At 68.5% G+C, this 55413-nt stretch carries 53 protein-coding genes and 3 pseudogenes (2 of these 56 running past the window's edge); 38 read left to right on the forward strand and 18 right to left on the reverse strand.

Annotated elements, in window-relative coordinates:
• Nucleotides 1–398: the 3' portion of a biopolymer transporter ExbD gene (locus tag AC07NN_RS16305; RefSeq protein WP_494642995.1), read on the forward strand. The gene continues 37 nt to the left of window position 1, outside the view; only the last 398 of its 435 coding nucleotides appear in the window; the start codon falls outside the window, past its left edge; it ends in the stop codon at nucleotides 396–398.
• Nucleotides 399–569: 171 nt separating this feature from the next.
• Here the strand turns inward: AC07NN_RS16305 and AC07NN_RS16310 are convergent, their stop codons facing one another.
• Nucleotides 570–1712, reverse strand: a complete 1143-nt coding sequence (locus AC07NN_RS16310; RefSeq protein WP_494642997.1) for a CobW family GTP-binding protein — start codon at nucleotides 1710–1712, stop codon at nucleotides 570–572.
• Between the two features lie 40 nt (nucleotides 1713–1752).
• Complete coding sequence (locus tag AC07NN_RS16315) at nucleotides 1753–2382, reverse strand: hypothetical protein (RefSeq protein WP_494642999.1); 630 nt, start codon at nucleotides 2380–2382, stop codon at nucleotides 1753–1755.
• 203 nt (nucleotides 2383–2585) lie between these two features.
• Here AC07NN_RS16315 and rplU point away from each other — a divergent pair, with 203 nt between their 5' ends.
• The 4 genes from rplU (at nucleotide 2586) to AC07NN_RS16335 (ending at nucleotide 5243) form a co-directional block, all read left to right on the forward strand.
• A complete protein-coding gene (rplU, locus tag AC07NN_RS16320) occupies nucleotides 2586–3155 on the forward strand; it encodes a 50S ribosomal protein L21 (RefSeq protein ID WP_494643001.1) in 570 nt (189 codons plus the stop codon).
• A gap of 31 nt (nucleotides 3156–3186) precedes the next feature.
• Nucleotides 3187–3456, forward strand: coding sequence for a 50S ribosomal protein L27 (rpmA, locus tag AC07NN_RS16325; protein ID WP_096052697.1), 270 nt, complete (start codon nucleotides 3187–3189; stop codon nucleotides 3454–3456).
• 190 nt (nucleotides 3457–3646) lie between these two features.
• Nucleotides 3647–4180, forward strand: a complete 534-nt coding sequence (locus AC07NN_RS16330; RefSeq protein WP_494643004.1) for a GNAT family N-acetyltransferase — start codon at nucleotides 3647–3649, stop codon at nucleotides 4178–4180.
• A 67-nt stretch (nucleotides 4181–4247) separates the two neighbouring features.
• Nucleotides 4248–5243: a glycoside hydrolase family 43 gene (locus AC07NN_RS16335; RefSeq protein ID WP_494643006.1), complete on the forward strand. Its 996-nt coding sequence runs from the start codon at nucleotides 4248–4250 to the stop codon at nucleotides 5241–5243.
• 182 nt (nucleotides 5244–5425) lie between these two features.
• Here the strand turns inward: AC07NN_RS16335 and AC07NN_RS16340 are convergent, their stop codons facing one another.
• Nucleotides 5426–6328 (reverse strand): hypothetical protein, encoded by a 903-nt coding sequence (locus AC07NN_RS16340; RefSeq protein ID WP_494644005.1) that lies wholly within the window; start codon nucleotides 6326–6328, stop codon nucleotides 5426–5428.
• A 251-nt stretch (nucleotides 6329–6579) separates the two neighbouring features.
• On the opposite strand from AC07NN_RS16340, the gene obgE reads away from it, so the two are divergent.
• The 10 genes from obgE (at nucleotide 6580) to AC07NN_RS16390 (ending at nucleotide 16455) form a co-directional block, all read left to right on the forward strand.
• Nucleotides 6580–7644 (forward strand): GTPase ObgE, encoded by a 1065-nt coding sequence (gene obgE / locus AC07NN_RS16345; RefSeq protein ID WP_494643008.1) that lies wholly within the window; start codon nucleotides 6580–6582, stop codon nucleotides 7642–7644.
• On the forward strand, nucleotides 7641–8771 hold the full coding sequence (proB, locus tag AC07NN_RS16350; RefSeq protein ID WP_494643010.1) for a glutamate 5-kinase: 1131 nt from the start codon (nucleotides 7641–7643) through the stop codon (nucleotides 8769–8771). The genes obgE and proB overlap by 4 nt, the downstream gene beginning before the upstream one ends.
• A 163-nt stretch (nucleotides 8772–8934) precedes the next feature.
• The gene (locus AC07NN_RS16355; protein ID WP_494643011.1) at nucleotides 8935–10464 is read left to right on the forward strand and encodes a UbiD family decarboxylase; all 1530 of its coding nucleotides are present in this window, start codon (nucleotides 8935–8937) and stop codon (nucleotides 10462–10464) included.
• 29 nt (nucleotides 10465–10493) lie between these two features.
• Nucleotides 10494–11060 (forward strand): hypothetical protein, encoded by a 567-nt coding sequence (locus AC07NN_RS16360; protein WP_494643016.1) that lies wholly within the window; start codon nucleotides 10494–10496, stop codon nucleotides 11058–11060.
• 93 nt (nucleotides 11061–11153) lie between these two features.
• Nucleotides 11154–11720: a hypothetical protein gene (locus AC07NN_RS16365; RefSeq protein ID WP_494643020.1), complete on the forward strand. Its 567-nt coding sequence runs from the start codon at nucleotides 11154–11156 to the stop codon at nucleotides 11718–11720.
• A gap of 80 nt (nucleotides 11721–11800) precedes the next feature.
• Nucleotides 11801–13570 carry a M14 family metallopeptidase gene (locus tag AC07NN_RS16370; RefSeq protein ID WP_494643023.1) on the forward strand — a complete coding sequence of 590 codons (1770 nt, stop codon included), beginning with the start codon at nucleotides 11801–11803 and terminating at the stop codon, nucleotides 13568–13570.
• 80 nt (nucleotides 13571–13650) lie between these two features.
• A complete protein-coding gene (locus tag AC07NN_RS16375) occupies nucleotides 13651–14052 on the forward strand; it encodes an MAPEG family protein (RefSeq protein WP_494643025.1) in 402 nt (133 codons plus the stop codon).
• Nucleotides 14053–14090: 38 nt separating this feature from the next.
• Nucleotides 14091–15422, forward strand: a complete 1332-nt coding sequence (locus tag AC07NN_RS16380; RefSeq protein WP_494643028.1) for a TldD/PmbA family protein — start codon at nucleotides 14091–14093, stop codon at nucleotides 15420–15422.
• On the forward strand, nucleotides 15419–16198 hold the full coding sequence (locus AC07NN_RS16385) for a 3'(2'),5'-bisphosphate nucleotidase CysQ (RefSeq protein WP_494643030.1): 780 nt from the start codon (nucleotides 15419–15421) through the stop codon (nucleotides 16196–16198). Before AC07NN_RS16380 ends, AC07NN_RS16385 begins: the two co-directional genes overlap by 4 nt.
• A gap of 20 nt (nucleotides 16199–16218) precedes the next feature.
• Complete coding sequence (locus AC07NN_RS16390) at nucleotides 16219–16455, forward strand: DUF4170 domain-containing protein (RefSeq protein WP_494643032.1); 237 nt, start codon at nucleotides 16219–16221, stop codon at nucleotides 16453–16455.
• A gap of 161 nt (nucleotides 16456–16616) precedes the next feature.
• Here the strand turns inward: AC07NN_RS16390 and AC07NN_RS16395 are convergent, their stop codons facing one another.
• Entirely contained in the window at nucleotides 16617–17282 is a 666-nt protein-coding gene (locus AC07NN_RS16395; protein ID WP_494643036.1) for a fused DSP-PTPase phosphatase/NAD kinase-like protein, read from the reverse strand.
• Nucleotides 17283–17436: 154 nt separating this feature from the next.
• Between AC07NN_RS16395 and AC07NN_RS16400 the strand changes: the two genes are divergently transcribed.
• From AC07NN_RS16400 to lpxK, 5 genes are read left to right on the forward strand one after another with little or no spacing between them, the layout of a single operon-like run.
• A complete protein-coding gene (locus AC07NN_RS16400) occupies nucleotides 17437–19245 on the forward strand; it encodes an ABC transporter ATP-binding protein (protein WP_494643041.1) in 1809 nt (602 codons plus the stop codon).
• Entirely contained in the window at nucleotides 19242–19955 is a 714-nt protein-coding gene (locus AC07NN_RS16405; protein WP_494643045.1) for a lysophospholipid acyltransferase family protein, read from the forward strand. Before AC07NN_RS16400 ends, AC07NN_RS16405 begins: the two co-directional genes overlap by 4 nt.
• Before the next feature lie 31 nt (nucleotides 19956–19986).
• Entirely contained in the window at nucleotides 19987–20988 is a 1002-nt protein-coding gene (locus AC07NN_RS16410; RefSeq protein WP_494643048.1) for a cation diffusion facilitator family transporter, read from the forward strand.
• Nucleotides 20958–22235: a 3-deoxy-D-manno-octulosonic acid transferase gene (locus AC07NN_RS16415; protein WP_494644007.1), complete on the forward strand. Its 1278-nt coding sequence runs from the start codon at nucleotides 20958–20960 to the stop codon at nucleotides 22233–22235. The genes AC07NN_RS16410 and AC07NN_RS16415 overlap by 31 nt, the downstream gene beginning before the upstream one ends.
• Complete coding sequence (lpxK, locus tag AC07NN_RS16420) at nucleotides 22232–23239, forward strand: tetraacyldisaccharide 4'-kinase (protein ID WP_494643051.1); 1008 nt, start codon at nucleotides 22232–22234, stop codon at nucleotides 23237–23239. The genes AC07NN_RS16415 and lpxK overlap by 4 nt, the downstream gene beginning before the upstream one ends.
• On the opposite strand, the pseudogene AC07NN_RS16425 reads toward lpxK, so the two are convergent.
• The 4 genes and pseudogenes from AC07NN_RS16425 to purD form a co-directional block, all read right to left on the reverse strand.
• Nucleotides 23225–23350 (reverse strand): annotated as a pseudogene (locus tag AC07NN_RS16425) (hypothetical protein); the annotation flags it as partial. The gene lpxK and the pseudogene AC07NN_RS16425 sit on opposite strands and share 15 nt — an antisense overlap.
• 6 nt (nucleotides 23351–23356) lie before the next feature.
• On the reverse strand, nucleotides 23357–24643 hold the full coding sequence (locus AC07NN_RS16430) for a metal-dependent hydrolase family protein (RefSeq protein ID WP_494643054.1): 1287 nt from the start codon (nucleotides 24641–24643) through the stop codon (nucleotides 23357–23359).
• Between the two features lie 7 nt (nucleotides 24644–24650).
• Complete coding sequence (locus AC07NN_RS16435) at nucleotides 24651–25733, reverse strand: phosphotransferase family protein (protein ID WP_494643057.1); 1083 nt, start codon at nucleotides 25731–25733, stop codon at nucleotides 24651–24653.
• Between the two features lie 127 nt (nucleotides 25734–25860).
• Nucleotides 25861–27141, reverse strand: a complete 1281-nt coding sequence (gene purD / locus AC07NN_RS16440; protein WP_494643059.1) for a phosphoribosylamine--glycine ligase — start codon at nucleotides 27139–27141, stop codon at nucleotides 25861–25863.
• A gap of 434 nt (nucleotides 27142–27575) precedes the next feature.
• On the opposite strand from purD, the gene AC07NN_RS16445 reads away from it, so the two are divergent.
• From AC07NN_RS16445 to AC07NN_RS16465, 5 genes and pseudogenes are all read left to right on the forward strand, one after another.
• Nucleotides 27576–28286, forward strand: a complete 711-nt coding sequence (locus AC07NN_RS16445; RefSeq protein WP_494643062.1) for a DUF2306 domain-containing protein — start codon at nucleotides 27576–27578, stop codon at nucleotides 28284–28286.
• Nucleotides 28283–29101, forward strand: coding sequence for a LytTR family DNA-binding domain-containing protein (locus tag AC07NN_RS16450; RefSeq protein WP_494644011.1), 819 nt, complete (start codon nucleotides 28283–28285; stop codon nucleotides 29099–29101). Before AC07NN_RS16445 ends, AC07NN_RS16450 begins: the two co-directional genes overlap by 4 nt.
• Nucleotides 29102–29363: 262 nt before the next feature.
• Nucleotides 29364–30980, forward strand: coding sequence for a PAS domain-containing sensor histidine kinase (locus AC07NN_RS16455; RefSeq protein ID WP_494643067.1), 1617 nt, complete (start codon nucleotides 29364–29366; stop codon nucleotides 30978–30980).
• A gap of 44 nt (nucleotides 30981–31024) precedes the next feature.
• Nucleotides 31025–31855, forward strand: a complete 831-nt coding sequence (locus tag AC07NN_RS16460) for an ankyrin repeat domain-containing protein (RefSeq protein WP_494643072.1) — start codon at nucleotides 31025–31027, stop codon at nucleotides 31853–31855.
• Nucleotides 31801–31955 (forward strand): annotated as a pseudogene (locus tag AC07NN_RS16465) (hypothetical protein); the annotation flags it as partial. The gene AC07NN_RS16460 and the pseudogene AC07NN_RS16465, both read left to right, overlap by 55 nt.
• Nucleotides 31956–31960: 5 nt before the next feature.
• Here AC07NN_RS16465 and phoB read toward each other — a convergent pair.
• The 6 genes from phoB to AC07NN_RS16495 form a co-directional block, all read right to left on the reverse strand.
• A complete protein-coding gene (gene phoB, locus AC07NN_RS16470; protein ID WP_494643074.1) occupies nucleotides 31961–32653 on the reverse strand; it encodes a phosphate regulon transcriptional regulator PhoB in 693 nt (230 codons plus the stop codon).
• 20 nt (nucleotides 32654–32673) lie between these two features.
• Nucleotides 32674–33366, reverse strand: coding sequence for a phosphate signaling complex protein PhoU (phoU, locus tag AC07NN_RS16475; RefSeq protein WP_494643077.1), 693 nt, complete (start codon nucleotides 33364–33366; stop codon nucleotides 32674–32676).
• Between the two features lie 22 nt (nucleotides 33367–33388).
• On the reverse strand, nucleotides 33389–34234 hold the full coding sequence (gene pstB, locus AC07NN_RS16480) for a phosphate ABC transporter ATP-binding protein PstB (RefSeq protein ID WP_494643079.1): 846 nt from the start codon (nucleotides 34232–34234) through the stop codon (nucleotides 33389–33391).
• A gap of 58 nt (nucleotides 34235–34292) precedes the next feature.
• A complete protein-coding gene (pstA, locus tag AC07NN_RS16485; protein ID WP_494643082.1) occupies nucleotides 34293–35588 on the reverse strand; it encodes a phosphate ABC transporter permease PstA in 1296 nt (431 codons plus the stop codon).
• Nucleotides 35581–37014, reverse strand: a complete 1434-nt coding sequence (gene pstC, locus AC07NN_RS16490) for a phosphate ABC transporter permease subunit PstC (RefSeq protein ID WP_494643084.1) — start codon at nucleotides 37012–37014, stop codon at nucleotides 35581–35583. The genes pstA and pstC overlap by 8 nt, the downstream gene beginning before the upstream one ends.
• Nucleotides 37015–37168: 154 nt before the next feature.
• Nucleotides 37169–38584, reverse strand: a complete 1416-nt coding sequence (locus AC07NN_RS16495) for a sensor histidine kinase (protein WP_494643087.1) — start codon at nucleotides 38582–38584, stop codon at nucleotides 37169–37171.
• A gap of 163 nt (nucleotides 38585–38747) precedes the next feature.
• Here AC07NN_RS16495 and AC07NN_RS16500 point away from each other — a divergent pair, with 163 nt between their 5' ends.
• From AC07NN_RS16500 to dapD, 10 genes and pseudogenes are all read left to right on the forward strand, one after another.
• The gene (locus tag AC07NN_RS16500; protein ID WP_494643092.1) at nucleotides 38748–42011 is read left to right on the forward strand and encodes an autotransporter outer membrane beta-barrel domain-containing protein; all 3264 of its coding nucleotides are present in this window, start codon (nucleotides 38748–38750) and stop codon (nucleotides 42009–42011) included.
• Nucleotides 42012–42274: 263 nt separating this feature from the next.
• Nucleotides 42275–43732 carry an OprO/OprP family phosphate-selective porin gene (locus AC07NN_RS16505; RefSeq protein WP_494643097.1) on the forward strand — a complete coding sequence of 486 codons (1458 nt, stop codon included), beginning with the start codon at nucleotides 42275–42277 and terminating at the stop codon, nucleotides 43730–43732.
• Nucleotides 43733–43867: 135 nt separating this feature from the next.
• Nucleotides 43868–44914, forward strand: a complete 1047-nt coding sequence (locus tag AC07NN_RS16510; RefSeq protein WP_494643101.1) for a sulfate ABC transporter substrate-binding protein — start codon at nucleotides 43868–43870, stop codon at nucleotides 44912–44914.
• Between the two features lie 306 nt (nucleotides 44915–45220).
• A pseudogene (lovK, locus tag AC07NN_RS16515) lies at nucleotides 45221–45856 on the forward strand (photosensory histidine protein kinase LovK); the annotation flags it as partial.
• An 18-nt stretch (nucleotides 45857–45874) separates the two neighbouring features.
• Nucleotides 45875–46342: a response regulator gene (locus AC07NN_RS16520; protein ID WP_494643106.1), complete on the forward strand. Its 468-nt coding sequence runs from the start codon at nucleotides 45875–45877 to the stop codon at nucleotides 46340–46342.
• Nucleotides 46342–46632 carry a SemiSWEET family sugar transporter gene (locus AC07NN_RS16525; RefSeq protein WP_494643110.1) on the forward strand — a complete coding sequence of 97 codons (291 nt, stop codon included), beginning with the start codon at nucleotides 46342–46344 and terminating at the stop codon, nucleotides 46630–46632. The genes AC07NN_RS16520 and AC07NN_RS16525 overlap by 1 nt, the downstream gene beginning before the upstream one ends.
• A gap of 105 nt (nucleotides 46633–46737) precedes the next feature.
• The gene (locus tag AC07NN_RS16530; RefSeq protein WP_494643115.1) at nucleotides 46738–47121 is read left to right on the forward strand and encodes a hypothetical protein; all 384 of its coding nucleotides are present in this window, start codon (nucleotides 46738–46740) and stop codon (nucleotides 47119–47121) included.
• Nucleotides 47122–47227: 106 nt separating this feature from the next.
• Complete coding sequence (argB, locus tag AC07NN_RS16535; protein WP_494643117.1) at nucleotides 47228–48142, forward strand: acetylglutamate kinase; 915 nt, start codon at nucleotides 47228–47230, stop codon at nucleotides 48140–48142.
• Nucleotides 48142–48807 (forward strand): pyrimidine 5'-nucleotidase, encoded by a 666-nt coding sequence (locus tag AC07NN_RS16540; RefSeq protein WP_494643119.1) that lies wholly within the window; start codon nucleotides 48142–48144, stop codon nucleotides 48805–48807. The genes argB and AC07NN_RS16540 overlap by 1 nt, the downstream gene beginning before the upstream one ends.
• Nucleotides 48804–49649 carry a 2,3,4,5-tetrahydropyridine-2,6-dicarboxylate N-succinyltransferase gene (gene dapD, locus AC07NN_RS16545; protein ID WP_494643121.1) on the forward strand — a complete coding sequence of 282 codons (846 nt, stop codon included), beginning with the start codon at nucleotides 48804–48806 and terminating at the stop codon, nucleotides 49647–49649. Before AC07NN_RS16540 ends, dapD begins: the two co-directional genes overlap by 4 nt.
• Nucleotides 49650–49762: 113 nt before the next feature.
• Here the strand turns inward: dapD and AC07NN_RS16550 are convergent, their stop codons facing one another.
• Nucleotides 49763–50119 (reverse strand): cell surface protein, encoded by a 357-nt coding sequence (locus tag AC07NN_RS16550; RefSeq protein WP_494643123.1) that lies wholly within the window; start codon nucleotides 50117–50119, stop codon nucleotides 49763–49765.
• Nucleotides 50120–50220: 101 nt separating this feature from the next.
• On the opposite strand from AC07NN_RS16550, the gene fmt reads away from it, so the two are divergent.
• Nucleotides 50221–51147, forward strand: a complete 927-nt coding sequence (gene fmt / locus AC07NN_RS16555; protein WP_494643128.1) for a methionyl-tRNA formyltransferase — start codon at nucleotides 50221–50223, stop codon at nucleotides 51145–51147.
• Nucleotides 51147–51905, forward strand: a complete 759-nt coding sequence (gene truA, locus AC07NN_RS16560) for a tRNA pseudouridine(38-40) synthase TruA (RefSeq protein ID WP_494643130.1) — start codon at nucleotides 51147–51149, stop codon at nucleotides 51903–51905. The genes fmt and truA overlap by 1 nt, the downstream gene beginning before the upstream one ends.
• 106 nt (nucleotides 51906–52011) lie before the next feature.
• On the opposite strand, the gene AC07NN_RS16565 is transcribed toward truA, so the two are convergent.
• Nucleotides 52012–52932, reverse strand: a complete 921-nt coding sequence (locus AC07NN_RS16565) for a glutaminase (protein WP_494643132.1) — start codon at nucleotides 52930–52932, stop codon at nucleotides 52012–52014.
• A 16-nt stretch (nucleotides 52933–52948) separates the two neighbouring features.
• The gene (gene dapE, locus AC07NN_RS16570; protein ID WP_494643136.1) at nucleotides 52949–54109 is read right to left on the reverse strand and encodes a succinyl-diaminopimelate desuccinylase; all 1161 of its coding nucleotides are present in this window, start codon (nucleotides 54107–54109) and stop codon (nucleotides 52949–52951) included.
• Nucleotides 54110–54173: 64 nt separating this feature from the next.
• Here dapE and AC07NN_RS16575 point away from each other — a divergent pair, with 64 nt between their 5' ends.
• Complete coding sequence (locus tag AC07NN_RS16575; RefSeq protein ID WP_494643141.1) at nucleotides 54174–54653, forward strand: cupin domain-containing protein; 480 nt, start codon at nucleotides 54174–54176, stop codon at nucleotides 54651–54653.
• Here the strand turns inward: AC07NN_RS16575 and AC07NN_RS16580 are convergent.
• Nucleotides 54650–55413, reverse strand: partial view of a LysR substrate-binding domain-containing protein gene (locus AC07NN_RS16580; protein ID WP_494643144.1) — the 3' portion only. 127 nt of this gene lie beyond the right edge of the window; only the last 764 of its 891 coding nucleotides appear in the window; its start codon lies off the right edge, out of view; its stop codon occupies nucleotides 54650–54652. The genes AC07NN_RS16575 and AC07NN_RS16580 overlap by 4 nt on opposite strands.

Consider the following 55413-nt stretch of genomic DNA (forward strand, 5'->3'; position numbering starts at 1 on the left):
CGATCCGCCAGAACGCGGACATCAACGTCACGCCCTTCGTGGACATCCTGCTGGTGCTGCTGGTGATCTTCATGGTCGCCGTGCCGACGGCCGTGACCTCGCTGAAGGTCGATTTGCCGCCGCCGTCATTCGACAAGCCGACGACCAAGCCGGTCGTCATCACGATCCAGAACTCGGGCGCGCTGTTCCTGGCGGGCCAGGCGACCAGGCTGGATGCGCTGTCCGGCGATCTGAACGCCCGCTTCATCGCCGATGGCCAGGCCGGCCCGCGCGGCGAGCAGCGGGTGATGATCAGCGGCCAGGCCGACGTGCCCTACGAGACCTTCATGGCCGTCATCAACGAACTGCACGACCAAGGCTGGACCAGGGTCGGGATCGTCAACGAGGACCTGCACTAATCCCCTTCTCCCCTTGCGGGAGAAGGTGCCAGCAAAGCTGACGGATGAGGGGTCGCACAAACGAAAACCGCCGCGACTAGCCGAAAGGCCGGTCGCGGCGGTCCTGTCTTTCAACCCCTCACCCGGCCCTGCGGGCCACCCTCTCCCGCAAGGGAGAGGGAAAATCGGTAATTAGGCCGCCGTCGACTCGAAGCCCGCGCGCAGCTCGGCTTCGTCCAGGTCGCGGCCGATGAAGACCATGCGGCTATAGCGCTTGTCCTTGTCGGTCCACTCGCGCTGGAAATCGCCTTCCAGGATCATGTGCACGGCCTGAAAGACGAGACGCTTGTTCTCGCCCTTCACGTCGATGATGCCCTTGGCGCGCAGGATGTCCGGGCCACGCTTGGCCAGGAGGTCGTTCAGCCAGGCGGTGATCTTCTGGCCGTCGACGGGCTTGTCCAGCGTCAGGGAGATGCCCTTCACGCCGTCGTCGTGGATCGCGCTGGCGTGACCGTGGTCATGAGCGTGGTCGTGCCCATGGCCGTGATCGTGGTCATGATGGTGATGGTCGTGACCGCAGTGCTCGTCGTGAACGTGCCCATGGTCATGGTCGTGATGGTGGTGGTCGTGGCCGCAGTGCTCGTCGTGCACGTGGCCGGCCTCGCCGTGGGCCGGGTTCAGGAACGACGGCTCCAGCTCGGTGATCCGCTCCAGGTCGAAGCTGTGCTTGCCCAGGATCGCGTCCAGCGGGACGTTCGAACGCTGGGCGCGGTGGATCGGGGCCAGCGGGTTGATGCGGCGGATGCGCGACTCGACGTGGCGCAGGTCGTCTTCCGAGACCAGGTCGGTCTTGTTCAGCACGATCTGGTCGGCGAAGGCGATCTGCTCGACGGCCTCCTTGCTGTCCGAGAGGCGCAGCATGATGTGCTTGGCGTCGACCACGGCGGTGACCGAATCCAGGGCCGTGCGCGCCTTGACGTCGTCGTCGACGAAGAAGGTCTGGGCCACCGGGCCCGGATCGGCCAGGCCGGTCGTCTCGACGATGATGGCGTCGAAGCCGCCCTTGCGCTTCATCAGGCCCTGGAGGACGCGGATCAGGTCGCCGCGCACCGTGCAGCAGACGCAGCCGTTGTTCATCTCGAACACTTCTTCGTCGGCGCCGACCACCAGGTCGTTGTCGATGCCGACCTCGCCGAACTCGTTGACGATCACGGCGTACTTCTTGCCGTGCTCCTCGGTGAGGATGCGGTTCAGCAGCGTGGTCTTGCCGGCGCCGAGATAGCCGGTCAGCACGGTGACGGGGATCTTGCCGGAAACGGGAGAAGCTTGGGTCATGGCCGCTATTTAGGAGCCTCGGGCCGCGAGCGGAAGCCGCTTACGTCTTGAAGAATGCTACCGCCAGGCCGACCAGCACCAGGGCCACGCCCAGGATGGTCTCCTCGTAGCGCTCGACCCAGTGCAGGCCCAGGCGCTTGAAACCGGCCAGGGAGAGGCTGGTGAAGATCAACATGCCGGCCGAGGTGGCGGCCATCAGCACCGCGCTCAGCACCAGGAACGCTTGCCAGCCGTGCTCCATGCCGGCCAGGTAATAAGGCAGGAACGCCTCGCAGGGCGACAGGGTCAGCAGGGTGACCAGGGCGAAGATCGCCGCGCGGTCCGAGGCGTAGACCCGCCGCCCGGCCTCGGGCAGGGCGTGGTTGTGACGGCCGCGCACGATATAGAAGACACCGACGGCGACCATCAGGCCGCCCACGATCCAGTGGAACAGGCCGCCCAGCGACGGCTGTAGCGCCAGGCCGGCGACCACCAGGCCCAGGCCCAGGGCGATGGTCAGGCCGACGTGGCCCAGGCCCGCCAGCAGGGTCACGCCCAGCGTCCGCCCGGTCGACCATTTCTGCGCGCGCCCGACCAGCACGAACGGCAGCCAATGCGTGGGCAAGGCCGCGTGCAGGAAGGCCACGGCGAAGCCGGTGGCGGCGATCGAGGCGAAGAAGGTCGAGTTCACGAGACGGCATATAGCGTGTTATAAAGTAACACACCAGGGGGTTCCGAGGGTCTCGCGACGTTTCGCGACACGAGGCCGCGGATTCCTCCCCAACGGCGTTGACTCTCAGGCTCTCGGCTGTATAAGTCGCGCCCTCTTCGCCCGCCGGGTTTCCGAGCGGGCGATCCCTATTTTGCGAACGCACGTTTTTAAGGCGCTAACCTATGTACGCGGTGATCAAAACCGGCGGCAAGCAGTACCGGGTTCAAGCCGGCGACCTGCTGGTTGTCGAAAAGCTCGAAGGTGAACCCGGCGCTGCCGTGGCCTTCGGTGAAGTCCTGATGCTTGGCGAAGGCGAGGCCGTGACGGTCGGCGCCCCCACCGTGGACGGCGCTGTCGTCTCCGGGACCCTTATCGAAACCCGCAAGGGTGAGAAGGTGAAGATCTTCAAGAAGATCCGTCGCCAGGGCTACCGCCGCACCCGCGGTCACCGCCAGCTGGAAACCGTCGTGCGCGTCACGTCGGTCGCCGGCGCCGGCAAGGAAGCCACGTGGGAAGGTACGATTGACCTGACCCCGAAGGTCATCCTGAACGCCCGCGCGCGTGGCCTCGGCGACGCCGCTGTCCCGTTCTCGATCCCGACCGGCGTCGAAGCTGCTCCGGCCGCTCCGAAGAAGGCCGCCAAGGCTCCGAAGGCTGCTGAAGCCGCCGCCGAGCCGGCTGCTGAAGCCGCCCCGAAGAAGAAGGCCGCCCCTAAGAAGGCAGCCGCCAAGACGGAGGAAGGCGAAGCCTAACGGCGACGCCTTCTAAAGGTAGGAGAGCACAATGGCTCACAAGAAATCTGGCGGCTCGTCGAGCAACGGTCGCGACTCAGAATCGAAGCGCCTTGGCGTGAAGAAGTTCGGCGGCGAGAAGGTTCTCGCTGGCAACATCCTCGTGCGTCAACGCGGCACGAAGTTCTATCCGGGCACGAATGTCGGCATCGGCAAGGACCACACCCTCTTTGCCCTCGTGCAAGGTGCCGTGGGCTTCGTGACCAAGAAGCATAACCGCACGTACGTGACGGTAACTCCGGCCGCTCAACCGGCCGAGTAAGCACGAACCAGAGTTTTTCAGGATCGTGCTTCTCTTGAAGAAGACGATCCGGACAGACGATCTCTAGCGGGGAGTCCGGAACGCCGGGCTCCCCGCTTTTGTTTTGTCTCGCCGCCATCTTGAACCAGCTTCGCCATGGCGGCGTCACGGTCCCCACAGAGAAGGACCGGGAGAACTCTGGGAGGCGCCGATGTGCGTCATTGAAGAAAGACCCGTCATCGAAACCCAGCGGCTGACGCTGCGCGTTCCGGCCAAGGCCGACGTCGAACGCGTGGCGGCCTTCTGCGTCGATCATGACGTCGCGCGCATGACCACGCGCATGCCCTCGCCCTACACCCGCGGTCACGCCGAGGACTTCGTGGCCCGTTGCGGCACGCAGGACCGCGCACGCGACAACACCTTCGCGGTCGAACTGGCCGACGAGGGCCTGATCGGGGTCGTGGGCCTGTTCACCAACCCCGATGGTCCGGTCGAGATGGGCTACTGGATCGGCCGCCCCTACTGGGGTCGCGGCTATGCCACCGAGGCGACCAAGGCCGCGCTCGACTGGGCCCGCAACGCCTGGAAGAAGCGCTACGTCACCGCTGGCCATTTCGCCGACAACGAGGCCTCGGGCCGGGTGCTGGTCAAGGCCGGCTTCCTCTACACCGGGGTCGTCGAGGACAAGCCCTCGATCGCGCGCGGCAAGCCGGCGGCGACCCGGATGATGGTCTGGCTGGCCTAATTGAAGCTGTGCTGTAGAGAGAGGATCGCGGCCACGGGGAGCGCCGCGATCTTTTCTCGGAGCCGCCATGCGCCGCCTGGTCCTGAGCCTTCTTGCCGCCGCCGCCGTCCTGCCCGGCGTCGCCTCCGCCCAGGCCCCCAAGCCGCTCTATCGCGATCCCGTGTTCGACGGCGCGGCCGATGTCTCGATCGTCCGCGACAAGGCCGGCAAGCAGTGGAAGATGTTCTACACCGCCCGCCGCGCCAGCCTCAGTCTGGCCGATCCCAAGGACGTGGCCTGGGTCCACGAGACGGCGATCGGCGTGGCGACCTCCAAGGACGGCCTGTCGTGGCGCTATGAGGCGACGGCGAACATCCCGGCCGCCTGCACTGGCGCGACCCTGTGGGCGCCCGAGGTTTTCGTCGACGGCGGCCTCTATCACATGTGGCTGAGCGTGGTGCCGGGCACGTTCCATCGCTGGGGCGTGCCGGAAGCCACCGCCAAGATCGTGCACCTCACCAGCAAGGACCTGAAGGCCTGGACCTGCGCCGACACGCTGGACCTGGGCTCCGACCGGGTGATCGACGCCGGCGTCATCAAGAAGCCCGGCGGCGGCTACCGCCTGTGGTTCAAGGACGAGCGCGCCAACAGCCGGGTCTTCGCCGCCGACAGCGCGGACCTGAAGACCTGGACCCGCCAACCCGCGCCGATCGGCGACTTCGCGGCCGAGGGCCCCAAGGCGTTCTTCTTCCAGGGATCGTGGTGGATGATCGTCGACGGCTGGCGCGGCCTGATCGCGCTGAAATCCGACGACGCCCAGACCTGGACCCGTCAGGCGCGCCTGCTGCTGGACCGGCCGGGGAGCCGCCTGACCGACCTGGACCTCGGCCATCACGCCGACGTCCTCGTCAACAACGGCAAGGCCTATCTCTATTACTTCGTGCAGCAGGGCCACGAGTCGCAGGCCGACGCCGATCCGACCTGGAGCCAGCGTTCGGTGATCCAGGTCTCGGAGCTTTACGTGTCTTCGGACGGGACCCTGCGCACCGATCGCGACGCGATCGTGCGCACGCCGCTGAAGTAAATTGCCCCGCCTCCCTAGGCCTTGTGCCTAGGGCCCATCGTTCAGCGGGCGTTGAGTCGAGCAAATTGCGCGCCCACACTGGCGGCGCACTCAACTGACCGCGGACCAAGCCGCGCCATGGGTCCTCGCCACAAGGGCGAGGAAGGCAGTGATTTTTGCTGCGAGTTAGAGCTTGGAGTGAATTACGCCGCGCGGTGGGTGTGGATCACCTTCTGCGGGCCTTCGCGGAAGCGCTTCTCGGCCGTCAGGATCCGTTCGCACAGGGCGTCCAGGTCGCTGAGCAGCGAGTAGGTCGCGTAGATGGGAATCTCCATCAGCGCCACCTGGGCCCGCGGCATGAACTCCGTGTACTTCTTCCAGGACACGTGGTTGTCGCGGGCCGCCATGGCCCGCTGGCCCAGTGGGTTCCACAGGTCCAGGTCCATCAGCTCGTCGCGGCACTGCTTCATGACCGGCAGGGCGATGTAGAGGAACAGGAACGTCGGGGTGGCGGCGCGGCCGAACTGCGGCTGCACCTGCAGGTGCCAGATGCGATAGGCCTCGAAGAAGCCCGCCTTGCGCGCCGGGTCCGGCGGCAGCCAGGTGGCCTGGTCGTTGATCAGTTCGTTGGCGGCGGCCGAGCGCTTGACCAGTTCGTCGGCGTTGGTGCCGGCCGGCATGGTCTTGGACAGGGCCGCGACCGGAATGGCCAGCTTCTTGGCGACGTCGGTGAAGGCCACCTGCTTGCCGGCCATGGGCGTGAACTGGCCGAACGACGGGGCGCCGGGCTTGCTGGCGCGCGTCACCGCGGCGTTCTTGTGCATCAGCAGCTGTTCTTCACGCTGCTTTTCCGCGCGCAGGCGGTCGAATTCGGCTTCGTGGGCGGCCTGCTCCTCGGCGGTCATCCACTTGGCGCGGCCGGGACCGTAGGTGCGCTCATAGCGATTCAGCAGGATCAGGCTGTGGTCGGTCGACGGCTTGACCCCGACTTCGGAGACGAACGTCTTGAAATCGCGCCATTGCGGCGCGATGCCGGTGCCCCGGCCGATCAACATGTTGCGGTGTACGCCCGCCTCGACGCTATACTTGCGGCAGAGGTCCTGCATCGAGAGATCCTTCAGGTCCCTCGTCAGTTCCACGCCGCGTTCTTCTGCCGTCGCCAAGGTGAGCCTCCCGATCCGCCAAGGAGAAATGGCGGTTTTGCTGGCAAGACACTTTGTCGCACTATGTGCTTTAACAATTCGTCACAGCCCGGAGCCAACGGCCGCGCTTTTCCGCGCGACCTCCAGTGGCCAATGGCCGCAGGCCAGGCGGCTTAGGGCTCGACGCGCGGGACGCCTTGGGACTAAAGAGCGCCATGAAATTCTTGGACCAATGCAAGATCTACATCCGCTCGGGTAACGGCGGCGGCGGATCGGTGTCGTTCCGCCGCGAGAAGTACATCGAGTACGGCGGCCCGGACGGCGGCGACGGCGGTCGCGGCGGCGACGTGTGGATCGAGGCCGTCGAAGGCCTCAACACCCTGATCGACTACCGCTACCAGCAGCACTTCAAGGCCGGCACGGGCATCCACGGCATGGGCCGCGCACGCCACGGCGCCGCCGGCGACGACGTGCTTCTGAAGGTTCCGGTCGGCACCGAGATCCTCGAAGAGGACAAGGAAACCCTGATCGCCGACCTCGACCACGTGGGCGCGCGCCTGCTGCTGGCCAAGGGCGGCAACGGCGGCTGGGGCAACCTGCACTTCAAGGGCCCGGTCAACCAGGCGCCCAAATACGCGAACCCCGGCCAGGAGGGCGAGGAACGCTGGATCTGGATGCGGCTGAAGCTGATCGCCGACGTCGGCCTGGTCGGCCTGCCCAACGCGGGCAAGTCGACCTTCCTGGCCGCCGCCAGCGCCGCCAAGCCGAAGATCGCCGACTATCCCTTCACCACCCTGACTCCGAACCTGGGCGTCGTGGACCTGTCGAGCAGCGAGCGCTTCGTCATCGCCGACATTCCCGGCCTGATCGAAGGCGCGTCGGAAGGCGCGGGGCTCGGCACCCGCTTCCTGGGCCACGTCGAACGTTCGGCCACGCTGATCCACCTGATCGACGGCACCCAGGAAGACATCGCCGGCGCTTACGAGACGATCCGGGGCGAGCTGGAAGCCTATGGCGAGGACCTGGCCGACAAGGCCGAGATCCTGGCGCTGAACAAGATCGACGCCCTCGACGAGGAAACCCTCGCCGAGAAGGTCGCCGAGCTAACCGAGATCTCGGGCACGAAGCCGTACCTGGTCTCGGGCGTCTCGGGCCAGGGCGTCACCGAACTGCTGCGCGCCGCCTATAAGCAGGTGCGCATCCGTCGCGGGGAGCTCGAGGAAGAGATCGACGAGGACGAGGACTATATCGAGGAGACCCCCGGGGGCTGGACGCCGTGAGTCAGGCCGCCGGGGCGTTTTCGAGCGCCCGCCGCATCGTCTTCAAGGTCGGCTCGGCCCTGCTAGTCGACGCCGAGACGGGCGCGGCCAACCGCGCCTGGCTGGAGACCTTCTGCGCCGACGCGGCCGCCCTGCGCGCCGCCGGCAAGCAGGTGCTGGTGGTCTCGTCGGGCGCCGTGGCCCTGGGCCGCCGTCGTCTGGGCCTGGTTGGCCGCAAGACCACCCTGCCGGAGAAACAGGCCGCCGCCGCCGCCGGCCAGTCGCTGCTGATGCGCGCCTGGGAAGAGGCCTTCGAGCCGCACGACATCGGCGTCGCCCAGATCCTGCTGACCCGCGACGACACCGAGATGCGCCGCCGCTGGCTGAACGCCCGGGCCACCACCGAGACCCTGATGGGCCTGGGTGTCGTTCCGGTGGTCAACGAGAACGACACGGTCGTCACCGAGGAAATCCGCTACGGCGACAACGACCGCCTGGCCGCCCGCGTGGCCCAGATGGCCGGCGCCGACCTGCTGGTGCTGCTTTCGGACATCGACGGCCTCTACACCGCCGACCCGCGCAAGAACCCCAAGGCCGAGCACATCCCCCTGGTCAGCGAGATCACCAACGAGATCGCCGGCATGGCCGAGGGCGCCAACGCCGCGGCCGGCGTGGGCACCGGCGGCATGGCCACCAAGATTGCCGCCGCCCGCATCGCCCGCGCCGCCGGCTGCGCCACGCTGATCACCCTGGGCTCGCGCCCGCGTCCGCTGGCCGCCATCGCCGACGGCGAGAAGGCCACCCTGATCGAGGCCGCCGCCTCGCCCGCCGCCGCCTACAAGGCCTGGATCGCCGGCTCGCTGGCCCCGCAGGGCTGGGTGACGGTCGACGCCGGCGCCGCCAAGGCCCTGGCCTCGGGCAAGAGCCTGCTGTCGGCCGGCGTCCGCGCCATCGAGGGTCCGTTCGAGAAGGGCGACGCCGTCCGGGTCCGCGACGAGACCGGCCGCGAGGTCGCGCGCGGCATCGTCCGTTACGACAGCGGCGACGCCCAACGCATCGCCGGCCTGCGCTCCGACGCCATCGAGGCCGAGCTGGGCTTCACCGAAGGCCCGATGATCCACGCGGATGATCTGGCGGTCAGCGCTTAAAACCTGTCATCCCGGACAAGCGCGCAGCGCGCCGATCAGGGACCGCAGGAAGCTCTGAGCCTGTTGCGGTCCCGGCTCTCCGCTGCGCTGCCGCCGGGATGACAGTTTCTGATTCAGTTCTCCCATCGCCCGGTCTAGGTTCCGCGCGTTCCCAGGAGTCCCCATGGCCTACCGTTCCCTCCGCGAATTTATCGACGTCCTGGAGGCCAAGGGCGAGCTGGTGCGCGTTACCGAACCGGTCTCCAGCGTGCTGGAGATGACCGAGATCCAGACCCGCCTGCTGGCCACCGGCGGGCCGGCCGTACTGTTCGAGCACGTCCTGCTGCCCGACGGCTCGCGCTCGTCGATGCCGGCCCTGGCCAACCTGTTCGGGACGGTCAAGCGCGTGGCCATGGGCGTCACCCTGGGCGGCGAGCCGCGCGAGACGGCGGGCGAGCTGCGCGAGGTCGGCGAGCTGCTGGCCTTCCTGCGCCAGCCCCAGCCGCCGAAGGGCCTGAAGGACGCGCTCGACATGCTGCCCCTGGCCAAGACGGTCATGAGCATGCGCCCCGGGACGGTGAAGAAGGCCCCCGTGCAGGAGGTCGTCCTGACCGGCGACGATATCGACCTGACCAAGCTGCCGGTCCAGACCTGCTGGCCGGGCGAGCCGGCGCCGCTGATCACCTGGCCGCTGGTCGTCACCAAGGGTCCGGGCAAGGACCGCGAGGACGACTTCAACCTCGGCATCTACCGCATGCAGGTGCTGTCCAAGGACAAGTGCATCATGCGCTGGCTGGCCCATCGCGGCGGGGCCCAGCACTACGCCCGCCACAAGAAGGCCGGCAACAAGGATCCCCTGCCCGCCTGCGCCGTGCTGGGGGCCGATCCCGGCACCATCCTGGCCGCCGTGACGCCGGTCCCGGACACCCTGTCGGAGTACCAGTTCGCCGGCCTGCTGCGCGGCGCCAAGGTCGATCTCGTGCCCGCCAAGACCGTGCCGCTGATGGTCCCGGCCCACGCCGAGATCATCATCGAGGGCCACGTCCTGCTCGACGAATATGAGGACGAAGGCCCCTACGGCGACCACACCGGCTACTACAACAGCGTCGAGAAGTTCCCGGTCTTCCAGGTGACGGCGATCACCATGCGCAAGGACCCGATCTATCTGACCACCTTCACCGGCCGGCCGCCGGACGAGCCCTCGGTGCTGGGCGAGGCGCTGAACGAGGTGTTCATTCCCCTCATCCGCCAGCAGTTCCCCGAGATCGTCGACTTCTGGCTGCCGCCCGAGGGCTGCAGCTATCGCATCGCCGTCGTCTCGATGAAGAAGGCCTATCCCGGCCACGCCAAGCGCGTGATGCTGGGCGTGTGGAGCTACTTGCGCCAGTTCATGTACACCAAGTGGGTGATCGTCGTGGACCACGACATCAACGCCCGCGACTGGAAGGACGTGATGTGGGCGATCAGCACCAAGATGGATCCCGCCCGGGACATCACGGTGATCGAGCATACGCCCATCGATTATCTGGACTTTGCTTCCCCTGAGAGCGGCCTCGGCTCCAAGATCGGCCTCGACGCCACCGACAAGTGGCCGCCCGAGACCAAGCGCGAATGGGGCGAGGAAATCCGCATGGACCAATCGGTGATTGATTCCGTTACGGAAAAATGGGCTCGCCTGGGTTTGCCGGGAGACGGGACCCCGATCTGGAAGTAGCGTCCGGCTGAGTCGGGGCCGGGATACTGATGGACGCGATCGAAGTCTTGTTCGCCTTCTACGGCGCTTTGCTGGCCCTGGCGGCGGCGAAGCTGCTGTCGGGCCTGGTTCGCCTCCTGCAGCATCGCAGGACCGTCCGCCTGGGCTGGACGACGCCGCTTCTGCTCCTGCTGCTGGTCTTCGACCTGGCGGCGTGCGTGACCAACGGCTGGCAAGCCCTGGGCTCGGCCGACATGAGCCTGCGCCTGGTGCTGACCTGCATGCTGGCGGCGGGCGCCTATTACATGGCCACGACCCTGGTGATCCCCGACAATCTGGCCGACCACGCCGACCTCGACGCCTGGTACGGCGAGAACAAGCGCTTCGTCGTCGGCGGCATGCTGATCGGCAACCTGCTGGGCTTCGAAGTGCTGCAGGCGATCGTCAGAGGCCTGGACGAAGCCATCGTCACCCGCTGGACCGGCTTCGGCGCGCTGATGAACCTGATGTTCTATCTGCTGCTGCTCGTGATGGTGCTGGTCCGCAACCGGGCGACCGACATCGTCATGCTGATCGTCCTGAATGCGCTCTATCTGATCGGGCTGCTGAACTTCTAGCGGCGTCACCGGAATGCGTACGCGGCCGGCTCGCCCCCAATGACCTAACGTCGATATGCGAATAGATTCGTCCGGCGGCTACTCAGGAATCCCATGGACGCGATCGACATCTTCTTCACCGTCTATGGCGCGCTGCTGGCCCTGGCGATCGTCAAGCTCCTGTCCTCGGTGGTGCGCCTGATCCACGCCCGCGCCACGGTGCGGGTCGGCTGGGCCACGCCGCTCCTGATGCTGCTCCTGCTGCTGGACGTCTGCAGCCTGATCAACAACGGTTCGCGGGTCATGGGGATGGCCGATCTCAGCCTGACCCTGGTGGCCACGGCCGTCGCGGCGGCCTCGATCTACTACCTGATCGCCGCCCTGGTCGCGCCGGAGGACCTGAGCGCCTGGCCCGATCTCGACGCCTATTACGACCAGAACAAGCGCTTCGTGGTCGGCGGCATGGCCGTGGCCAGCGTGCTGGGCTTCGAGGTGGTGTCGGTGCTGGTCCGGGGCTTCACCGAGACGCTCCAGTCGCGCTGGATGGGCTTCCAGGCCGTGCTGCTGCTGGCCTTCTACCTGCTGATCGTGGCGCTGTTCGCCGTCCGGAACCGAGCCGCCGAGATCGTGCTGCTGGCGACCTTGAACGCCATCTTCCTGGTGGTGATGTTCACCTTCTAGAGGCGGGATCGAAGCAAGTTCTTGTCACGGGCCCACTGAAGGGCGACGAAAGCATCGCCTGTTCGCTTTCGGAGCCCGCCATGGCCCAGACCCCGTCCGCCCCCTGGGATCAGCCCTTCCTGCCGCCGGCCCCGCACTGGCAGGGCGCCAGCCAGGCCCTGATCCGCGACACGTCCGATCCCTGGATCACCGCCTTCGAGGCCGACCCCGAGCACGACTTCAGCCCCAACTATGTCGACACCCGCGCCTGGTTCGAGAAACTCGACAAGGCCAGCAAGCTGATCCGTCTCGAGGACTTCGGTGTCTCGCCGCAGGGCCGCGAAATCTTCGCGATCGTGGCCAGCAAGGATGGCGACACGCTGGATCCGAAAAAGCCCCTGCTGCTGGTCCAGTGCGGCATCCACCCCGGCGAGATCGACGGCAAGGACGCCGGCATGATGCTGCTGCGGGACATGGCGTTCCATGGCAAGGATAGCTTGCTCGACAAGGTCAACCTGGTCTTGATCCCGATCCTGTCGGTCGACGGCCACGAGCGGGCCAGCGCCTATTCGCGCCCCAACCAGCGCGGGCCGCGCATCCAGGGCTGGCGCAACACGGCGACCAACCAGAACCTCAATCGCGACTTCATGAAGCTGGACCAGCCGGAGATGCAGGCCCTGAAGCGCCTGCAGGTCAAGTACCGGGCCGATCTCTATGTCGACGTCCACGTGACCGACGGCTTGGACTACCAGTACGACGTCACCTACGGCTTCAATGGCGAGAACGGCGTCTGGAACCGCTCGCCGGCCATCGCCAAGTGGCTCGATGACGTGCTCAAGCCGACCATGAACGCGAGCCTGGAGGCCGAGGGCCATATCCCGGGTGAGCTGGTGTTCGGCGTCGACGAGCAGAACCCCAAGGCCGGCTTCAACGACGGTGGCCTGGGCGAGCGCTTCTCGAACGGCTGGGGCGCGGCGGCCCACGTCCCGACCATCCTGATCGAGAACCATAGCCTCAAACCCCACGTCCAGCGGGTGCTCGGGACCTATGTGTTCATCGAGACGGCGCTGAAGCTGCTGGCCGAGCAGGGCGAGAGCTTGCGCTCCGCCATCGCCGCCGACAGCGCCCTGCGCTCGGCGGAGATCCCGGCCAACTTCGTTTCCGATCCGAAGCCGGCCTACACGCGCGCCTTCAAGGGCATCCGCTACGAGTACTACGACAGCCCCGCCTCGGGCCGGCAGGAGGTCCGCTGGCTGGGCGAGGCCGATCCGGAGCTGTGGCAGGTCCCGTTCTACGGCTCCAAGCCGTCGCTGACCCTGAAGCGCCCGAGCGCCTACTACGTGCCCAGCTACCGCGCCGACCTGATCGAGCGGCTGAAGCTGCACGGCGTGACGCTGGAGACCTTGACCGCCGACAAGACCCTGACGGTCGAGATGATCCGCCTGGTCGCCCCCAAGCTGGCCACCGTCGCCAACGAAGGCCACGTCCAGATCAGCGTCGATCAGGTCACCACCGAGACCCGCGACTGGACTTACCCCAAAGGCTCGATCCGCGTCCCCACCGACCAGCCGCTGGGCGACCTGATCGTTCTGCTGCTGGAGCCGCAGTCCAGCGAGAGCTTCTTCGCCTGGGGCATGATCCCCGAGGTGCTGAGCCGTGTCGAATACATTGAGCCCTACGCCATCGCCCCGCTGGCCGAGGCCATGATGGCGGCCGATCCGAAGCTGATGGCCGAGTTCGAGGCCAAGCTGGCGGCAGAGCCCCGGTTCGCCGCCGATCCGGACGCGCGCCTGGCCTGGTTCTACGAACGCACGCCGTTCTACGACGACCACCACCTTTTGTACCCCATCGCGCGAGAACTCGCGCCATAGGGAGGTCTGCTTGCCGACCTCGGGCGGAAGGCCTCATATGGCCGTCCGCTTGGGGGAAGCGGTGTACTAGGGTTTGATTGATGGACACGATTGCTTCCGGCCACGCTGCGGCGCTGTGGGCCGGCCTTCACCTTTTCCTGCTGCTGGTCCTGTCGCTGCTGGTCGTGCGCCTGCGCCAGAAGCACAAGGTCGCGCTGGGCGATGAAGGCATCCCGGAACTGGCTCGCGCCATCCGCGCCTTCGGCAACGCCACCGAATATGTGCCGACCGGCGTCGCCGCCCTGGCGGTGCTGGCCGTGGCCGGCGCCTCGCCGCTGGCCATCCATGTCGTCGGCTTCGTGCTGTTCGCCGGCCGCGTGATCCACGCCTTCGGCCTGTCCAACAGTGGCGGAGCCTCGATCCCGCGCGCAGTCGGCATGGTCGCGACCTGGCTGGCCTACATCTTCGCCGGCGTCGCGCTGCTGCTGTCGGCCATCGGGTAGCGCTTGCCCCGCCGGGGCGCGCTCGTCCATAAGACCGCATGGACGATAATCTGCTGCATGACGTGGTCGCCGCCGCGCGCAAGGCCGGGGCCGACGCGGCCGAGGCTGTCTTCGCCGAGCGCCAATCGCTCTCCGTTTCCGTTCGCTTGGGCGAGCTGGAGGAAGTCGAGCGCGAGGAGGCCCGGGATCTTGGCCTGCGCGTCTTCATCGGCAATCGCAGCGCCACCGTCTCCGGTTCCGACGTCTCCGCCGAGGCCCGCGCCAAGCTGATCGAGCGGGCCGTGGCCATGGCCCGCCTGGCGCCGGAAGACCCCTATGCCAGCCTCGCGCCCAGCGACCGCCTGGCCAAGGGTCCGTTCCCCGAGCTCGACCTGATCGACGGCTACGAGCCGACCGCCGAGACCCTGGAGACCCAGGCCCGCACCGCCGAGGACCACGCTCGCGCGGTCCAGGGCGTCACCAATTCGGACGGCGGCTCGGCCAGCTGGTCGGCGTCGAAATGGGCGCTGGTCACCACCGACGGCTTCCACGGCACGCACGCGGCCACCGGCCACTCGATCTCGGCCTCGGCTATCGCCGGCGAGGGCGCGGGCATGGAACGCGGCGGCGAAGGCCGCTCGACCCGCCACTTCGGCGACCTGCCGGCCGCCGGCGACATCGGCATGGAGGCCGGCCGCCAGGCCGTGGCGCGCCTCAACCCGCGCAAGATCGCCTCGACCACCGCCCCGGTGATCTTCGAGAACCGACTGGCCATGAGCCTGATCGGCCCGCTTCTGGGCGCGATCTCGGGCCCGTCGATCGCCCGCGGCACGTCGTTCCTGAAAGACAAGCTGGGCCAGCAGATCTTCGCCAAGGGCGTCAGGCTGCTGGAAGACCCGCACCGCGTGCGCGGCCTGGGCTCGGCCCCGTTCGACGACGAGGGCGTCACCACCCAGGCCCGCGCCCTGATCGACGACGGCGTGCTGACCACCTGGCTGCTCAACACCAGCTCGGCCAGGCAGTTGGGCCTGGCCACCACCGGTCACGCCTCGCGCGGCCTAGCGGGCCCCTCGGGCGTCTCGACCCACAACCTGACGCTCCAGCCTGGCGCCAAGGACCTGGCTGGCCTGATGAAGGATGCAGGGACAGGCCTGCTCGTCACCTCGATGTTCGGCCCCTCGCTGAACGGCAATACCGGCGACTGGTCGGTCGGCTGCTCGGGGATCTGGTTCGAGAACGGCGAGAGCACCGGCCCGGTCACCGAGATCACCGTGGCCGGCAACCTGATCGACATCTACGCCCGGCTCATTCCCGGCTCGGACCTGGAGTTCCGAGGGGCCAGCAACAGCCCCTCGATCCTGGTCGACGCCCTGGCGATCGCGGGCAAATGAACGACCTGGACCTGATCCTTCAGGCCGCCAGGGAGGCCGGCGAACTGGCGCTCTCGGCCCGCGAAAGCGGCCTGAAGATCTGGTCCAAGGACGGCGGCTCACCGGTCACCGACGCCGACCTGGCCGTCGACACCCTGCTGAAGACCGAGCTCACCGCCGAGCGGCCCGACTATGGCTGGCTGTCGGAAGAGACCGCCGACGACCCGGCGCGGCTCGGGACTACCCGCCAGTTCGTCGTCGACCCGATCGACGGCACCGTGGCCTTCATGAAGAACAAGCCGTGGTTCGCGGTCTCAATCGCGGTCGTGGAGAACGGCCAGTCGATCGCCGGCGTCGTCCATGCGCCCGCCCTGAACGAGACCTACGCCGCCACGGTCGACGGTCCGGCCACCCTCAACGGCGAGCCGATCGCGCCGTCCTCGACCGACCAGCTGTTCGGCGCGGCCATGCTGGGCGACGCCAAGATGTTCGCCCACCCCGCCTGGCGCGAGCCCTGGCCGGAGATGCGGATCGAGAGCCGCAACTCCATCGCCTATCGCATGTGCCTGGTGGCCTCCGGCGCCTTCGACGCCGCCGTGGCCCTGTCACCCAAGAGCGAGTGGGACGTCGCCGCCGCCGACCTGATCTGCCGCCGCGCCGGAGCGTTGCTCAGCGATCACAAAGGCCGGGAATTCGCCTATAATCGCCCCGTTCCGCTGGTTCCGAGCCTGGTTTGCGCCAATCGGGCGCTTCACCCGTTGATCCTGTCACGCGTCGGGCATATCGAACTGCCATAATCACAATTCCTCGCAGGAACTTGCTCCAAATGGCCGACAAGCAGCTTCTCCATATCGTCGTCGGTGGCGAACTCTCGGACGTGGCAGGCATCGAATTCCGCGACCTCGGCAAGGTCGAGTTCGTCGGCGCCTATCCGAACTACGAAGAAGCCCACAAGGCCTGGAAGGCCAAGGCCCAGGCGACCGTGGACAACGCGCACGCGCGCTACTTCATCATCCACGCCCACAAGCTGCTGGATCCGAGCAGCGAGGGCTAAAAGCCCGAACGTCTCCTCCCCCTCTGGGGGAGGTGGCCTCCCCGGGTCGCGCGAAGCGCGCGCCCGAAGATAAACCCCGGGCCGGAGGGGGCAGCGCGGCATAGGCCCAGATGGCCCCCTCAGTCGGCTTCGCCGACAGCTCCCCCGGTGGGGGAGCAGACCTACTCCCGCCTAAGGATCTTGTCCGTCAGCACCTTCCCCAGCATCCCGGCCCGGAAGGTCTTCTTCATCTCGACGGGGTCGTAGTCGTCGCTCTCGACCCACTCGCTGAAGGTCAGCCCCTTGGGCTCCCCCACCTCCAGATACTGCTCGAACACGTAGTCCAGCACCCCGGTGTTGCCGTGCTTGATGTGCAGGTAGCGCGGCCCCAGCTGCTCCATCGCCTCGCGGATCGGCAGGCCCAGGCGGTAGTGGGCGTAGAAGACGCTCATGATCCCGGCCCGGTCCGCGCCGGACTTGCAGTGCAGCAGCGCCGGGTACTCGACCGTCTCGAACAGCGCCTTGGCCCCCCGCACCCGCTCGCGGATCGGCACCTCGCGCGAGGTGATGACGAAGTCGACGAAGTTCAGGCCTAGGCGCTCGCAGGCGTCCTTCTCCAGCGCGTAGAAGCTGCCGTCGAAGCCGCCGCGCAGATTGATGATCGTCTTGATGCCCTGCTTCTTCCACCAGGCCAGCTGGAACGGCCACGGCTGGTTGGCGCGGACCAGCTCGGGGCTGATCCAGTGGGCGTTCGAGAAGCCCAGGCGCAGATAGGCGTGGTCGTTCCACAGATAGTGGAGATAGGTCTTGAACCGGCCCCAGGGCGTGGTGAGGTCGAACTTGGCCAAACGCGAGGGTCCTCTGGAAAGTCGCGGTCTAAGTAGGGGTATCGGCCCCGAAAGGCAAAATCGCGCGACGATCGGCCCTCACGGCGTCGCTTTTCCCGGCGAGTGCGTCCGCCGCGCGCTTGACAGTCTCCTCCCGACATCCGACCCCTCCCGCATGACCGCGCAGGACAATCCGCAGCCCTCGAACCGCGCCCTGATGGTGCGGATGTGGCGCGAGTTCCTGGCGCCCCGCTGGAAGGGCCTCCTGGTCTCGATCGTCAGCGCCGCCGCCGTCGCCGGTCTCAGCGTCAAGCTGACCACCATGGTCGGCCCCGCCGTCGACAAGCTGATCACCCATCCCCAGCCCGGCGCCCTGGTGCTGATCCCGCTGACCATCGCCGGCCTGGCCGTGCTGCGTGGGATCTTCCAGGTGCTGCAGGCCACCCTGATCAACCGCATCGGCAACGGCGTGGTCGGGGACATGCAGAAGCGCCTGTTCGGTCGCCTGATCCGCGCCGACCTCGCCCGGCTGCGCGGGGCGCACTCCGGCTCCTACGTCTCGTCGGTGCTGTACGACGCGGGCCTGATCCGCGAGGCGGCGACCACCGGCGTGGTCAACTATGTCCGCGAGGGCCTGACCGTTCTCTACGCCCTGTGGACCCTCCTGCACGGCGATCCGATCCTGGCCATCGGCGTGCTGGTCGTGGTGCCAGCCGTCGGGGCGATCATCCGCAACTTCTCCAAGCGCACGACCAAGGCGGCCAAGGGCGCCATGGGCGAGACCGCCAACCTCTCCACCGCCGTGATGGAGAGCCTGGACGGCGTGAAGATCGTCAAGATGGAGAACCGCGAGGCCTACGAGGAAGGCCGCGTGGCCGCCGTGGTCGACCGCCGCCAGCGCCACCTGATCAAGGGCAGCAACGCCAAGGCCATGGCCGCGCCCTCGACGGAGCTCTTCACCCAGCTCGTGATCGCCCTGATCTTCGCCTATGCCGGCTGGCGCGCCCTGACCGGCGCCCTGGTGCTGGGGCCGTTCACCCTGCCGCCGATCACGGCCGGCGGTTTCCTGGCCTTCGTCCTGACCCTGGCCCTGGCCGCCCAGTCCCTACGCCAGGTCGCCAACCTGCAGACCGTGTTCGCCGAGGGCCTGACCGCCGGCCGCCGCCTGTTCGAGGCCCTGGACGTCGCGCCCGCCATCGTCGACCCCGCCGACGCCAAGGCCCTGTCGGCCGGCAAGAGCACCATCGCGCTCGAAGGCGTCACCTTCTCGTACGGCGCTGACATTCCGGCGCTGACAAGCGTCTCCATCGAAGCGCGCAGGGGCGAGACCGTCGCCCTGGTCGGCCCCTCGGGTGGCGGCAAGAGCTCGATCCTCAACCTGATCCCGCGCTTCTACGACGTGACGGCCGGAGCGGTGACCATCGACGGCCACAACGTCCGTTCGGTGACCCTGGCGAGCCTCCGCGACCGCATCGCCCTGGTGACCCAGGAGCCCTTCCTGTTCGACGACACCATCCGCGCCAACATCGCCTACGCCCGTCCCGGCGCCAGCCAGCTGGAGATCGAGGCCGCCGCGCGCCAAGCGGCCGCCCACGATTTCATCCTGGAACTGCCCGAGGGCTACGACACCGCCGTCGGCGAGGCCGGCGCGCGGCTGTCGGGCGGCCAGCGCCAGCGTATCGCCATCGCCCGCGCCTTCCTCAAGGACGCCCCGATCCTGCTGCTGGACGAAGCCACCAGCGCGCTGGACACCGAGAGCGAGGCCCAGGTCCAGGCGGCCCTGGAGCGCCTGATGGCCGGCCGCACGACGATCCTGATCGCCCACCGCCTGTCGACCGTGAAGAACGCCGACCGCATCTACGTCATCGAGAAGGGCCGCGTGGTCGAGACCGGCGCCCATGCCGAGCTGGTCCGCGCCGGCGGCCTCTACGCGCGCCTGGCCAAGGCCCAGGATCTCGACCACGTTCCGGAGGGGACGGTTTGAGGCCTCTGCGTTCGCCGTGGGTGATGCGCCTGATGACCCGGCTGTTCGCCGGCTATATCGCGCTGACCTACAAGACCCTGCGCTGGACCCGCGAGGGCCAGGAGATCGCGACCCGCGTCCAGGCCGAGGCCCTGGCCAACGGCGGCGGCGCGATCCTGGCGCTGTGGCACTCGCGCGTGCCCGTTGGCCCGGCGACTTGGCCGCAAGGTCCTGACAAGCCCGAGATCCGCGTCCTGGTCAGCCAGTCGCGCGACGGCGAGTTCATCGCCCGCGTCATCGCCCGCCTGGGCCTGCCCGCCATTCGCGGCTCGTCGCTGAAGAAGACCGACACCCACAAGAACAAGGGCGGCGAACAGGCCTTCCGCGACATGGTCAAGTGGGTGAAGGACGGCGGGGCCATGGCCATCACCCCGGACGGCCCGCGCGGTCCGGTCGAGGTCATGCAGAAGGGCGCGGTCGCCCTGGCCCGGGTCAGCGGCGCGCCGGTGCTGTTCGTCGGGGTGGCAGTCAATCCGTGCATCCGCCTGAAGACCTGGGACCGCACCATCATCCCCCTGCCCTTCGCCAAGGCGGCCATGGTCTGGGACGGCCCGGCCACGGCGGGCCGCGACGATGACCCCGATGCGCTGACCGAAGCCTGGGGCGCGCGCCTGTCGGCCGTTTCCCGCCGCGCCGAGGCTTTGGTGGGCGAAACCGGCCCGAACGATTGATCCGCCTCGCCCTAGATGGGATGTAGGGCCCATGCCGCACGATCACTCTGGACACGCGCACGATCATCACCACGACCATGACCATCACGGTCATGATCATGCGCACGGCCATGGCCACCATCATGGCCACGGTCACCACGGGCACAGCCATGCGCCCAAGGACTTCGGCCGCGCCTTCGCCATCGGGGTGGCGCTGAACCTGGGCTTCGTGCTGGTCGAGTTCGGCGCGGGCCTGATCACCGGTTCGCTGGCCCTGCTGGCCGACGCCGGCCACAATCTGTCGGACGTGCTGGGCCTGTTGCTGGCCTGGGGCGCGGTCGTGCTGGCCAAGCGCGCGCCCAGCGCCCGCCGCACCTATGGCCTGCGCAAGGGCACCATCCTGGCCTCGCTGGGCAACGCCGCCCTGCTGCTGGTCGCGGTCGGCGCCATCGCTTGGGAAGCCATCCGCCGCTTCGCGACGCCCGAGCCGATCCAGACCGGCCCGGTGATGATCGTCGCCGCCATCGGCATCGCCATCAACACCGCCACGGCCTTGATGTTCATGAAGGGCAGCAAGGACGACCTGAACGTCCGGGGCGCCTTCCTGCACATGGCCGCCGACGCCGCCGTTTCGGCCGGCGTGGTGATCGCCGCCCTGGCCATGGCCGTCACCGGCTGGCTGTGGCTGGACCCCGTGGTCAGCCTCGGCATCGTCGCCGTCATCGTCCTGGGCACCTGGGGCCTGCTGCGCGACTCCCTGGACATGGCCCTGGACGCCACGCCGCGAGGGATCGACACGCTCCGGGTAAGAGAATGGCTGGCCGCAAGGCCAGGCGTCAGCGAGGTCCACGACCTGCACATCTGGGCGATGAGCACGACGGAGACGGCCATGACCGCCCACGTCGTCCGCCCGCTGGACGGCGACCACGACCAGTTCCTGCACGACGCCTGCTCGGAGCTGGCCAGCAAGTTCAACATCGGCCACGTGACCATCCAGGTCGAGACCACCGCCGGCGCGCACGGCTGCGCCCTGGCGCCCGAAGGCGTCGTGTGATCCGGCCGTCCGCCCTGAACCTCTACCGGGCCGCCACCGGCCTGCTCGAACCTTTCGCTCCGTCGCTGCTGGCCGGCCGGGCCCGCAAGGGCAAGGAAGACCCCGCGCGCCTCGCCGAACGCCTGGCGAAAGCCGAGGTCGCGCGTCCCGACGGCCCGCTGGTCTGGCTGCACGGCGCCAGCGTCGGCGAGAGCCTGTCGATCCTGCCCCTGGTCGAGCGCCTGCGCGCCGAGCGCCCCAAGGTCACGGTGCTGGTCACCTCGGGCACCACCACCTCGGCCGCCCTGCTGGCCAAGCGCCTGCCGCCGGGCGCGATCCACCAGTACGTCCCGGTCGACGCCCCCGGCGCGGCCAGGCGCTTCATCGCCCGCTGGAAGCCCAGCCTCGCCGTCTTCGTCGAGAGCGAGCTGTGGCCGAACCTTCTGCTCGAAGCCAAGGCGGCGGGGACGCGCCTGGCCCTCGTCTCGGCCAAGCTGTCGGACCGTAGCTTCGCCAGCTGGAGCAAGCGCCCCGACGCCGCGCGCCAGCTGCTCTCGGGCTTTAATCTCATCCTGGCCCAGGACGCCCGCGCCCACGAGCGGTTCGAAGCCCTGGGCGGCAAGGTCGCCGGCGAGGCCGACCTGAAGTTCGGCGCCGCGCCACTGCCGGTGGACCTGGCGGCCTTCGCCGTCGAGCGCGAGCGCTTTGCCCGCCCGCCCCTGCTGATCGCCAGCACCCATCCGGGCGAGGACGAGATCGCCCTGGACGCCATCGCCGCGCTCCAGGATCGACCGCCGGTGATCCTGGCCCCACGCCATGTCGAGCGCGGCCCGGCCATCGTAGACCTGGCCAAGGCGCGCGGCCTGTCGGCCTCCCTGCGCAGCCAGGCGCCCGGCGAGCCGGCCGACATCGTGGTCGCCGACACCCTGGGCGAGATGGGCCTGTGGTTCCGCCTCGCCGGGACCTCGGTCATCGCCGGCAGCCTGGTCCCCGAGATCGGCGGTCACAATCCGCTGGAGGCCGCGCGCCTGGACTGCCCAGCGATCAGCGGCCCGTTCGTCGAGAACTGGGCCTCGGCCTTCGCCGGACTGGAAGCCGCTGTCGGCGTGGTCATGGCCTCGCCCGAGGGCCTGCGCGACGCGATCGCCGCCGACCTCGGCGATCCTGAAGCCGCCAGGGCCCGCGCCGCTCGCGCCCGCGCCTATGTCGACACCCGCGACGCCGAGGCCCGCGCCGGCCTCTCCCGCATCCTCGAGCTGGTCCCATGAAACTCGGCACGCCTCGCTGGTGGTATGTCAGGCACGGCGGCCCCGCCCCGCTGACCCGCGCTCTGCTGACGCCGATCTCGTGGCTGTGGTCCGACGCCACCCGTCGCCGCATCGCCCGCACCACGCCCTCGATCATCGGCGCGCCGGTGATCTGCGTGGGCAATGTCACCATGGGCGGCGCGGGCAAGACCCCGATCGTCCGCGAGCTGCTGCTGACCCTGACCCAGCGCGGCGTCGCGGCCCACGGCCTGTCGCGGGGCTATGGCGGCAAGCTGAAGGGCCCGACCCAGGTCGACACCGCGCGCCACACCGCCGCCGACGTCGGCGACGAGCCGCTGATGCTGGCGCAGGACTTCCCGATGTGGATCGCGGCCGACCGCGTCGCAGGAGCCCGCGCCGCCGCTAGGGCCGGGGCCCAGGCCATCGTCATGGACGACGGCCACCAGAACCCGACGGTGCGCAAGGCGCTGTCCCTGGTCGTGGTCGATGGCGAAACCCGGGGCGGCGAGTGGCCGTTCGGGGACGGCCGCGTCTTCCCCGCCGGCCCGATGCGCGAGCCGCTGCACGTCGGCCTCTCGCGCGCCGACGCCGTCGTGCTGCTGCTGCCGGTCGACATGGAGACCGCCGATCCGGAGCTGCTGGCGCGGTTCGGCGACACCCCGGTGCTGATCGCCCGCCTGGAGCCCGCCGCCCCCGTGCCCAAGGGTCCGCAAGTCGGCTTCGCCGGCATCGGCAAGCCCTGGAAGGTCGAGAAGGCCCTGACCGCCGCCGGCTGCCAGCTGGTCGACTTCGCCCCGTTCCCGGACCACGGCGAATACCCCGAAGCGACGCTGAACCTGCTGGCCGACCGGGCCAAGGTCTACGACGCGGGGCTGGTCACGACGGAGAAGGACTGGGTGAGACTGCCGCCGCAGTGGCGCGAAAAGGTGACGCCGTGGCCGGTACGGGCTCGGTTCGAAAATCCAGCGGCGCTGGAGGCGTTGCTCAAGGGGATCGGGGCGTAGAAACCAAATCCTCCCCCTAGCGGGGGAGGTGTCGGCGAAGCCGACGGAGGGGGAAGGAGCCGGATAACCCGCTCTTCCCCCTCCGGCCTTCGGCCGCCTCCCCCGCTGGGGGGAGGACTACTTATAAACCACCCCGCCCTTGATCACCGACGTCACGTGCTGCAGCTCCGTCACGTCCTTCAGCGGGTCGCCCTTCACGGCGATCAGGTCGGCCGCCTTGCCGGGCGCCAGGCTGCCGATCTCCGACGACAGCGAGAAGTGGTCGGCCGCATTGACCGTCGCCGTCTGGATCGCCTCCAGCGGCGAGAGCCCCGCCTTGACCAGCAGGGCGAACTCGCCGGCGTTGTCGCCGTGGGCCGAGACGCCCGTATCGGTGCCGAACGCGATCTTCACCCCGCCCTCGTGGGCGCGGCGGGCCATGGCCAGCATCTTGGGACCGGCGTCCAGGGCCTTGGCCGTCTGGGCGGGGGTCAGGAAGTTGTTCGGCCCGGTGGCCACGCGATAGACGAAGTCGCCAGCCATCAGGGTCGGCACCAGATAGGCGCCGTTCTTCTTGAAGGCCGCGACGCTCTCGGCGTCCAGGAAGGTGCCGTGCTCGATCGAGTCGCCGCCGGCCTTCAGGAAGCTGTTGATGCCGTCGACGCCGTGGGCGTGGGCGGTGACCTTGCGGCCCATGCGGTGAGCGGTCTCGACGATGGCCGCCAGCTCGCCGTCCGAGAACTGCTGGGCCAGGCCCGCGGCGGTGTTAGAGAGCACCCCGCCGGTGGCGGTGATCTTGATGATGTCCGCGCCCAGCCAGACCTGCTCGCGCACGGCGCGGCGGCAGTCGTCGGCGCCCGAGCACACCGAGGTCGGCCGCAGCACGTGCATGACCTCCTCGCTATAGCCGTTGACGTCGCCGTGGCCGCCGTGGACCGACACGGCCGAACCGGCGGCGATGACGCGCGGGCCCGGCACGTCGCCGCGCTTGATGCCGTCGCGCAGGGCGAAGATCGCCTTGTTGTCGGCGCCCAGGTCAGCGACCGTCGTGAAGCCCGCCATCAGCGTCTTGCGGGCGAAGCCGGCCCCGACCAGGGCCTCGTCAGCGGCCGAGCGGGTCACCGCCTGCAGGCGGCCGTTGGGGTTCTGCTCGTGGGTCAGGTGGACGTGGCTGTCGATCAGGCCGGGCAGGACAAAACTGTCCTTCAGGTCCACGACCTTGCCGCCGGGCTCGGAGACGTAGCCGTCGACGATCTTCGTGACCTTGCCGTTCTCCAGCACCAGGGTCTTGGCCGTCTCGACCTTGCCCGTCGCCGGGTCGGCCAGCAGGCGGCCGGCCTGGACGAAGACGGTCTCGGCGCAGGCGACGCTGCTCAGCGCCCCGGCGATAGCCAGGGCGCAAACGCCCGACAGCAGTCGTTTCATATAGCCCCTAAGCCCCTGCCTTCTGCGCGAAGGCCCATGCTCCCTTGGCCAGGACCGGCACGCGCGCTTCCATCAGCTGCGCATGGGCGCTGGCGGCGGTGCCGTCACGGACGCGGCCGACGATGCCCTGGCAGATGCCGGCCAGTCTGAAGAGGTTGTAGCTGAAATACCAGTCCAGCTCGGGCAGGCCGTCGCGGCCGGTGGCCTTGCAGTAGCGCTCGACCGCCTGCGGGATGGTCGGCACGCCATAGGCCTGCAGGTCGGCGATCTCGGCCAGGCCGCCGCGCTGGTCGGACGGCATCACCCAGTTCATCAGGAAGTAGCTGAAGTCGGCCAGCGGATTGCCCAGGGTCGACAGCTCCCAGTCCAGCACCGCCACCACGCGCGGCTCGGTGGCGTGCAGGATCATGTTGTCGAGGCGGTAGTCGCCGTGGACGATCGAGGTCTTGTCATCGACCGGGCAGCTCTCGGGCAGCCACGCCATCAGCTTGTCCATCTCGTCGATGGTCCGGGTCTCGGAGGCCTTGTACTGCTTGGTCCAGCGGTCGATCTGGCGGGCGAAGTAGTTGCCGGGCTTGCCGTAGTCGGCCAAGCCGACAGCGGCGTAGTCGACATTGTGTAGGGCGGCCAGGGTGTCGATCTGGGCCTCGTAGATCGCCCGGCGCTCGGCCGGCTGGTAGTCGGGCAGGGTGCCGTCCCACAGGATCCGGCCTTCGACATTGTCCATGACGTAGAAGATCGTGCCGATCACCTCCTCGTCCATGCACAGGGCATAGGCCTTGGCGACCGGGAATTCGGCCTTGTTCAGACCCGAGATCACCTTGTACTCGCGATCGACGGCGTGGGCGCTGGGCAGCAGCTTGCCCGGCGGCTTGCGGCGCAGGACGTACTTCTTTGCCGGGGTGACCAACTGGTAGGTCGGGTTCGACTGGCCGCCCTTGAACTGGCGCACCTCCAGCGGACCGGCATAGCCCTCGACATTGGCTTCCAGCCAGGTCGCCAGCTTGGCCTCGTCGATCGCGTGGCGCGGGTCGACCGGCTTGGTGCCCGAGTTCAGGTCCTGGGCGGACTGTTCGGCGGCTTCGGCCATGCGCGTCTACTCCCCAACGCTTGTTTGAATGGGGAGTTTAGAGGGAGTGGGCGCTTAGGCAAGTCACTTGCCCCCTCCGCGCTGTCGCGCTCCTCCCCCTGCGAAGCAGGTCAGGTGGGGGCAAGTGTCAGGACTTCAGCGCCCGCCAGCCGATGTCGTTGCGGTAGAAGCCGCCTTCCAGCGAGATCGTCCCCAGCACCGCATAGGCCACGTCGCGGGCTTCGTGCAGGGTCGCGCCCAGGGCGCAGACGTTCAGCACGCGGCCGCCCGAGGCCCGCAGCGCACCTTCGGCGTCGCGGGTCGTGCCGGCGTGGAAAACCACCGCCTCATTGCCGAAGTCCGCCTCGGCGTCCTGGATCAGGCCGCCGGTCTTGGGGGCGTCGGGATAGCCCTCGGCGGCCAGGACCACGCAGATCGCCGCTTCCTCGCGCCACTTCGGCAGCTCGGCGCTCGCGAGTTCGCCCTTGGCGCAGGCCAGCAGGATCGGGACGATGTCGCTCTCCAGACGCAGCATCAGCGTCTGGCACTCGGGGTCGCCGAAGCGAGCGTTGTATTCCACGAGCTTGGGCCCCGTGGGCGTCAGCATCAGGCCGGCATAGAGCACGCCGACGTACGGATTGCCCTCGGCCGCCATGCCTTCGACGGTCGGCACGATCAGTTCGCGCCAGGCCTGGTCGATCAATGCGTCGGTCAGGACGGGCGGCGGCGAATAGGTGCCCATGCCGCCGGTGTTGGGGCCTTCGTCGCCGTCATAGGCGCGCTTGTGGTCCTGGGCCGCGCCGAACAGCACGGCGGTCTTGCCGTCGGAGAGGGCGAACAGCGAGGCCTCTTCGCCGTGCATGAACTCTTCGATCACCACCCGCGCGCCGGCCGAGCCGAAGCGGCCGCCCAGCATGTCGACCACGGCGGCGTCGGCCTCGGCGCGGGTCGCGGCGATGACCACGCCCTTGCCGGCGGCCAGGCCGTCGGCCTTGATCACGAACGGGGCTTCCAAGGTGTCGAGGAACGTCCCGGCCGAGGCCGCGTCCTCGAACACGCCATAGGCCGCCGTCGGCAAACCGTGGCGCTGGCAGAAGTCCTTGGTGAAGGCCTTGGACGTCTCCAGTTGCGCGGCGCGCTGGCTGCCGCCGAAGCAGGGGATGCCGACCACCGCCAGCTTGTCGGCGAGACCGACTTCCAGCGCCGACTCCGGTCCGACCACTACGAGGTCCGCGCCGATCTCTTGGGCCAAGGCCACCAGGGCATCGGCGTCGGTCGCCTTAACCGCGCGCAGCTCGGCGACGGCTTCGATACCAGGATTGCCCGGCGCGGCGACGAGGCGGCCGCACAGCGGCGACTGGGCGATCTTCCAGGCCAGGGCGTGCTCGCGCCCGCCGGACCCGACGAGGAGGATTGTCAGCTTTTCCATGAGGCCGGGGTGTGACGCGCAGGGGGGCGTGGGTCAAGGCCGTCCGAGACCTACTTGTCCCAGGTCACGGGTCCCCAGGGCTGGCGATCAGCCCAAGCCTGGGCTTCCCCTATCGTCTGAAAGTAGCCACTGGATGTCTGACCGACACTGTAAAGGCGTCCGTCAGGCCCCAACGGCGTCTGCTCAAAGGTGTCGCCGTGTATCTCGGTTCCTTCGTAGGCGCAGTCATCCAACCAAGCCGCATATGCTGGATCGTGGTCATAAGCGACGATCGCGATCCGCCGCGGCAGTTGGCCATCGTATAGCCAGGACCCGCCAAGGACGGGCTCTCCGAGATAGTCGTTCAGAGCCATGCTCAGAACCTATCGCGCCTGCGCCCTCGCGCCAGCTGTATTCCGCCCCCGTTCGCCACGTCCGGCCCCACGGGCATAGCCGTGACCGCCACCCGCCAGCACGGTGCCGCCATGGAAAACCTCTTCTCCCCCACCCTGGCCCTGCACATCGGCTGCGGCTTCGCGCTGGTCGTCGTCGGCCTGATCCCGATCCTGACCCGCAAGGGTTCCCGCCTGCATCGCTGGGCGGGCCGGACTTTCGTCGCGCTGATGGCCACGCTGCTGGCCGCCGCCTGGGTCATGACGGTCATCCACTTCAACGCCTATTTCGCGGCCCTGTCGGCGACGGCGACACTCACCCTCTTCTCCGGCGTGCGCGTCCTGCGCCGCAAGCGGCCGGACGTCGACCCTCGCCAGCGGGCCACCGGACTGGACTGGGGCGTCACCCTGGCCGTGGTCGCCATTGGAGGCTGGGTCGCGTTCCTGGTGGCGACGGGGCAGACGGGCCGCAACGGCGCCGTCGCCATGGCGCTAGTCTACGGCGCCGTCTCCATGGGCGGCTGGGACCTCTGGCGCTTTGCCCGCCCCACCGTCTGGCCGTTCTCGCCGGACCTCTGGACCTACGAGCATCTTCTGAAGATGCTGGGCGCGTACGGCGCGGTGCTCAGCGCCTTCTCGGGCAATTTCCTGACCTTCCTGCCGACGCCATGGAGCCAGCTCTGGCCGACCCTAGTGTTCCAACCGATGGCCGTGATCTGGATCGCCGTGCTGGTGCTGCGTCGCCGGCGGCGCCAAGCCTTGGCGCTCGCCTGAAGGCCCTGCCGACCGCCGCCTGGGTCTGGGCGTTCACGGCCTATAGCTGGCTGATGACCACGATCTGCGCGGCCTGGTTCGGCCGACGCTTTTCAGAAGCGCGCGGGGTCGAGCTGGGCATGGTCGACTCGTTGCTCTGGCAGGGTTCGGTATATGCCGCCTGGCTGCCGGCGGCGGGGATCGTCTGGCTGCTGCTGCGCCGCTTCGGCGCCGGCGGGCGAGGCTTCGTCGCCACGGCCGTCGCCGCCCTGGCGATCGTGCCGCTGGAGGCCCTGGCCTCCACGCTGATCGACCAGCTTTTCATCGGCCAAGGCGACCTGGCCGGTCGGGTGCTTGGTCGGACGCCGGTCTGCATCCTGCTCTGCACGGCGATCGTCGCGGTGGGTCTGGCCGCCGCCCACCACCGCCGCGCCGCCGAGGCCCGCGCCCGCAACGCCTTGCTGGAAGCGGCCCTCGCCGAAGCCCGAGCGGTTCCTGCCGCGCTCGAGACCGAGCGCCTGATGGTCATGGCCGGCTCACGCCGCGTCCCGGTGGAGATGTCGGCGGTCGAGTGGTTCGCCGCCGCCGACAACTATGTCGTCGTTCACTGGGGCCGCCGCGAGGGCTTGCTGCGCGCGACGCTGCAGAGCCTGGAGGCGCGCCTCGATCCCCGCCTCTTCGCCCGCGCCCATCGCTCGGCGCTGGTCAACCTGGCCCATGTCGGCGAAGCCCAGCCTCTGTCCGACGGCTCCTGGCGCCTCACCTTGACGAGCGGCGCCGAGGTGGTGACCAGCCGCACCTATCGCGACGCCCTGCTCAAGCGGCTGGGGCGCTGATTCGAGACCCGGCGCCCGCCTCCCGCGCGACTGCACGCGGCCGATACACGCCATCGTAGGCGCGCCTTGAGCGATCGATCAACTCCGCAACCGTTTGCGTGAAAATCGGATCGCTCGGCGGCTGCGTCCTATTGTCCCGCTCGCCCCGATTGACTGGGCGCTCGGCTTGTCAGCGGCGTCTTGTCACCCTCTAAGCAACGTTCAGTTCGCTTACCCATTCAAGGCTTTGGATCGAACGACTACCAGGGACACCGCCGCGCGCATGGCCGCAGACGACCACGACTCGCACCCGACCCAGGCGCTGCACTCGCGCGCCTTCCTCGACGCGGTGGTCGAGAGCGTGCCGGCCATGCTGGTGGTCAAGAATGGCAAGGACGGTCGCTTCGTCCTGATCAACCGCGCCGGCGAAGACCTGCTGGGCGTGCCCCGCACGGCCCTGATCGGCCGCAACGACGCCGACTTCTTCCCCGCCGACCAGGCCGCCTTCTTCGCCGAGATGGACCGCAAGGTGCTGGACAGCAACCGCGTCTGGGTCATCGACGAGGAGCCGCTGACCACGCCGCACAACGGCGAGCGCTGGCTGCAGACCAAGAAGATCGCCATCCCCGGCGAGGGCGACGAGAAGCTGCTGCTGATCATCAGCGAGGACATCACCGAGCGTAAGAACTCGGCGGTCGCCCTGAAGGCCGCCCTCGAAAGCGCCCAGGCCGCCAGCGTCGCCAAGTCGGAATTCCTGGCCAATATGAGCCACGAGATCCGCACCCCGCTGAACGGCGTCCTGGGCATGGCCCAGGTGCTGGCCCAGACCGAGCTGACCGACCGCCAGCGCGAGATGATGGACGTGATCCTCAACTCGGGCCGGGTGCTGAATGCTCTGCTCAGCGACATCCTGGACCTGGCCAAGGTCGAGGCCGGCGAGGTCGAGCTGGAGACCGCCCCATTCGGCCTGCGCGCCGGCCTGACCGCCGCGGCCGCCACCTTCGAGGGCCTGGCCCACCAGAAGGGCCTGACCTTCTCGCTGGACTTCGCGGACGGCTTCCACGACCGCGCCGTCGGCGACGCCCTGAAGATCGGCCAGATCGTCAACAACCTGATCAGCAATGCGGTGAAATTCACCTGCGAGGGCTCGGTCTCGGTGCGGGCCGCCACTCATGAGACTCCCGATGGCGCGATCGCACTGAAGGTCGAGGTCCAGGACACCGGCGAGGGCTTCTCGCCCGAGGTCCAGGCCAGTCTGTTCGAGCGCTTCGTCCAGGGCGACGGCTCGATCACCCGCCGCTTCGGCGGCTCGGGCCTGGGCCTGTCGATCGCCCTGCGCTTCGCCAAGCTGATGGGCGGCGACATCACCTGCCAGTCGACCCCGGGCGAAGGCGCCTGCTTCCGCTTCACCGCCGTCCTGTCCCCGGCCGAGGCCGAGGAACCGGCGCCCGCTCGCCGCGCGGCGCCCGCGCCGTCGTCGGAGCGCCTGCGGGTGCTGCTGGCCGAGGATCACCCGACCAACCAGCGCGTCGTCGAGTTGATGCTGGGCGAGATGGCCGACCTCGTCGTGGTCGAGAACGGCGCGGCGGCGCTGGACGCCTTCGACACCCAACCGTTCGACGTGGTGCTGATGGACACCCAGATGCCGGTCATGGATGGGCTGACGGCCATCCGCGCCATCCGCGAGCGCGAGGCGGACCTGGGCCGGGGCCGCATCCCGATCATCTCGCTGACCGCCAACGCCATGCCGCACCAGGTCGAGGCCTGCCTGGAGGCCGGCGCCGACCTGCACCTGGCCAAGCCGATCACCGTCACGGGTCTGTTCGAGAGCATCGCCAAGGCCGTCGACCTCGCCGCCGACGCGGACGAGGAAGCCCACGACCGCGCGGCGGAGGCTTAAAGCCCTTCGCTTGACCTGGCGCAGACCGGCGATACCCTCCCCGCATGACGGCGCACGGCGACGGTGAGAAGACGTATCGCGACCGGATCGAGGATCCAGTTCTGCGACAGGCGGTCGACGCCGTCGACGCCGGCGACCTCGATACACTGAAGGCCCTGCTGGCCGCCCATCCCGACTTGCCGACCCGACGCGCCCGGTTCGAGGGCGAGGCCTATTTCCGCGCCCCCGCTCTCCTGGCCTTCGTCGCCGAGAACCCGGTGCGCAACGACCGCCTGCCACCGAACGTGGTCGACCTCGCGCGAGCGATCCTCGACGCCGGAACCGCGCCCGCCGACATCCAGGAGACGCTGGGCCTGGTCGCCTCGGGCCGCGTCGCCCGCGAGGCCGGCGCGCAGGAGCCGCTGATCGCGTTGCTGGTCGCGCACGGCGCCGATCCGACACCGGCGCTCGGCGCGGCCTTGGTTCATGGAGAGTTCGCTGCGGTCCGCGCCCTGCTGCGACTGGGCGCGGCGCCGACCTTGCCCGTCGCCGCCGCCCTGGGCGAGGATACCGACGCCGCGCGACTGCTCGCGGCGGCGAGCCCCGCCGAGCGCCACCTGGCCTTGGCCCTGGCCGCGCAGTTCGGCCGGACCGCGATCCTGAAGCGCCTCCTGGAAGCCGGCGAAGACCCCAGCCGCTTCAACCCGCAAAACGCCCACGCCCATTCGACGCCTCTGCACCAGGCGGCCTGGGCCGGACACACCGACGCCGTCCGGCTCCTGCTAGAGTACGGCGCGCGGCGCGACCTGCGCGATACGTTGTGGGATGGCGCGGCGGCCGATTGGGCCCGCCACGCGGGCAGGCCCGAGATCGCCGCCTTGCTGGACGGGGCCTAGATCGCGGGGACGTCCTCGCCCTTCGACAAGCTCAGGTGAGGACGACTCTCGGCGCCGCAGTAGAAAACCTCATCCTGAGCTTGTCGAAGGACGAGGTTTTCGGCCCTAAGCCGCGTCCAGATCCAGCGAGTACCCCGCCGAACGCACCGTGCGGATCGGGTCCCCGTCCGTGGTGCCGTTCAGCGCCTTGCGCAGGCGGCCGATGTGGACGTCGACAGTGCGGGCCTCGACATAGACGTCCGAGCCCCAGACGGCGTCCAGCAGCTGCTCGCGGCTGAACACCCGGCCCGGGTGCTGCATCAGATAGTCTAGCAGGCGGAACTCGGTCGGGCCGAGGTGGATCTCCTTGCCGCCGCGCTTCACGCGATGGGCGACCCGGTCGATGATGATGTCGCCGACCGTAATGCGGTCGTCGGCCAGGCCCGGACGGATCCGGCGCATGACGGCTCGGACGCGGGCGGTCAGCTCGACCATCGAGAAGGGCTTGACGACATAGTCGTCGGCGCCGGTGTCGAGGCCCCGGATGCGGTCCGTCTCCTCGCCGCGCGCCGTCAGCATGATGATCGGCACGTTGCGCGTCTCGGCCCGGCCGCGCAGGCGACGGCAGACCTCGATGCCCGAGACCTTGGGCAGCATCCAGTCGAGGATGACCAGGTCCGGGGCCCGCTCGTTGGCCATGATCAGGGCTTCCTCGCCGTCGCCAGCGACGCCGACGCGGTAGCCCTCCTTGTCGAGATTGTAGTGCAGCAGGGTGGCGAGGGCGTCTTCGTCTTCCACCACCAGAACGTAGGGAGTCACTTCAGGTCGCCTCTATCGGTTTACTGCGCCACGACGTCGAGCTTGGGACGCTGCGACACCAGTTCGTCGCCAGTCAGTTCGAAGTGGATGATCTCGGCGATGTTGGTCGCGTGATCACCGATGCGCTCGAGATTCTTGGCCACGAACAGCAGATGAGCGCAGGCGTTGATCGTGCGCGGATCGGCCATCATGTAGGTCAGCAGTTCGCGGAAGATCGAGTTGTAGTGCTCGTCGACTTCTTCGTCGCGGCTCCACACGCCGATGGCGCGCTGCAGGTCCGAGGTCGTGTAGGCGTCCAGGACGTCCTTCAGGCGGCTCTGAACCAGCTTGCCCATGCGCTCGATCGAGCGGGTCAGGGCGGTCATCGGGTCGGCTTCCGTGAGGATCAGCGCGCGCTTGCCGATGTTCTTGGCCATGTCGCCGCAGCGTTCCAGGCTCATCGAGATCTTCAGGGCGGCGACGGCGTGGCGCAGGTCCACGGCCATCGGCTGGCGCAGGGCGATCAGGCGGAAGGCCTTGCGCTCGATCTCGCCTTGCAGAGCGTCCAGGCGCTCGTCGCCGGCGACCACGGCCTGGGCCAAGGGCCCGTCGCGACGGGCGATGGCGGCGATGCAGTCGGCGACCTGGCTCTCGGCGATGCCGCCCATGCGGGTGACTTCGGCCGTGAGGTGGGCCAGCTCTTCGCCGTACGACTTGACGGTATGTTCGGTCATCTCGTGATCCCTCCCGGTACGCTTAGCCGAAGCGGCCGGTGATGTAGTCTTGGGTGCGGCTGTCGCGAGGATTGGTGAACATCTCCTCGGTCGGACCGCTCTCGACCAGCTTGCCCAGGTGGAAGAAGGCCGTGCGTTGCGAGACGCGGGCGGCCTGGGCCATCGAGTGGGTGACGATGACGATGCAGAACTGGCTGCGCAGCTCGTCGATCAGTTCCTCGATCTTGGCGGTGGCGATCGGGTCCAGGGCCGAGCAGGGCTCGTCCATCAGGATCACTTCCGGCGACACGGCGATCGCGCGGGCGATGACGAGGCGCTGCTGCTGGCCGCCCGACAGGCCGGTGCCCGGCTGATGCAGGCGGTCGGCGACTTCGTTCCAGAGACCGGCCTTCTTCAGGCTGCTCTCGACGATGGCTTCCAGCTCGGCCTTGCCGCCGGTGGCCAGGCCGTGGATGCGCGGACCGTAGGCGACGTTCTCGAAGATGGTCTTCGGGAAGGGGTTCGGCTTCTGGAACACCATGCCGACGCGCGAGCGCAGGACCACCGGGTCGACGCTCTTCAGATTGACGTCATTGCCGTCGATCTCGATCGAGCCTTCGACACGCGCCGTCGGGATCGTGTCGTTCATGCGGTTGATGCAGCGCAGGAAGGTCGACTTGCCGCAGCCCGACGGGCCGATAAAGGCGGTGACCGACTTGGCCGGGATGTCGAGGTCGACATCGAACAGGGCCTGCTTCTCACCGTAGAAGACCTTGACGTTGCGCGCCTTGATCTTCGGCTCGCCGACCGGAGCGGTCGCGTGAGCGTGCGGGACGGTGGTGTGGATCACGGGCGTGTGGCCGGTGTCATCGGGGCTTTGGACGTTCATGGCGTGTCCCTGGAGAAGGGGCGAAGCGAGAGGGTTCAGGATCAGGGTCATGTGAAACCTACCAGCGGCGTTCGAAGCGGCGGCGCAGGATGACGGCCGCGGCGTTCATGACGATCATGAAGACGAGGAGGACGATGATGGCGGCGGCGGTGCGCTCGTGGAAGGCGCGCTCGGAAGCGTTCTCCCAGATGAACACCTGGACCGGCAGCACGGTGGCCGCGCCGGTGAAGCCTTCCGGCACGCCGGGCACGAACGAGACCATGCCGATCATCAGCAGCGGAGCGGTTTCGCCCAGGGCGTGGGCCAGCGACAGGATGGCGCCGGTCATCACGCCGGGCATGGCCAGCGGCAGCACGTGGTGGAAGACCGTCTGGGTCTTCGACGCGCCGACGCCCAGGGCGGCTTCGCGGATCGAGGGCGGCACGGCCTTCAGCGCCGAGCGGGTGGCGATGATCACGGTCGGCAGGGCCATCAGGGCCAGCACCAGACCGCCGACCAGGGGCGAGCTTCGCGGCACGTTCAGCCAGTTGATGAACAGGGCCAGGCCCAGCAGGCCGTAGACGATCGACGGCACGGCCGCGAGGTTGTTGATGTTGACCTCGATAATGTCCGTCCAGCGGTTCTTCGGGGCGAACTCTTCCAGGTAGGTGGCGGCCAGCACCCCGACCGGCACCGCGATCAGGGCGGTGATGATCAGCATCATGGCCGAACCGACCACCGCGCCCAGCACGCCAGCCTGTTCAGGCTCGGTCGAGTCGGAGTTGGTGAAGAAGGCGAAGTTGAAGCCCGACTTGATCACGCCCGCCTTCTGGAGCTGGTCCAGCCAGTCGAGCTGCTGGTTGTCCAGCTTGCGGTCGCCTTCGGCGGTCGCGCGCTCGATCTCGCCCTTGAAGTAGAGGTCGGCGTCGGCCTTCAGCGGGCCGTGGATCTCGATCGTCTTGCCGATCAGGCTTTGGTCGGCCTTCAGCTTGTTGAGGATCTGGAAGCCGAAGTCGCGCGACACCAGGTCCTGGACGTTGGTCGAGGTGGTGCCCAGGTCGTCGTCCTGCACGCCTAACTTCTTCATCACCGCCTCGGCGACGATGTAGTCGTAGTTGACGCCCGAGAGGTCCGACGTGTCGATGCGGTCCGGGTTCAGATAGACCGGCACGCTCAGCGTGTGGGTTTCGAAGGTCGTGTAGCCCTGGCTCACGATCCGGCCGACCAGCACCACCAGGAAGATCATGGCGACGATGATCGCGGCCATGCCTTGAGCCTTGAACAGGCGCTCGGCGCGGTGGCGCTTCTTCAGGCGGGCTTCGGCGGCCGAGGAGGCCTGGCGCGGAGCGGCCGCGCCGATGGTCGCGTCAGTCATATTGTTCCCGGTACTTCTGGACGATGCGCAGGGCGATGATGTTCAGCGTCAGGGTCACCACGAAGAGGGTGAGGCCCAGGCCGAACGCCGACAGCGTCTTGGGGCTGTCGAATTCCTGGTCGCCGGTGAGCAAGGTGACGATCTGGACGGTGACGGTGGTCACCGTGTCGAGCGGGTTGACGGTCATCTTGGCCTGCAGGCCCGCGGCCATGGTCACGATCATGGTCTCGCCGACGGCGCGGGACACGGCCAGCAGCATGGCGGCCATGATGCCCGGCAGGGCGGCCGGCAGGACGACCTTCTTGACCGTCTCCGACTTGGTGGCGCCCATCGCGTAGCTGCCGTCACGGAGCGACTGCGGCACGGCGTTGATGATGTCGTCCGACAGCGAGGAGACGAACGGGATCAGCATGATCCCCATCACCACCCCGGCCACCAGGGCCATCTGGTTCTGGACTTCCATCAGGTAGGTGGCCAGCGGGCCGGCCGGCAGGGCCGCGCCGATGGCATTGAAGCCGGCGCGGAACAGCGGACCCACGGTCAGGGCGGCGAAGAAGCCGTAGACCACGGTCGGGACGCCGGCCAGGATCTCCAGCAGCGGCTTCACGATGCCCCGCACCGGACGGCTGGCGTATTCCGACAGGTAGATCGCTGAGTAGAGACCGACGGGCGCGGCCACCAGCATGGCGATCAGCATGATCAGGAAGGTGCCGGCGAACAGCGGCACGGCCCCGAAGGCGCCCGCCGAGGCGACCTGGTCGGCGCGCATGGCGATCTGCGGGCTCCACTCGGTGCCGAACAGGAACGAGATCGGATTGACGCTCTGGAAGAAGCGCCAGCTTTCCCAGACCAGCGAGAGCACGATGCCCAGGGTGGTCAGCACGGCCGCGACCGAGCAGCCGATCAGCAGGACGCCGATCCAGCCCTCGACCCGGTTGCGGGCGCGGAATTCGGTGGAGATGCGCGGGAAGGCGACCAGGAACCCAGCCAGGGCCAGCACGGCGGCGGCGGCCAGCATGCCGATGTTCAGGGTCGTCTCGATGCGCTTGGCCTCGACCACCTTGGCGTCCAGCGCCGCCTTCAGCTCGCCTTCGTAGGTCACCTCGGAGGGCGACTGCTTGGCGGCGATCGCGTGGGCGTCGCTATAGAAGACGGCCTGACGGTCCGGCTCCAGCGCCTGGACGGCGGCGGGGCGCGTGGACTGCAGCATCGCGTCCTCGACGCGACCGCCGAACGCGGCGCCCAGCAGTAGCAGCAGCGCGGCGGGCACGCCGGCCCACAGGGCCGCGTAGGTCCCGTAGTAGTCCGGCAAGGAATGGAGGACGCGCGCGCGGCCTCCGGTGGCGGTCACGGCGCGCCGGCGGCCGGCCACGAAGGCTCCGCCGGAGAAGAGCGCCAGGACGAGAAGTGAGAGCCAGGTCAGCATGCGTAAAGCTAATCTTGCGCCAAGTTGTCGAAGGCTCCGCAGGATCGCGGCCTTCCCCCGGGGCCGATCTATGACCGGCCGGCGCTGTGCTTATGCGACACTTAGATGACAGTTACGTGACAGCACCCGGGGCGCCGCCGAAGGCCTTGAAAAATCAGGCTTCCGCGATCGCGGTCGAGGTCGCCGGCCGCTCGGCGCCCGCCTTGGCCATCGGCAGATAGACACCGAATGTGGCGCCCTCGCCCTGGACGCTCTCGACGGTCAGCCCGCCCCGGTGACGATTCATGATGTGCTTGACGATGGCCAGGCCCAGGCCCGTGCCCGAGCGGTCGCCGCTCTTCTGGCCCTCGACCCGGTAGAAGCGCTCGGTCAGGCGCGGCAGGTGCTCGCGCGCCAGGCCCGGCCCCTTGTCGGTGACGCGCAGCACGGCATAGCGCTCGGTCGGGTGGTGGTCGGGAGTCAGCAGCGACATCCGCGAGGCGGCCGCGTCCCGGGCGGCGGCGGCGGCCTCGACCGCGAGGCCGGGGAACACCTCGACCCGCACGACGCCGTCCTTGGGCGTGTACTTGATGGCGTTGTCCACGAGGTTCTGGATCACCTGGATGATCTGGTCCCGATCGCCGTCGACCACGGCCCCGCCGCGCGGCGGCAGGACGGGATCGAAGGTGACGCCCTTGTCGCGGGCCTGGGGCGCCAGGGCGTCGATGACGTCAATAGCGGCCATCGAGAGGTCCACCCGGCCGAGCGGCGCGATGTGCTCGTTCAGCTCGATGCGCGACAGGCTCATCAGGTCGTCGATCAGCCGCGACATCCGTTCGGCCTGGGCCAGCATGATGGCCAGGAACTTGTCCCGCGCGCCCGGATCGTCCTTGGCGTGGCCGCGCAGGGTCTCGATGAATCCCGACAGCGAGGCCAGCGGCGTGCGCAACTCGTGACTGGCGTTGGCAAGGAAGTCGGCGCGGGTGCGCTCGCTGCGGCGCGCGTCGGTCTCGTCGCGCAGGGCCAGCAGGGCGAGGCGCGAGCGGCCGGCGCTTTCCTTCAGCGGCCGGGCATAGGCCAGCCAGGCCCGCCCCTGGGTTCCGCCCGTCTCGAACTCGACCATGCCCTCGACATTCCCGAACAGGGCTTCGTCGACCGCTTCCAGCACGCGCGGGTTCCGCACGGCCGTGACCAGCAGCCCGCCGCGGGCCTGGATCTTGAACAGCTCGCGCGCGGCGGCGTTGGCGAACAGGAAGTGGCGGCCGGTCAGGTCGTCGGCTTCCTCGGCCGCGATGACCATCAGCGGATCGGGCAACCGGTCAAGAATCGCCGCGAAGGGCGGGGTCTCCTCGACGGAGGCGGCCGGGGCCAGGCCCGCTCCCGGCGCGGGCTGCGCCGCCGCCCCGCGCGACCGTCGCGTCAGCCACCAGCCGGCGGCCACCGCGCCCAAAGCGGCGACCAGGGCCGGCGCGGGCCGGGCCATGCCGAGAACGGCCAGCACCAGAATCGCGGCCGGGCCGAGCATGATCAGCCAGAAAGCGCTTACGGCGCGGCTTTCCGGACCGTCCGGGGGCGTGTTCGCCAGCGGCATGGAGAGGCTCACAGATTCAAGCGAGGGGCGATTCGTCGATCCAGATATGGCGCCCTGCCAAGCCATGCGATAGACGGTTGGCGCCTTAGTACGTGTCGCGGGCGGGACTCACCGCATTTTCGCCGCAACGTGACCTGAATTAGTGGCGCGGGTTTCTTTCGAGGTGTCGTTCGTAATGCAGCGCAAGGTCCTGGTCGCGACAGTCGCGGCCGCTCCTCTCCTGGCCATGGGTTTCGCCGCGTTGGCGGAAACCTCGGTCTCCACCGCGCGTACGACGCCGATCGCCACCAGCACGGCTACGGGTACGGCGGCCGACGACATCAAGATCACCGCCGACGGCTCGATCAAGCCGACCACGGCCGGGGCGATCGTCACGCTGGACAGCAACAACAAGGTCGCCAACTCGGGCACCCTGTCGACCACGGGCGTCAATGACGGCGTGGGCGTGCTGATCATCGGCGGCAAGACGGGCTCGCTGACCAACTCGGCCACCATCTCGCTGCTGGAAGACTATACGGCCACCGACACCGACTCGGACGGCGACCTCGACGGCGTGTTCGCCCAGGGCAACAACCGTTTCGGCGTACGCCTGACCAACGCCGGGACCTTCACCGGCGACATCGTCAACGACGCCACGGGTATCATCAGCATCGAGGGCAACAATTCCGCCGGCATGCTGCTGGAGGGTCCGCTGGTCGGCAACCTGACCAACCTGGGCAGCATCAGCGTCACCGGCGACAACGCCTATGGCGTGCGGATCGCCGCGCCTGTCACCGGCACGGTGCGGCTGGGCGGCTCGATCAACGTCCAGGGCGTGAACGCGGTGGCCCAGGCCATCGATTCGACCGTCAACGGCGCCCTGGTCCTGCAGGGCACGACCAGCTCGACCGGCTATCGCTACACCTCGCGCCCGCTGACCGTGGACGCGATGAACAAGCTGGACGCCGACGACCTGCTGCAGGGCGGCCCGGCCGTCCGCATCGCTGGCGACGTGACCGGCGGCGTGCTGCTGCAAGGCCTCAACTACTCGACCAAGGTCGGGACCGACGGCGTCACCACCAGCACCGTGATCACCTCGAGCACCAGCGGCTCGTCCAGCATCACCGTGTTCGGCTCGGCGCCGGCCCTGCAGATCGGCTCGGCCAGCCAGAACGTGACCCTGGGCGCGGTCGGCGCGGGCGACAACGCCTACGGCCTGGTCGCCAAGGGCACCATCTCGGCCTCGGGCGTCTATAACAACGTCAGCGCCACGGGCCTGTCGATCGGCGCCGGCGGCGGCCGCACGACCACGATCACCGGCGGCGTCCGCAACGACGGCCAGATCTCGACGACGACCTACGAGGCCGACGCCACCGGCGTCATCCTGAACGCGGGCGCGATCGCCAACGAGATCCTGAACCGCGGCGCCATCGCCTCCAGCTCGTCGTCGTTCGCCACGTCCGGCGTCACCGCTTCGGCGCGCGGCCTGGTGCTGGGCGCCGGCTCGACCACGACCAGCGTGCGCAACACCGGCGCCATCAGCGCCACCCGCACCGGCGAGACGGGCGACGCCGTCGCCATCCTCGACCAGGCGGGCACGCTGCGGACGATCACCAACACCGGCGCGATCCGGGCGGCCCTGTCGGCTCCGATCTACAAGCAGGACGGCACCGCCGCCGCCAGCACCACCACCGCCGCGGGCAAGGCGATCGCCCTGGACCTGCGCGCCAACAGCGCGGGCGTGACCTATACCCAGTCGGGCCCGACCGACTTCACCTCGACCACCACCTTCCCCAGCACCGACACGGTCACCAGCGCGGACACCACGTCCACGACCATGGCCCCCAGCACCGTCGGCGACGTGCTGTTCGGCAATGGCGACGACACGCTGAACCTGTGGAGCGGCACGCTGCTGGGCGAGATCTCGTTCGGCAAGGGCCAGGACCGCTTCTCGATCGACGGCGGCGCGGTGGCCCTGGGCAAGCTCTATGACGACGGCGGCAAGCTCGACATCTCGATCGCCAACGGCAGCCTGGGCATCGTCAACACCGACACCATCAGCCTCACCAGCCTGACCGTCGGCGCCAAGGGCAAGATCCTGTTCTCGGCCGACCCGGCCGCCGGCGTGAACACCCGCCTGGCCGTCGCCGGCCCGGTCAACATCGCCACGGGCGCCGAGCTGGGCATCCGCCTGGCCAACCTGGTCAAGCAGCCGACCACCTTCACGGTGATCTCGAGCTCCAACATCAATGTCGGCACCATCGGCAACGGCCTGCTGGCCGAGTCGCCGTACCTGTACGTGGCCACCAGCCGCGCCGACGCCAACAACGTCTATATCGACGTCCGCCGTCGCACCGCGGCCGAGATCGGCTTCAGCAAGGCCGAGACCTCGGCCTACGACGCCGTCTTCGCGGCCCTGGGGACCGATTCGACCCTGGCGGCCAACTTCCTGAACCAGAACACCCGCGACGGCTTCCGCGACGTCTACGACCAGATGCTGCCCGACCAGGGCGAGGGCCTGTTCGCGGCCCTGCAGTCGGTCAACCAGCAGATCTCGGCCAACACGATGTTCCGTCCGGATCCGGGCGACCGCTACGGACCCGACAGCTTCTGGATGCAGGAGATCAACTCGCTGACCCGTCGCGACACCGACCAGACCCTGGGTTCCGACACCCAGGCCTTCGGTTTCGTCGGCGGCTACGAAGCCATGGGCGACGCCGGCGGGGCCCTGGGCCTGACCCTGGCCTATGTCAGCGTCGAAGAGCACGACACCGTCGCCAAGGTCGGCGAGCAAACCACCGCCTCGTTCGTCCAGACGGGCGCCTACTGGCGTAGGTCGATCGGCGGCTGGCGCATGAACGCCGGCGGCGGCGTCGGCTACGGCTTCTTCCAGGGCGACCGCCGCTTCATCGCGCCGGACACCAATGGCGACGGCCTGGCCGACCTGTCCCTGAAGAACACCGCCGACTGGAACGGCATGACGGCCAACGCCTATGCGGGCATGGCCTACGAGCAGAAGTTCGGTCGCTTCTTCGCCCGTCCGGAAGGCCGCCTGGACTATGTCTGGCTGCGTGAAGGCAAGCGGGCCGAGACGGGTGGCGGCGACGGCTTCGACCTGACCGTCGACAAGCGCACCTCCAGCAACCTCAGCGGCGAACTGGGCGTCGTGTTCGGCGCCGACTTCGGCAAGACCGTGTGGTGGCGTCCGGAAGTTCGGGTCGGCTATCGCCAGACCCTGGCCGGTTCGGTCGGCGACACGGTGGCCCGCTTCAAGGGCGGCAACCCGTTCACCCTGGCCGCGCTGGACGACAAGGACGGCGCCCTGACCGCCGGCTTCGCGCTGCGCGCGGGCACGCCGATGTCGTATCTGGCCGTCGAAGGCGGCGTCGAAGCCACCAAGAAACAGAAGCGCTACAACCTGCGTCTGGCCGGCCGGGCGATGTTCTAAGACGGCTTCCTAGCCCTCGATCAAGCGCCAGAAATACCAGAAAGCCGCTCCGGGAAACCGGGGCGGCTTTTTCCGTCTACGGAACGTTAACCGTTTAAGCGTCTGATATGGCTGAAGATTCGCAGCGTTTTCCGCGACACTTCGCCGCGCCCTGCAGAAAAACTCACGGCCGGTTTCCCTAATCTCTATTTCAGAGCTAGGAATAATGATTTTCCCTAGCTCGGCAGGTCGGCCCGCACCGCGGCGCCGAGAGGGGACTACACATGATCAAGACCAAGACCGCCTTCCGCGCCGCGCTCATCGCCGGCGTCTCCCTGCTGGCCACCGCCGGCGCCGCCGCGGCCCAGACCGCGACCAGCCCGGATGACGCCGCCGCACGCATCGCCGCGCTGGAAGCCCAGTTGCAGACCCTGCAGCAGCAGGTCGCCGACCTGAAGGCCGCGACCGCCGCCAGCCTCAAGGACGTCCGCACCGTCCAGAGCGCCACGACCGTCAGCATCGCCGGCGCCAAGCCGACCATCGCCTCGGGCGACGGCGCCTACACCGCCACGCTGCACGGCGTGATGCAGCTGGACGCCGCTCAGTACTTCCAGGACAAGGGCCTGCCGGCCGTGCTCGGTAACGCCCGCGACCTGAACAACGGCGCCAACTTCCGCCGCGCCCGCCTGGGCGTCGACGGCAAGTTCGCCAAGAATTTCGACTACTCGATCCTGCTGGACTTCGGCGGCGCGGGCACCGACGGCGCCGGCCAGCTGCAGGAGCTGTTCGTCCAGTACAACTACGCGCCCTTCAAGATCCGGGTCGGCGCCTACGCTCCGAACCTCGGCCTCGAAGACGCCGCCTCGACCAACGGCTCGCTGTTCCCGGAACGCCCGTCGGCCGCCGAAGCCGCCCGCAGCCTGGCCGGCGCCGACCGCCGCATCGCGCTGCAAGGCCAGGTGGTCAAGGAACGCTGGCTGCTGTCAGCCGCCGTCTCGGGCGCCAAGGCCGGCGACGCCCAGACCTTCGACGAGCAACTGGGCTACCTCGGCCGCTTCGCCTTCATTCCTTTCAAGGGCTATGACTGGCTGGTCCACGCCGGCGCCAACGCCAGCGTCGTGGTCACGCCGGCCCAAAGCACGGCCCTGACCGGCGCCTACGGCGTCACGCTGCAGGACCGTCCGGAACTGCGCGTCGACGGCCAGCAGCTGGTCACCACCGGCGCCATCGACGCCAAGGGCGCCCGCCACTACGGCCTCGAATTCGCCGCCCAGAAGCAGAACCTGCTGATCCAGGCCGAGGCCTACAACTACAGGATCGACCGCCGCAACGCGGCCGCCGGCGTCACCAATCCCAAGTTCAAGGGCTGGTACGTCGAAGGCGGCTGGGTGCTGACGGGCGAGGCCCGCAAGTACAACGTCAACAACTTCGCGTTCGACGCCCCAGCCATCACCAACCCCTTCGATCCGAAGGCGGGCAAGTGGGGCGCCTGGGAACTGGCCGGCCGCTACTCGGTTCTCGACCTGAACCACCACGAGAACGCGACCCTGGCCGGCGATCGCGTGCGCGGCGGCGAACAAACCATCTGGACGGCCGGTCTGAACTGGTTCCCCAATTCGGTGACCAAGTTCTCGATCGACTACCTGGACGTCGACATCGACCGCAAGGATCCGGCCGGCGGCCTCCTGCCGCTGAGCCAGAGCTACCAGGCGGTCAACTTCCGCAGCCAGTTCGCGTTCTAGTTCGAGTTCCCGCTTTGAAGGCCGCCCGCCGCGAAGGCTGAAGCCATCGGGCCGGGCGGCCCCCTCTCTCCCAATTTACAAGACCGCCGCGCCGCGCGCGCCGCCTCGAAAAGACCTTCCAGAAAGGACCGTCCCATGAGTGACACCATCAAGGCTCCGACCCGTCGTGGACTGCTGGCCGGCGCCGGCGCGGGCGCCGCGGCCCTGGCGGCAGGCGCCGCTCCGAACCTCGCAGTGGCCCAGGCCAAGCCGGTCACCCTGCTGAACGTCAGCTACGACCCGACGCGCGAGCTCTACAAGGACATCAACGCCGCCTACGCCAAGTACTGGAAGGGCAAGGTCGGCCAGGACCTGGTGATCAACCAGAGCCACGGCGGCTCGGGCAAGCAGGCCCGCTCGGTCATCGACGGCCTGCAGGCCGATGTCGTCACCCTGGCGCTCGCCTACGACATCGACGAAATCGCCGCCAAGGCCAAGCTGCTGCCGGCCAACTGGCAGTCGCGCCTGCCGCAGAACTCGACTCCCTACACCTCGACCATCGTGTTCCTGGTCCGCAAGGGTAACCCCTGGAAGATCAAGGACTGGGGCGACCTGGTGAAGCCGGGCATCGACGTCATCACACCGAACCCGAAGACCTCGGGCGGCGCGCGCTGGAACTACCTGGCCGCCTGGGCCTGGGCCCTGAAGCAGCCGGGCGGCAACCCCGCCAAGGCCGAGGCCTTCGTGAAGGCCCTGTTCGAGCACGTTCCGGTGCTGGACACCGGCGCCCGCGGCGCGACCACCAGCTTCACCCAGCGTGGCCTGGGCGACGTGCTGCTGGCCTGGGAGAACGAGGCCTACCTCGCCCAGGACGAGCTGCCGGGCAAGTTCGACATCGTCTATCCGTCGCTGTCGATCCTGGCCGAGCCGCCGGTGGCGATCGTCGACAAGAACGTCGATCGTCACAAGACCCGCACCATCGCGGAAGGCTATCTGAACTTCCTGTACAGCCCGCTGGCCCAGGAGCTGATCGCCAAGAACTACTATCGTCCGCGCAACGCCGACGTGGCGACCAAGTACGCCGCCAGGTTCAAGAAGATCCCGCTGGTGACGATCGACGACACCTTCGGCGGCTGGAAAAAGGCCCAGACCACGCACTTCAACGACGGCGGCCTGTTCGACAAGATCTACCAGCCCAAGTAACGCCCATTCAAAGGGCCGCCCGTACCGGGAAGCACGGACGGTCCTTCGAACAGCGCGGCGGCCGCCGGTAACCCGGCTATTCCTCCCCTGGTCCGCCGCGTTCAAAAATGGCGGGAGCTCCAGCCGAGCTCCCGCCATTTCATTTTTCCATCCAACCTATGTTGGGAACCCGACACCTTCGGGTACGTTGAGCGTCCACGGGGAGGTGGGAGCTTGACCACAGGCATGAAAGATTATCCGGAAGCGCCGGGCGCCGATGACGCTCCCCCCGCCGTTCGTAGCGCCGAGGATCTCGAAGCAATCATCGAGGCTCGCACCCAGGAGCTGACCCAGGCCCTGGAGCAGAAGACTGCGCTGCTCCACGAGGTGGATCACCGGGTCAAGAACAACCTGCAGCTCATCTCCAGCCTCCTGCTTTTGCAGAACCGCCGCGTGACCGATCCGGCGCTGAAGGCGTCGCTGCGGGGCATGCTGGGCCGGGTCAACGCCATCGCCACCGTCCACCGCCGCCTGTTCCAGAGCGACGACGTCGAGCGCTTCGACGTCTCGGCCTTCATCCGCGACATGGTCGCCGACCTGATGGGCTCGGCCATGCGCGAGGACATCCGTGTCGAGCTGGATCTCGAGCGCGTCGACATCCCGGCCGCCAAGGCCGCCCCCTTCGCCCTGGTGATCAACGAACTGCTGACCAATGCCCTTCGGCACGGCTTCCCCGAAGGACACGGTGGGCGGATCTTCATCGGCGTCAGTCGCCAGGAAGGCGAATTCCGGATCGAAATCACCGATGACGGCGTTGGAATTGACAAGGACAGCAAGCCCTCGGGCTTCGGCCTCACCATCGTCCAGCTGCTCTGCCAGCAGTTGAAGGCCAAATGGGAGACCACCGATGCGGAACCTGGAACCCGCGTGATCGTTCTGCTGCCCGTGAACGGTACGCATTGAAGTAGGGACGAGTTTGTTATGAGCGGCCGAACGCTCGACGTGTTGATTGTCGAAGACGAGATGCTTCTCGCGATCGAACTGGAACATCTGGTCGAGGAAGTCGGCTGCCATTCGCTGGGCTGCGCCATGAGTTCGGACGAAGCCGTCGATCTGGCCGAGAAGCTCCACCCCGATCTGGCCCTGGTCGACGTCCACCTCAGCGACGGCCCGACGGGCGTCGACGTGGCCCGCAAGATCTCGCAGGACTGCGGCGGCGTCGCCCTGTTCATGACCGCCAACGTCAAGCGCCTGCCCGACGACTTCGCCGGCGCCTGCGGCGTGATCGGCAAGCCCTATTCCGAGCACGGGGTGAAGACCGCCCTCTCCTACCTGACCTACTGCCTGACCGAGGGCCACGTGCCCGGTCCGGCCCCGGTCGGCCTGACCCTGGCTCCGGCCTATGCCGAGCTTTGGGGCCTCAACGACGTGATGCAGCAGACCGCCTGATGGCCCTGCCGCCGGTCGCCGTCGCGGTCGGAACCGCCGCCGCCCTGCTGTCGATCACCAGCTTCGCGCCGCAGATCCTGAAAATCTGGCGCGAAAAGGACGCCTCGTCCGTTTCGCTGCGCACCTATGTCGTCACCGTCACCGGCTTCTCGTGCTGGATCGTCTACGGGATCCTGATCCGGGCCTGGCCCGTCATCGCCTCGAACATCGCCTGCCTGCTGATGTCTGGCGCGGTGCTGGTCATGAAATGGCGGTTCGATCGCACCGGACCCAAAGCCCGCTCAACCTGAAGAACGCCGTTACTTGAAATAGATCCGTTCACGGCGCAGTTTTTCGCCGACGGCTCCGCGACCTCCTGGCCACCCAGCCGCCTCACGGTTCTTCAGGAGAGTCCAATGCTGAAATCCATCGCGCGAACGGTGGCCCTGGCCGCCCTGCTCTGCACGCCCGTCCTGGCCCAGACGCCCGGCGCGCGGTCCAGCAGCTCGATGACCACGACCAACACCTGCGCGGCGACGCCCGAGTGCTCCAGCCGCACCGACTGTCCCAGCGGCGCCAAGCCGATGATGATGGACTCGTGGAGCACCTCGAACGCCCGCTCGTCCAGCTACAGCTTCGGGGCCAGCCAGAGCTCCCCGCCCACCTCGGGAGGCATGAGCTCCGGCAAGAGCTCGGGATCCAGTTGCACGTGCACCTGCCAGCCCTCGCTGAGCAGCGGCGACAAGAGCAGCCCCCAGCTCCTCACATCGCCTGCGTCGGGCAGCAGCAAGCCTCACTAGACCGCCCCATCGGGTCGCGACGAACCCGCGAGGCGTCCGTTTTTGATGACAGGGGGGGCGGGGTCCGCTATCGAGGCGCCGCCTAATCTCCTTCGAGGACAGACGCTTGACCGACGCCGCCGAGGAAGCCGGCTGGGCCACCGCCAAGACCCTGGCCGAGGCCCTGCCCTATATCCAGATCTACGACCGCGAAACGGTCGTGATCAAATACGGCGGCCACGCCATGGGCCAGGAAGAGGTGGCCAAGGTCTTCGCCGCCGACGCCGTGCTGCTGAAGCTCTTGGGCGTCCATCCGGTGGTTGTGCACGGCGGCGGTCCGCAGATCAGCCGCATGCTCGACAAGGCCGGCGTCAAGTCGACCTTCGTGGACGGCCTGCGCGTCACCGACGAAGCCACCATGGAAGTGGCCGAGATGGTCCTGTCGGGCGCGATCAACAAGGAAATCGCCAGCTGGATCACCCAGGCCGGCGCCGAGGCCGACGTGCGCGGCGTGGGGCTGTCGGGCAAGGACGCCCGCCTGATCACCGCCGAGAAGGTGACCCGGACCAAGAAGGATCCGGACAGCAATATCGAGCAGGCCGTCGACCTGGGCTTCGTGGGCGAGCCGACCAAGGTCGATCCGCACATCATCCAGACCCTGCTGGCGTCGGAAACCGACTACATCCCGGTGATCGCCCCGATCGGCGTCTCCGACGCGGGCGAGACCTTCAACATCAACGCCGACACCGTGGCCGGCGCGCTCGCGGGCGCCCTCAAGGCCAAGCGGATGCTGATGCTGACCGACATCAAGGGCGTGCTCGACGCCAATGGCGAACTGATCCGCCAGATGACGTTGGAAGAGGCCCGCGCGCTGATCGACACCGGCGTCGCCACCGGCGGCATGATCCCCAAGCTGGAAAACGCCATCCACGCCGTGGAATCGGGCGTCGAGGCCGTGGTCATCCTGGACGGCCGTCGCCCGCACGCCATGCTGGTCGAGCTGTTCAGCGAGCACGGCGCGGGCACGCTGATCTCGCGCTGATGTCGGCCGACCTCACACACGTCGACACCTGGCTGTTTGACCTCGACAACACCCTGTACCCGCTGGAAAGCGAGTTCATGGGCCTGATCGAGGTCAAGATGACCGACTTCGTCGAGCGCCTGACCGGACTGCCGCGCGAAGAGGCCAAGGCCTTGCAGCACGGCTACTTCAAGGAACACGGCACCACCCTGGCCGGCCTGATGACCCATCACGGCATCGAGCCCAAGGCGTTCCTGGACGAGGTCCACGACGTCTCGATGGAGCGCCTGATCCCCAGCCCGGAACTGCGCGCCGCCATCCAGCGCCTGCCCGGCCGCCGGCTGATCTTCACCAACGGCTCGGTCGGTCACGCCGAGCGCGTGCTGGCCCACCTGAACCTGCGCGACCTGTTCTCCGAGATCTTCGCCATCGAGACGGCCGACTATGTGCCCAAACCCTCGTTGAGCACCTTCGACAAGATCAGCAAGCTGCACGCCATCGATCCGCCGAAGACCGCCTTCTTCGAGGACAGCGAGAAGAACCTCGTCCCGGCCGCGCGGCTGGGCATGACCACGATCCTGGTCGGGGCCCACGCCAAGGACTCGACCTCCGAACACGTCCATCACCGCACCAACGACCTGCCCGCGTTCCTGAACGCGGCCCGCCTGCAAGGAAGCCCGCAATGACCGCTGTCAGCCTCGCCGACCTCCAGACCGAGATCGAAGCCGCCTGGGAAGCCCGCGCCGACGTCTCGGCCGCCACCACCGGCCCCGTCCGCACCGCCGTCGACGAAGCCCTGCTGCTGCTCGACAGCGGCAAGGCCCGCGTCTCGGAGAAGGTCGACGGCGAGTGGATCACCCACCAGTGGCTGAAGAAGGCCGTGCTGCTGTCGTTCCGCCTGAACCCCAACACCGTCATGCGCGCCGGCAGCCTCGGCGGCGGCGTCGGTCCGTGGTGGGACAAGGTGGCCAACAAGTTCGACGGCTGGGACGCCCCGCAGTTCGAGGCCGGCGGCTTCCGCGCGGTGCCGGGCGCGATCGTCCGTCGCGGCGCCCACATCGGCAAGAACGTCATCCTGATGCCGTCGTTCGTGAACATCGGCGGCTATGTCGACGAAGGGACCATGGTCGACACGTGGGTCACGGTCGGCTCGTGCGCGCAGATCGGCAAGAACGTCCACCTGTCGGGCGGCGTCGGCATCGGCGGCGTGCTGGAGCCCCTGCAGGCCAACCCGACCATCATCGAAGACAACTGCTTCATCGGCGCCCGCTCGGAAGTCGTCGAGGGCGTGGTCGTCGGCGAAGGCTCGGTCCTGTCGATGGGCGTGTTCATCAGCGCCTCGACCCAGATCATCGACCGCGCGACCGGCCAGGTCCACATCGGCAAGGTGCCGCCCTACAGCGTCGTGGTCCCGGGCAGCCGCCCCGACCCGAAGAGCGGCCTGGGCCTCTACTGCGCGGTGATCGTCAAGACGGTAGACGCGCAGACGCGCTCGAAGACGTCGATCAACGACCTGCTGCGGGACTGAGTTTGGCGGAGACGTCCTCGCCCTTCGACAAGCTCAGGGTGAGGACGAATTCTAGCGCCGCGCATCAGTAGAAACCTCACCCTGAGCCTGTCGAAGGGCGAGGTTTCGACGCCCTAGTGCGTCGCTTCGTTCAGCTGCTTCTTGCTCTCCGCCGCGCCCTTCTTGGCGTCCTGCTTGAGCTCCGAACCCGCTTCCTTGGCCTTTTCGCCGGCCTTGGCGCCCAGTTCCTGGGCCTTGTCGGCGGCGTCGCCGGCGGCTTCCTTCAGCTCGCCCGCGGTTTCCTTGGTGCTTTCCTTGATCGCCGTGCCCGCTTCCTTGACCTCCGGGTCGTTGGCGATGGTGTGAGCGGCGTCCTTGATGTCGGAGGCGGCGGCCTGGGCGCCTTCCTTGACCTCGGTGGCGTGCTCCTGCGAGCAGGCGGCCAGGGTCAGGGTAACGGCGCAGCCGGCGATGAACAGGATGGAACGCATGGTCGTGCTCCTTCGCAATAAGTCGGCTGGATAACGAAGGCCCACGGCGCAGGTTCCGAGTCACCTTTGCGTCCGAGCGCACGGACCGCTAAACCCCCGCCATGCGCATCGCCTTCCTCGGCACCCCCGACTTCGCCGTAACGTGCCTCGCCGAACTCGTCGCCTCGGGCCACGAGATCGTCGCCGTCTATTCCCAGCCGCCCGCGCCGCGCGGTCGCGGCCAGGAACTGAAGCCCTCGCCGGTCCATGCCTTCGCCGAGGGCCTGGGCCTGCCGGTCCGCACACCGGTCTCGATGAAGACCCCCGAAGAGATCGAGGCCTTCCAGGCCCTGGATCTCGACGCCGCCGTCGTGGTCGCCTTCGGCCAGATCCTGGTCAAGGCCGTGCTCGACGCGCCGCAATACGGCTGCTTCAACCTGCACGCCTCGCTGCTGCCTCGCTGGCGCGGCGCCGCCCCGATCCAGCGGGCGATCATGGCTGGCGATCCGGTCACCGGCGTCCAGGTCATGCGGATGAGCGAGGGCCTCGACGAGGGCCCGATCCTGATGTCGCAGCGGGTCGTCATCGCCGCCGACGACACCGTCGCCACCCTGCACGACAAGCTGGCCGCCACCGGCGCGCAGCTGCTGCCCGTCGCCCTGGCCGCCATCGAACGCGGCGGCGCCCGCGAGACGCCGCAAGCCGAGGACGGCGTCACCTATGCCAAGAAGATCAAGTCGGCCGAGGCCCGCATCGACTGGACCCGCCCCGCCGCCGAGATCGACTGCCACATCCGCGGCCTGTCGCCATTCCCCGGCGCCTGGTTCGAAGCGCCGTCGGAGAAGGGCCCGGTCCGCGTGAAGGCCCTGCTGTCGCGCGTCGAGACCGCCTCGGGCGCGCCGGGAACCGCGCTGGACGACAGCCTACTGATCGCCTGCGGAGACAGCTCCGTGCGCTTGCTGAAGGCCCAGCGCGAAGGCAAGGGCGTCCAGGACGCAGAGACCTTCACGCGCGGCTTTCCGATCGCCACCGGGACGCAGCTGGCCTGATGCCCCGCTACCGCCTCCTCGTCGAGTATGACGGCCGGCCCTACAACGGCTTCCAGGCCCAGGCCGTGCTGCCGTCGGTGCAGGGCGCGATCGAGGCGGCGGTGAAGGCCTTCAGCGGCCAGGACGTGCGCATCGCCGCCGCCGGCCGCACCGACACCGGCGTCCACGCGACCGGCCAAGTGGTCCATGTCGATCTCGAGAAGGACTGGCCGGCCCAGACGGTGTTCAACGCCCTCAACGCCCACCTGACCCGCGAGGCGGTGTCGATCCTGTCGGCCGAGGTCGCCGAGGGCGACTGGCACGCGCGGTTCTCGGCCAATGAGCGCCGCTACCTCTACCGCATCCTAAACCGCCGCGCCCCGCCAGCGCTGGACAAGGGTCGGGTCTGGCACATGAAGAAGGACCTGGACGCCGACGCCATGCACGCGGCCGCCCAGCACCTGATCGGCCTGCACGACTTCACGACCTTCCGCGACATGCACTGCCAGGCCAAGAGCCCGGTGAAGACGCTCGACGTGGCGCGGGTGCGGCGTGTGGGCGAGGAGATCCACCTCGATTTCGAGGCGCGGAGCTTCCTGCATCGGCAGGTGCGGTCGATGACCGGGACCCTGGCCGAGGTCGGCGCGGGGCGCTGGACACCGGACGACGTGAAGGCGGCGCTGGAGGCCAAAGATCGGCGGGAATGTGGGCCCGTGGCGCCGGCGGATGGGCTTTATCTCGTGGGCGTCGGATACGCAGAGGCCACTCCCCCCACCTGACCTGCTGCGCAGGTCGTCCGCCCCCAAAGGCGGGCGGAAGAATGGCGCGCCGCCTTCTTTCCCCCTCCGGGGGAGGAGCGCGAAGCGCGGAGGGGGCAAGTGACCCCTAAAGCACCGAGCAATTCGTAATCTGGCTGAACGCCTCCAGCGCCGCCGTCCCGACCACGCTGGTCCCGAACCGGTCCAGCTCCGGCGACCACACCGCGATCACCGCCTTGCCCGGCACGACCGAAACGATGCCGCCGCCCACGCCGCTCTTGCTCGGCAGGCCGACCCGATAGGCGAAATTCCCCACGCTGTCGTAGATCCCGCAGGTCAGCAGCAGCGAATTCAGCCGCCGCGTCAGCCGCTCGGGGAACACCGTCTCCTGCGCCACCGGCGAGAAGCCGCCCGCCGCCAGGGGCAGGAAGGCGCGGGCCAGCTGGCGGCAGCTCATGGTCAGGGCGCACTGGCGGCAATAGGCGGCCACGACGCTCTCCGGATCGTGGGTCAGCGTGCCCTTGCCGCGCATCAGGTTGGCGATGGCGCGGTTCTGCCAGGCGTTGGCCAGTTCGGACGCCGCCACGGTCGGATCGATCTCCAGCCGCTCGTCGCAGAGGAAGCCGGCGAAGTCCCGGACCAGGGCGGCCGGGTCGCGGGTGACGTCCATCAGCACATCCGTCACCGCCAGCGCCCCGGCGTTGATGAATGGATTGCGCGGCACGCCCTGCTCGGCTTCCAGCAAGGAGAGGTGATTGAACGGCGTACCCGACGGCTCCTTGCCGACCCGCGTCCAGGTCTCGTCGCCCAGGCGGTTCAGCGCCAGGCCAAGGGCGAAGACCTTGGTGATGCTCTGGACCGAGAAGCCCTCGTCGGCGTCGCCGATCACGTGCTCGCCGCCGTCGACCGTGCGCACGGCCATGCCGAACTTGCTGCCCGGCACGTCGGCCAGTTCCGGGATGTAGTCGGCGGTGCGGCCCTTGCCGAAGTGCGGCTTCACCAGCACCGCTACCTCGGCCAGCACGTCGGGGATCGAGAGCGCCTTCATGTCGACGCCCCGCCCTTTAAGCGAACGCCGCGAAATAGCGGTTGATCAGCGCCTCGTAGGCGTCGGCCAGATAACGGATCTCCTCGACCGGAACCCGCTCGTCGACCTGGTGCATGGTCGAACCGACCAGGCCGAACTCGACCACCGGGCACAGGGCGCGGATGAAGCGGGCGTCGCTGGTGCCGCCGGTGGTCGACAGCTCCGGCACCCGGCCCGTGGCGTCGCCGACGGCGGCCACGATCACGTCGGTGAAGGCGCCCGGCTCGGTCAAGAAGGCCTCGCCGCTGATCTTGCACAGCGCTTCCACGCGGCCGGAGAAGCCCTCGGCGGCCTCGCGGCACTCGGCCTCGATCCAGCTGGCCAGCTCATGGCCCTTGTGCGCCGGGTTGAAGCGGATGTTCACCCGGGCCTTGGCCGAGGCCGGGATGACGTTGGTCGCGGTGTTGCCGACATCGACCGTGGTCACCTCCAGGTTCGAAGGCTGGAAGCCGGTATAGCCCTCGTCCAGCACCCGGCTCTGCAGGCGCGAGAGGATGTCGACTAGCACCGGAATCGGATTGGCCGCGCGGTGCGGATAGGCCACGTGGCCCTGTTTCCCATCGACCGCGATCCAGGCGTTGATGCTGCCGCGCCGACCGATCTTGACCATGTCGCCCAGCAGGTTTGCCGAGGTCGGCTCGCCGACGATGCAGTGGTCGATGATCTCGCCCTCGGCGGCCAGGGCCTCGACGACCTTGACCGTGCCATCCTCGGCCACGCCCTCCTCGTCGCCGGTGATCAGGAAGCTGATCGAGCCGGCATGCTCGGGGATCTTGGCGACAGCGGCGACGAAGGCGGCGATCGCCGACTTCATGTCGACCGCGCCGCGACCGTACAGCACCCCGTCCTTGATCTCGGCCTCGAACGGCCCGGCGGTCCAGGCCGCGTCATCGCCGACCGGCACCACGTCGGTGTGGCCGGCGAAGCAGAGGTTCGGCCGCGCCGTCCCGCGCCGGGCGTAGAGGTTCTCGATCTCGCCGAACTTCATGCGGCGGCAGTTGAAGCCCAGGGCTTCGAGCTGGCGCTGCAGCGTGTCCATCGCGCCCGCGTCGGCCGGGGTCACCGACGGACGGCGGATCAGGGCCTGGGCGAGCTCGACGGGGTCGATACTGACGGAAACGGGCGCGGGACTGGTCATGCTGCAGGCTTTAGGCTTCCCTCCGGCGGGACGCAAACCCGGCAAGTCTGTTCCAAGGTCGACCATGCCCAAGATCGATATCGCCTCGGCCCCGACCCGCGTCGGCACGGCCTATCCCGCGCCGTTCAATGCGCCCTGCCTGCAGCGCCACCGCACCAAGCTGGGCGACGCCGTCGGGCTCGACCAGTTCGGGGTGAACCTGCTGCGGCTGGAGCCCGGCGTGTGGTCCAGCCAGCGCCACTGGCACACCGCCGAGGACGAGTTCACCTGGGTAGTCGAGGGCGAGGTCGTGCTGGTGGAGAACGAGGGCGAGACGTTGATGCGGGCCGGCGACTGCGCGGGCTTCAAGGCCGGGATCGCCAACGGCCACCATTTCCAGAACCGCTCGGACAAGGACGTCCTGCTGCTGGAGATCGGCTCGCGCCGGCCCGACACCGACGGCTGCGACTATCCCGACATCGACCTCGTCCTTCGCCAGGGCGAGGAGACCTACCGCCATCGCGACGGGACGCCCTACGACACCGAGCAGGGCCGCAAGCGCTAGGCCTTCAGCTCGGCCAGCAGCCAGTCGTGCACCGCCAGGACCGCCGGCGAGGCCGTCGGCAGGCGCAGCAGGTTATAGGGTCGGCCCTGCAGCACCGGCCCGAACGGCTGGACCAGCAGGCCTGAGGCCAGCTCATCCCGGACCAGCGACAGGCTGGCCAGGGCCACGCCCAGGCCGCCGACGGCCGCCTGGATCGCGTGGCTGTCGTCGGTGAAGGTCAGGCCCGGCGTCGTGTCCAGGCCCGCCAGGCCGGCGGTCGCCGCCCACCGCGTCCAGGTCGGGGTGTCAGCGGCGGGATGACGCCACTCCGCATGCAGCAAGGTCTGGCCGGCCAGGTCCGCCGGCGAGGCCAGGGCCAGGCGCGGACTGCACACGGGCGCGAAGGTCTCGACGAACAGGGCTTCGGACAGCAGGCCCGGGAACGGTCCGTAGCCATAGCGGATCGCCAGGTCCGCCGCGCCCGAGCGCAGGTCCACCGGATCGTCGGAAGCGTGCAGGCGCAATTGCAGGCCTGGATGGGCGGCGCGGAACTGACCCATGCGCGGCAGCAGCCGTCGGGCCGCGAAGGCGACCAGGACGGAAACCGTGACCGCCGCCTCTTCCGTCTCGGACCTCAGGCCGCGCAGGGCCTCGGCGAAGGCGTCGAAACCGTCACGCAGCACCGGGAAAAGCCTCCGGCCGGCCGGCGTCAGCACGACCCGACGCACGTGACGGTCGAACAGCTTCAGGCCCAGCGTCTCCTCAAGCTCGCGGATGCGAT

The sequence above is a fragment of the Caulobacter sp. GW821-FHT09H08 genome, from assembly GCF_059415885.1.

Coding starts and splice junctions, on each gene's coding strand:
- AC07NN_RS16310 (WP_494642997.1), bottom strand. CDS start 1,712: ATGACCCAAGCTTCTCCCGTTTCCGGCAAGATCCCCGTCACCGTGCTG.
- rplU (WP_494643001.1), top strand. CDS start 2,586: ATGTACGCGGTGATCAAAACCGGCGGCAAGCAGTACCGGGTTCAAGCC.
- rpmA (WP_096052697.1), top strand. CDS start 3,187: ATGGCTCACAAGAAATCTGGCGGCTCGTCGAGCAACGGTCGCGACTCA.
- AC07NN_RS16330 (WP_494643004.1), top strand. CDS start 3,647: ATGTGCGTCATTGAAGAAAGACCCGTCATCGAAACCCAGCGGCTGACG.
- AC07NN_RS16335 (WP_494643006.1), top strand. CDS start 4,248: ATGCGCCGCCTGGTCCTGAGCCTTCTTGCCGCCGCCGCCGTCCTGCCC.
- AC07NN_RS16340 (WP_494644005.1), bottom strand. CDS start 6,328: ATGCAGGACCTCTGCCGCAAGTATAGCGTCGAGGCGGGCGTACACCGC.
- obgE (WP_494643008.1), top strand. CDS start 6,580: ATGAAATTCTTGGACCAATGCAAGATCTACATCCGCTCGGGTAACGGC.
- AC07NN_RS16355 (WP_494643011.1), top strand. CDS start 8,935: ATGGCCTACCGTTCCCTCCGCGAATTTATCGACGTCCTGGAGGCCAAG.
- AC07NN_RS16360 (WP_494643016.1), top strand. CDS start 10,494: ATGGACGCGATCGAAGTCTTGTTCGCCTTCTACGGCGCTTTGCTGGCC.
- AC07NN_RS16365 (WP_494643020.1), top strand. CDS start 11,154: ATGGACGCGATCGACATCTTCTTCACCGTCTATGGCGCGCTGCTGGCC.
- AC07NN_RS16370 (WP_494643023.1), top strand. CDS start 11,801: ATGGCCCAGACCCCGTCCGCCCCCTGGGATCAGCCCTTCCTGCCGCCG.
- AC07NN_RS16375 (WP_494643025.1), top strand. CDS start 13,651: ATGGACACGATTGCTTCCGGCCACGCTGCGGCGCTGTGGGCCGGCCTT.
- AC07NN_RS16380 (WP_494643028.1), top strand. CDS start 14,091: ATGGACGATAATCTGCTGCATGACGTGGTCGCCGCCGCGCGCAAGGCC.
- AC07NN_RS16385 (WP_494643030.1), top strand. CDS start 15,419: ATGAACGACCTGGACCTGATCCTTCAGGCCGCCAGGGAGGCCGGCGAA.
- AC07NN_RS16400 (WP_494643041.1), top strand. CDS start 17,437: ATGACCGCGCAGGACAATCCGCAGCCCTCGAACCGCGCCCTGATGGTG.
- AC07NN_RS16410 (WP_494643048.1), top strand. CDS start 19,987: ATGCCGCACGATCACTCTGGACACGCGCACGATCATCACCACGACCAT.
- lpxK (WP_494643051.1), top strand. CDS start 22,232: ATGAAACTCGGCACGCCTCGCTGGTGGTATGTCAGGCACGGCGGCCCC.
- AC07NN_RS16430 (WP_494643054.1), bottom strand. CDS start 24,643: ATGAAACGACTGCTGTCGGGCGTTTGCGCCCTGGCTATCGCCGGGGCG.
- AC07NN_RS16435 (WP_494643057.1), bottom strand. CDS start 25,733: ATGGCCGAAGCCGCCGAACAGTCCGCCCAGGACCTGAACTCGGGCACC.
- purD (WP_494643059.1), bottom strand. CDS start 27,141: ATGGAAAAGCTGACAATCCTCCTCGTCGGGTCCGGCGGGCGCGAGCAC.
- AC07NN_RS16455 (WP_494643067.1), top strand. CDS start 29,364: ATGGCCGCAGACGACCACGACTCGCACCCGACCCAGGCGCTGCACTCG.
- AC07NN_RS16460 (WP_494643072.1), top strand. CDS start 31,025: ATGACGGCGCACGGCGACGGTGAGAAGACGTATCGCGACCGGATCGAG.
- phoU (WP_494643077.1), bottom strand. CDS start 33,366: ATGACCGAACATACCGTCAAGTCGTACGGCGAAGAGCTGGCCCACCTC.
- pstB (WP_494643079.1), bottom strand. CDS start 34,234: ATGAACGTCCAAAGCCCCGATGACACCGGCCACACGCCCGTGATCCAC.
- pstA (WP_494643082.1), bottom strand. CDS start 35,588: ATGACTGACGCGACCATCGGCGCGGCCGCTCCGCGCCAGGCCTCCTCG.
- pstC (WP_494643084.1), bottom strand. CDS start 37,014: ATGCTGACCTGGCTCTCACTTCTCGTCCTGGCGCTCTTCTCCGGCGGA.
- AC07NN_RS16495 (WP_494643087.1), bottom strand. CDS start 38,584: ATGCCGCTGGCGAACACGCCCCCGGACGGTCCGGAAAGCCGCGCCGTA.
- AC07NN_RS16505 (WP_494643097.1), top strand. CDS start 42,275: ATGATCAAGACCAAGACCGCCTTCCGCGCCGCGCTCATCGCCGGCGTC.
- AC07NN_RS16510 (WP_494643101.1), top strand. CDS start 43,868: ATGAGTGACACCATCAAGGCTCCGACCCGTCGTGGACTGCTGGCCGGC.
- AC07NN_RS16520 (WP_494643106.1), top strand. CDS start 45,875: ATGAGCGGCCGAACGCTCGACGTGTTGATTGTCGAAGACGAGATGCTT.
- AC07NN_RS16525 (WP_494643110.1), top strand. CDS start 46,342: ATGGCCCTGCCGCCGGTCGCCGTCGCGGTCGGAACCGCCGCCGCCCTG.
- AC07NN_RS16530 (WP_494643115.1), top strand. CDS start 46,738: ATGCTGAAATCCATCGCGCGAACGGTGGCCCTGGCCGCCCTGCTCTGC.
- AC07NN_RS16540 (WP_494643119.1), top strand. CDS start 48,142: ATGTCGGCCGACCTCACACACGTCGACACCTGGCTGTTTGACCTCGAC.
- dapD (WP_494643121.1), top strand. CDS start 48,804: ATGACCGCTGTCAGCCTCGCCGACCTCCAGACCGAGATCGAAGCCGCC.
- AC07NN_RS16550 (WP_494643123.1), bottom strand. CDS start 50,119: ATGCGTTCCATCCTGTTCATCGCCGGCTGCGCCGTTACCCTGACCCTG.
- fmt (WP_494643128.1), top strand. CDS start 50,221: ATGCGCATCGCCTTCCTCGGCACCCCCGACTTCGCCGTAACGTGCCTC.
- truA (WP_494643130.1), top strand. CDS start 51,147: ATGCCCCGCTACCGCCTCCTCGTCGAGTATGACGGCCGGCCCTACAAC.
- AC07NN_RS16565 (WP_494643132.1), bottom strand. CDS start 52,932: ATGAAGGCGCTCTCGATCCCCGACGTGCTGGCCGAGGTAGCGGTGCTG.
- dapE (WP_494643136.1), bottom strand. CDS start 54,109: ATGACCAGTCCCGCGCCCGTTTCCGTCAGTATCGACCCCGTCGAGCTC.
- AC07NN_RS16575 (WP_494643141.1), top strand. CDS start 54,174: ATGCCCAAGATCGATATCGCCTCGGCCCCGACCCGCGTCGGCACGGCC.